Genomic DNA, 56,354 nt, shown 5'->3' with positions numbered 1-56,354 from the left:
CATGCCGATAGCCCGTCTGCCATGAAGATGATCGCAAGTCCGATCGGCAGGGACAGCATGATCGACCATATGCCGAGGAAAAGAAGCTTGCCGGTGACATGCGGGTCGGTGGCACTGACGAACTGCGGCAGGAAGGTCATGAAGAAAATGATGACCTTTGGGTTCAGCAGGTTGACCCAGAGACCGTTCAAGAATGCCTTTATCGGGGCCGACTGCCTGTCGCCATCGGCGCGAACGACGAAGTTCGAGCCATGGCGCACGGCCTGGATCGCGAGCCACAGCAGATAGCCCGCGCCGCCGGTCTTCAGGATCGTGAATGCCGTCGGCGAGGCGACGATCAGTGCTGAAATGCCGAAGGCGACCAGCATCGTGTGAATGGAAATCCCGAAGCTCGTGCCCGCGAGCGTCATCAATCCCGTCGCCCGGCCGTCTCGCAGCGAACGACTGATCCACAGCGTCATGTCGGGCCCGGGCGTGATGGCGAGAAGAAAGATCGCAAGGCTGAAGGCAAGGATGGTGGCAAAGCTCGGTATGAAGTCCATCGGAAGGTCCGCAATGAGGAAAGCCCGGACGGGGCGACGCTGTCGCGTCATCCATACCGGGCTTGGGAGAGGTTGCCAATCAGCTTTGCTTCTCGACGAGATGGGCCTTGAAACTGTCGGCGTAGTCGGCATGCCAGCGAGAGAGCGGCGGGCGGTTCTCGACGATGTCTCCGGTCGCCCAGAGCATGCGCACTTCATCGGTGTGGCGATCAACCTCGTTGTCCGGGCACAGGATGTAGAAGTCGCCCTTCGAGAGGCTCTCCATCATGAAGTCGACCGTCTGTTCTGGCGTCCAGGCGCCGGCCGGCTTTTCAGTCCTTCCGTTCGCCGTAAGCGGCGTGAACACGAAGCCAGGGATCAGTAGATGGGCCGAGACCCGGCAACCCGGCGTATTTCGTAGCTCATGCTGCAGCGCTTCCGTGAAGACCTTCACGCCGGCCTTGGAGACGTTGTAGGCCGGATCACCGGGCGGCGTGGTGATACCCTGCTTTGAGCCGGTGTTGATGATGAGTGCCGGTTCTCCGTGGGAGATCATGCCGGGTCCGAAAGTGCGGCTGCCAGTGACGACACCCATCAGGTTGACGGCGAGCACATTTTCCCAGTTGGCCTGGGGGCCGAATATGGCGCTGCCCGGCTGTATTCCGGCGTTGTTCATCAGCACATGGACGCGACCGAAACGCTGAACGACGGCGCGCTCCAACGCCTCGAGTTCTTCCCGCTTCGACACGTCTGTCGGAATAGCAACCACATCGGTCGCACCGCTTGGGGAAAGTGAGGCGACAGCCGCTTCAGCTTCCGCCAACCGCTCGCCGACCAGATCGGCGATCACGACGCACATGCCGAGGCGAGCGAAGTGTTTTGCTGCAGCCAGCCCGATGCCGGATGCCCCGCCGGTGATCACGGCGAGATTACCCTTCTTGAATGCCGGGTGAAGTCTTGTCATGCAAATCTCCTCAGCTCAACGGGTGAAGGGGTGATATGGCCCATGCCAGCCGGAAGGTCAAATCTGCAATTCGTCGCGTATTCGGTCTGACGCTGGCAGTCCACGTCGGCACGCTTCCCCTTGCACCCGGCGATAATCTCGCTAAAAGTGCCGCCAAACGCGGACTCCGCTCACCGATATTCGTTACAAGTGGAACTCAACATGGCACTCCCGAAAGACGTCAAGAAGGTCGTTCTCGCCTATTCCGGCGGCCTCGACACCTCGATCATCCTGAAATGGCTCCAGACCGAACTTGGCGCGGAAGTCGTGACCTTCACCGCCGATCTCGGCCAGGGTGAGGAACTCGAGCCGGCGCGCAAGAAGGCCGAGATGCTGGGCATCAAGGAGATCTTCATCGAGGACGTTCGTGAGGAGTTCGTGCGCGACTTCGTCTTCCCGATGTTCCGCGCCAATGCCGTCTATGAAGGCGTCTACCTGCTCGGCACGTCGATCGCCCGTCCGCTGATCTCGAAGCACCTGATCGAGATCGCCAAGAAGACCGGCGCGGACGCGATCGCCCATGGTGCGACCGGCAAGGGCAACGACCAGGTTCGCTTCGAGCTTTCGGCTTACGCGCTGAATCCGGATATCAAGATCATCGCGCCGTGGCGCGACTGGTCGTTCAAGAGCCGCACGGACCTTCTCGAATTCGCCGAGAAGAACCAGATCCCGGTCGCCAAGGACAAGAAGGGCGAGGCTCCCTTCTCGGTCGATGCCAACCTCCTGCACTCGTCGTCCGAAGGAAAGGTCCTGGAGGACCCCTCGCAGGAAGCGCCCGAATATGTGCATATGCGCACCATTTCGCCGGAAGCCGCGCCGGACAAACCGACGATCATCAAGATCGGCTTCGAGAGGGGCGACGCGGTCTCGATCAACGGTGTGCGCATGAGCCCGGCGACGATTCTCGCTAAGCTCAACGACTACGGCCGCGACAACGGCATCGGTCGCATCGACCTCGTCGAAAACCGCTTTGTCGGCATGAAGTCTCGCGGCGTTTATGAAACGCCCGGCGGCACGATCCTGTTGGCCGCTCACCGCGCAATTGAATCGATCACCCTCGACCGCGGCGCAGCCCACCTGAAGGACGAACTGATGCCGCGCTACGCCGAGCTCATCTATTACGGCTTCTGGTTCTCGCCGGAACGCCAGATGCTGCAGGCAGCCATCGACCTCAGCCAGAAGGATGTCGAGGGCGAGGTGACCCTGAAGCTCTACAAGGGCAATGTCATGGTGATCGGCCGCGAGAGCGAAAAGTCGCTCTATTCCGACAAGCTCGTCACCTTCGAGGACGACCAGGGCGCCTACGACCAGAAGGATGCTGCCGGCTTCATCAAGCTCAATGCCTTGCGCCTGCGCACGCTGGCCAAGCGCAACCTCGGCAACTGACGGTTCCCAAATCTGTGAGAGCCTGCCGCGGGAGGCCGCGGCAGGCTTTTTCTATGCCATTCTGCGGCTTCCGTGGAGAAAGCCGACATAGGCAAGGATCGCGACAAGCTCCATTGCCGGAATGACGATCCCGAAGGCCTGCAGCGGATCGCCGATCAGCGCACCGACGGCACCACCGAGAAAGCCGGAACCCATCTGCACGAAGCCGATCAATGCCGCGGCCGAACCGGCGATTGCCGGGTGCGGCTGCAGCCCCGCGGTCGTGATGTAGGGGATGATGAAGGCCATGCCGAAGGCGCAAATCGCGACCGGCATCATGATCGAAAGGAAAGTCGGCTCGACGAAAATCACTGAAAGGGCGATGCATGCACCTCCGGTTCCGGCGAGGGTCAGACCGGTCAGAAGCGCTCGTCGCTCGCCGAGACGCGGTGAGAGAATCCGCAGTGCGACAGATCCGAGAAAGAAAGAACCGGTCTGCATCAGCATTCCGACTCCGAATTCGGCCGGGCTGAGACCGACCCTTTTGATCAGGATGAAGGGCAGCATCGTCGCCTGGGCGTAGAGGGCGCCGACGGTGCCGGCGAGCACGAAGGCTGCGAACAGTACCCGCATGTCAGTGACGAGCGTTGCATAGGCGCCAAGCAGCCGTGACGGCTTGATGAGCACGCGGTCGGGGGTTGTTGTCTCGCGCATCAGGAAGGCGACGATGAGCCAGCTGAAGACGCCGAAGCTCACCATCAGGAAGAACACGGCTTGCCATCCGGAAAGGGCAAGGGCGAGGCCGCCGAGTGTCGGGCCGGCTGCCGGGCCGATCGCCAGCATGATGCCGATCATGTTGAGGATGCGCGCGGCCTCCGGACCGGTGAACTGGTCCCGCACAATGGCGCGGGAGACCGTGATTCCGACCGATGCACCGACGCCCTGAACCAGTCGCCCGGCGAGAAGCAGCTCGACGGAGGGGGCGAAGGCGGCGAACAGGCTTCCCAGCAGATAGATACCGAGAAAGGAGAGTGTGGCGATCCGCCGTCCGAAGGCGTCCGAGAACGGCCCTGCGAGCAGCTGTGCGAAGGCAAAGCCGAAGAAATAGAGCGAAAGACTGAGTTTGATGGCGGCATCCGACGTGCCGAAGGCATGGACGAGTTCGGGCATGGCCGGCGTGTAGATCGCCATCGAAACGGGGCCGATCGTCGTCAGCAGCGCGCCGATCAACGACGTTCGGCGCTCGCTCATCCGCTGTGGTGCCATTACTGTCTGTCCGATATTCGAGTCTGCCCTGGAAGGCGCGCCGCGAGGAAGAGCAGGTGCGGCGCAAGTGTGCGGACCATAAGCCTCCCGCCCAGATTTGACGAGAGGCAAATGGGGGCCTTGAGTGCGTCGTCGGCGTCGGTTCTTAAGAACCGGCAACCGTGACGGATTTTGCTTTGGCGGTCCTTGCCAAGCAGGCGCTCGCCGCCCCATATCGGTAAGCATGTGCAACCCACCGGTCGGCCGCGACCAGATGAAGGGAATACGAGATGGCTGCAGCTTCTTCGCTCAATACCGCGCTTGTCGAATGGACCGGGTTCCAGGGATTGCCCCGGTTCGAGGCGGTATCCGACGACGATTTCGCACCGGCCTTCGAGGCGGCCCTCAGCGAGCACGACGCGGAAATCGACGCGATTGCCGGCAATCCGGAGCCTCCGACCTTCGCGAACACTGTCACGGCCCTGGAGATCGCAGGCGAAAGCCTTTCGCGGACTTCGGCCTTGTTCTGGAACCGTGCCGGCGCTCATACCAACGACACGATCCAGGCGCTCGAACGTGAAATCGCACCGAAGCTGTCGCGCCACTATTCGAAGATCGGCATGAATGCTGCGCTCTTCGCGCGCATCGACACACTTTGGCAGGAGCGCGAGACGCTCGGCCTGTCGGTCGAGGAAATGCGCGTCCTCGAGCGGCATTGGAAGGGCTTCGTCAAGTCCGGTGCCTTGCTCGCGAAGCCACAGCAGCAGAGGCTCGCCGAGATCAATGAACGACTGGCGGGCCTGGGGGCCAGATTCGGGCAGAATGTGCTGGCTGACGAGAAGAACTGGTCACTGCTGCTTTCCTCCGATGCGGAGCTTTCCGGCCTGCCGGATTTCGTGAAGGACGCGATGGCGGCGGCGGCTCGCGAGCGTGGGGCGGAGGGCAAGTACGCCGTTACTCTCTCGCGCTCGATCATCGAGCCGTTTCTGACTTTTTCCGACCGGCGGGACCTGCGCGAGCAGGCCTTCCGGGCTTGGACCGCTCGTGGAATGAACGAGGGCGAAACTGACAATCGCGGCATCGTGCGGGAGACACTCTTGCTTCGGCAGGAACTGGCCGATCTGCTCGGCTACGCGAATTTCGCCGAGTTCAAGCTGGACAATACGATGGCAAAGACGGCGGGTGCCGTGAACCACCTCCTGATGACCGTCTGGGAGAAGGCCGTCCGCCGTGCCGGAGAAGAGGAGGCGGACATCGCCCGCCTGATCGCCGGAGAGGGTCACAATCACGAGGTCATGCCCTGGGACTGGCGCCATTACGCCGAAAAGATCAGGGCGCAGAAATTCGATTTTTCCGAAGCCGAGCTGAAGCCCTATCTCCAGCTCGAGAAGATCATCGATGCCTGCTTCGATGTTGCCAGCCGACTCTTCGGCGTCATCGCAGTCGAAAAGAAGGGAATTCCGGCCTATCATCCGGACGTCCGCGTTTTCGAGATTCGCGACCGGAGTGGGACGCTCGTCGCACTCTTCCTCGGTGATTATTTCGCCCGCCCGTCCAAGCGGTCGGGCGCGTGGATGAGCGCCTTCCGCTCCCAGCACAAGCTGACGATGAAAAACGGCACCACGGGTGAAATGCCGATCATCTACAATGTCTGCAATTTCGCGAAGCCCGCGGAAGGCAAGCCCGCGCTCCTCTCGCTCGATGATGCGCGCACGCTGTTTCACGAATTCGGCCATGCGTTGCACGGCATGCTTTCGAACGTCACCTATCCCTCGGTTGCCGGTACCGGTGTGTCGCGCGATTTCGTGGAACTACCGTCGCAGCTCTATGAGCACTGGCTGACCGTTCCGGAAATCCTGACACGTTATGCGGTCCATTACGAGACCGGCGAACCAATGCCGAAAACACTCCTCGACAAGGTCTTGGCAGCCCGCACCTTCAACGCAGGCTTCAACACCGTGGAGGTCACATCGTCTGCCCTGGTCGACATGGCGTTTCACACGCGAACGTTGGCAGATGATCCTATGGCCGTACAGGAGGAGGTTTTGAGGGAGATCGGCATGCCGCGCTCGATCGTGATGCGGCACGCCACCCCACATTTCCAGCACATCTTCGCCGGTGGTTATTCGGCAGGCTACTATTCGTACATGTGGTCGGAGGTTCTCGATGCGGATGCCTTCTCGGCCTTCGAGGAGACCGGTGACGCCTTCGACACGGCGATGGCCAAGAAGCTGAAGGACAACATCTATTCGGTCGGCGGCTCGGTCGACCCGGAGGACGCCTACCGGGCTTTCCGGGGCAAACTGCCGGACCCAGACGCGATGTTGCGCAAGAAGGGGTTGGCGATGATGGAGGAAATACACGGCAGCGATGCCTGAATTGCCGCGGGTGTGTCACAGAACGGTGACGTAAGTTTCATCTGCGGATCAAGCGACTGACATGAAGCTCTGATTGTTTCCGCCGGCGGGCGATGGTCGCCCGCCAGCCAAAACGAGGAGAGGTTTCATGACGCAGTCACTGAGGGCGCTGTCGCGCCGTTCGTTTCTTCTGTCCGCAGGTGCGACCGGCGTCGTTGCCGCGTCGGGCTTGCCGCTGCCGTTTTATGCCCGTGCCGCGGAGCGGCCACTCTTCACCCACGGCGTCCAATCGGGCGACATCGACGTTTCTTCGGGAATGATCTGGACCCGGGTCGATCGTCCTTCGCGGATATTCATGGAATACGCGACGAACGAGAGCTTCTCCAATGCCGTCAAGCTGGCGCCGCTCGACGCGCTGCCGGAGAGCGACTTCGCCGTGAAGCGCCTGTTGACGGAACTCCCGTCCGATCAGGAGATATTCTACCGTTTCATCGCGGCCGATCTTTCGTCTATCAACACGTTGTCGGAACCCGTGACCGGCCGTTTCCGCACGGCGCCCGCCTCGAAGCGTTCGGTACGTTTCGCTTGGTCCGGCGACACCGCTGGACAGGGCTGGGGCATCGATGAAACCGGCATGAAGACTTATTCCACGATGGCCAAGCACCAGCCTGATTTCTTCATTCATTCTGGTGACACCATCTATGCCGACGGTGCGATGAAGGACGAGGTCGCGCTCTCCGACGGCAGTCTCTGGAAGAACACGGTGCTGATCGACGAGAAGCGCAAGGTGGCCGAGACGCTCGCCGAATATCGCGGGCAGTGGAAGTACAACATGCTGGACAAGCATGTCCGTGACTTCAATGCCGTCTGTCCGACGTTCTTCCAGTGGGACGACCATGAGGTCGTCAACAACTGGTCCGCGTCGAAGGATCTGACGAGTGACGATCGCTATACGGAAAAGTCCGTCGCCCTTCTCTCGGCCCGTGCGGCGCGCGCCTTCCACGAGATGGCACCGATCCGCTACACGCCTGCCGAGCCGGGCCGCGTCTACCGCAAGATCGCCTATGGCCCGCTCGTCGACGTCTTCTTCATCGATCTGCGCTCCTACCGTGGTCCCAATCACGACAGCCTGGAGATGGAGCTTTCGCCCGAGGCGCGGATCATGGGCGTCGAGCAGGTCAACTGGCTGAAGCGCGAGCTCGCCGCCTCGAAGGCAACCTGGAAGGTGATCGCCTGTGACATGCCGATCAGCATCATCGTCTGGGACGACTTCAAAAACCGAAAGGGGGCAGAGGCGATCGCGCAAGGCGACCATGGTTCCGCAAAGGGACGTGAGCTCGAGATTGCCGACCTTCTGCGCTACATCAAGACGGCCGGCATCACGAACACCGTGTGGCTGACCGCCGACGTTCACTACACGGCAGCCCACTACTACAATCCCGACAAGGCTCAGTTCCAGGATTTTGAACCGTTCTGGGAGTTCGTCTCCGGTCCGCTCCACGCCGGCACGTTCGGGCCCAATGACCTCGACATGACCTTCGGACCGGAACTCAAGTTCGTGAAGGGGCCGACGGCCGAACAGGGACAAAACCTGCCGCCGTCGATGGGCCTGCAGTTCTTCGGTCTTGTCGACATCGACGGGCAGAGCGAGCAACTGACCGTTCGGCTCATGGACCGCGACGACAACGAGCTCTACAAGGTCACGCTCGATCCGGTGCGTAGCGCCTGAGACTTCGAGGCAGGGTCGGCCTTCCGGCCCTGCCTCCCGGAAATGTGTAACCGGCAGAGGTCCTCGGAAAAGGCTGTAGCCGGGGCTTTTGCCTTTTTTTCTTTCGCAAACGCAAAAAACACGGTATGAGCGCGCCAAACAAACAAGGCGCCTCTCCGTTTCGCGCCCAGCCCCAGAGATACCTGATATGAAACTTCGCAATATCGCCATCATTGCGCACGTCGACCATGGGAAAACGACCCTTGTGGACGAGCTCCTGAAGCAGTCCGGTTCGTTCCGCGAAAACCAGCGCGTCGCCGAACGCGTCATGGACTCGAACGATCTGGAAAAGGAGCGCGGCATCACCATTCTCGCCAAGGCGACTTCGGTTGAATGGAAGAACACCCGCATCAATATCGTCGACACCCCCGGCCACGCCGACTTCGGCGGCGAAGTCGAGCGCATCCTGTCCATGGTGGACGGCGCGATCGTTCTGGTCGACGCTTCGGAAGGCCCGATGCCGCAGACCAAGTTCGTCGTCGGCAAGGCGCTGAAGGTCGGCCTTCGCCCGATCGTCGCGATCAACAAGATCGACCGTCCGGACGGCCGCCACGAAGAGGTTATTAACGAAGTCTTCGACCTGTTCGCCAATCTCGACGCGACCGACGAACAGCTCGACTTCCCGATCCTCTACGGTTCGGGCCGCGACGGCTGGATGAACGTCAATCCGGAAGGTCCGAAGGACCAGGGCCTGGCTCCGTTGCTCGACCTCGTGCTGGAACATGTTCCGGAGCCGAGCGTCGGCGATGAAGACGGCGCTTTCCGCATGATCGGCACGATCCTCGAAGCCAACCCTTTCCTCGGCCGTATCATCACCGGTCGCGTTCATTCGGGTTCGATCAAGCCGAACCAGGCGGTCAAGGTCATCGGCCAGGACGGCAAGCTGATCGAGAACGGCCGCATTTCCAAGATCCTTGCCTTCCGCGGCATCGAGCGCACCGCCATCGACGAAGCCCATGCGGGTGACATCGTTGCGATCGCCGGCCTCTCCAAGGGTACCGTTGCCGACACCTTCTGCGATCCGTCGGTGACCGAGCCGCTCACCGCACAGCCGATCGATCCGCCGACGGTCACCATGTCCTTCCTTGTCAACGACAGCCCGCTGGCCGGCACCGAAGGTGACAAGGTTACCAGTCGCGTCATCCGCGACCGCCTGTTCAAGGAAGCCGAAGGCAATGTCGCGCTGAAGATCGAAGAGGCCGAAGGCAAGGACTCGTTCTTCGTCTCGGGTCGCGGCGAATTGCAGCTGGCCGTTCTGATCGAGACGATGCGCCGCGAAGGCTTCGAGCTTGCCGTTTCGCGTCCGCGCGTCGTCATGCACAATGACGAGACGACAGGTCAGCTCATGGAGCCGATCGAGGAAGTCGTCATCGACGTCGATGAAGAGCATTCCGGTATCGTTGTGCAGAAGATGTCCGAACGTAAGGCCGAAATGGCCGAGCTTCGGCCTTCCGGCGGCAATCGCGTCCGTCTGGTGTTCTTCGCGCCGACCCGCGGCCTCATCGGTTACCAGTCGGAACTGCTGACCGATACTCGCGGCACGGCGATCATGAACCGCCTGTTCCATGACTATCAGCCCTACAAGGGGCCGATCACCGGTCGTACCAACGGTGTGCTTCTGTCGAACGGCGCCGGCGAGGCTGTCGCCTATGCCATGTTCAATCTCGAGGACCGCGGTCCGATGATGATCGAACCGGGCGAGAAGGTCTATGCCGGCATGATCATCGGTATCCACACGCGTGACAACGACCTCGAGGTCAACGTTCTGAAGGGCAAGCAGCTCACCAACATCCGCGCCGCCGGCAAGGATGAAGCGGTCAAGCTGACCCCGCCGATCCGCATGACGCTCGACCGCGCGCTGTCCTGGATCCAGGACGACGAACTGATGGAAGTCACCCCGAAGTCGATCCGCCTGCGCAAGATGTATCTTGACGCAAACGACCGCAAGCGATTCGACAAGGCACGGGCTGCTCAGGCTTAATGAGACATTGCTAATATAAATCATTAACCCCGGTTCCAGAAACCGGGGTTTTTATTTGTGGTTACGAATCCCGCGGTCTTGTCGGAGCGTTTAAAAAAGCGTTAAATTTCCACCTATGGTCCAGATGAGAAGTCTGTTGGCAATGCCGGTTCGCACGAAGGGCGGATGGTGAGATTGTCCAGACGGGACGAGAGTGGCGTTATGAAGACGTTGTCGATTGATGTTCGGCCTGCGGAACCGCAGGACGCGGCAGCCATCGCGGAGGCGCACCGCCTCTCGTGGCAGCATGCCTATGCCGGCCTCATTCCGCATCGCGCCCTGACCAAGATGATCGAGCGTCGCGGCGAGACTTGGTGGCGCAAGGCCACCCGTGGGCCGGCGACCATCCTTGTCGTCGACGTTGCCGGTACAATCGCCGGGTACGCGACCGTCGGCCTCAATCGCTCCCGAGCCTTGCCTCAGGAAGGCGAGATCTACGAGATCTACATTCGTCCGGAATATCAGGGAATCGGACTCGGCTACCTCCTCTTCGGCGAGGCGCGGCGTCTCCTGAAATCGCTCGGTTGCTCCGGCCTGGTGGTCTGGTGTCTTGAGGAAAGCGCCCACGCCTCGCAGTTTTTCCGCTCGAACGGCGGTGTCGACGCTGTCGAGGGCATGGAAGATTTCGGCAACCAGCAACTGAAGAAGCTTGGCTTCATCTGGAACTAGGATCCCGCTCAGGGCAGCTCAGGGGGTAGTTTCCGGCCAGACACGGGTCGGTTCACCGCTCTTGTCGCCGCGTTTCCCGAACCATGCACTCTCGTCGCGACCGCAGGCGAAGTCTTGCGCCTGCTCATCGGCCACGTTGCGGGCGAGTTCGTTGGCGTCCGGATTGGACAGCGCATCCACGTAGCCGACGACGCAGCCGAGGCCATCGCCCGGTTGAGCGACACGGGAAATGACGAGGACCTGCCCGGTGCTTTCCTTGGTCGGCATTCCGGCTTGATCGTCGACGTTTTCAATGAACCAGCGGAGGATCGTCGCGAAGGGTCTGCCCCCAGTGTCGCGCCTCCATTCGATCTTGCTGCCGACATGGTTGAAAACCGCGAAGGACTCGAAGACTTCGTTCTCCAGTTTCTTGTCGACCGCACCGTAGAGGATGCTCTGACGGAGATCGCTCTCGGCGAAGTGCACGTCATATCCGTCGTACCCACGGCATAGCATGCTTGCGCCCATTTCGTCCTCGGTGACGGTGCGGCACTTGTCGAGGTCGAGGTCCGTATAGGCGCTGTCGTTGGCCCGTGCCGCATGGGTGATCACCGGCCAGATCAGCGCTGCCGCCAGCAATGTGGAAATAGGTGGTTTCATCGTGCATCCCCCGTTTATGCCGTTATAACAGTCATGCTGCGGTTGGCGCGAGATGCCGTAGAAAAAACAGTGGGCCTGGCAGGCCGCGCGCGGCGACGGCGGATGAGACGTTCTCCCAAAGCCGTGTTGCATTGCGCAATGAATCCCATTAGGACAGCCGGGATTTCAACATACCCATGGGGTTAGACATGCGCATCGATGCAATTGCCGTTGGCAAGAACCCGCCCGACGACATCAACGTCATCGTCGAAGTTCCGGTCGGCGGTCACCCGATCAAGTATGAAATGGACAAGGATGCCGGTGCGCTGATCGTCGACCGCTTCCTCTATACCCCGATGACCTACCCGGGCAATTACGGCTTCGTGCCGCATACCCTGTCGGATGATGGCGATCCGATCGACGTCCTGATCTGCAATACCCGCCCGCTGCTGCCTGGCTGCGTGATCAATGTCCGTCCGATCGGCGTGATGATCATGGAAGACAATTCCGGCAAGGACGAGAAGATCATCGCGGTGCCGTCCCACAAGCTGACGCAGCGTTACGACAAGATCGAGAACTACACCGATCTGCCGGAAATTACGCTGAAGCAGATCGAGCACTTCTTCGAGCACTACAAGGATCTGGAGCCGGGCAAGTGGGTGAAGATCGGCGGCTGGCAGGACGTCAGCGTCGCCAAGCAGCTCATTCTCGAAGCCGTGCAGCGCGCCAAGACCTCCAAGTAAGCATTCAGCGCGCTAGCAGCGCCTCGATCTTTTCTGCCACGTCCTTCGGATCACCATCGATCCGGAGGACTTTTTGTCTGGCGGTGTCGCCGGAAATCACCGAAATCGAAGACTTCGGTATACCGATCGCCTTTGAAAGGAGAGCGATGAGGGCCTTGTTGGCCTTTCCCTTCTCAGGAACGGCGGTCACCTTCGCCTTCAGATGCGCTTCGTCGTTGGCGTTGACCTCGACGCCGTCCACCTGGTCACGCCCGGCATTTGGCGTCAGCCGGATGGACAGTCGCAAGTGATCGCCGTGGATGCTGTATGGCGGCTTCAAGCGAAGATCGGATAGATGCTCGTCCACATCAGGGACCGGATGAAGAAGATGATCAGCAGGACGATGATCGGGGAAATGTCGATGCCGCCGAGATCCGGCAGTACCCGCCGGATCGGGCGTAGCGCCGGCTCGGTCACATTGTAGAAGAAGGTTCCGAGCGAATTGACGAAACGGTTGCTCGAGTTGATCACATTGAAGGCGTAGAGCCACGAGAAAATGGCACTCCCGATGAGGACCCAAGTGTAAAGGCTGAGGGCCAAATCGATCGTTTGAAACAACGCCAGCATAATCGTCTCCATTTCAAGGTTGACAGAGATGTAGACATTGACAGCTTATCGGGCAAGTGCCGCAGGCATGCACAGGGGGAATCATACTTAATGGTCCCCCGGATTTCGGCCGAGTCCCATCTTCCGAAAGGATTGCTTCCCGACCATGTCTGTACATCTGTCCGGCGACCGCTTCGCAGCCTTCAGGCATGCCTCCTACCTCCGCTTCTTCCTCTCGCGGTTCCTCGCGGCCTTCGCGACGCAGATTCTCAGCGTCTCGGTCGGCTGGCAGATGTATGACGAAACGAAGAGCGCCTTCTATCTCGGGCTGATCGGCCTTTTTCAGTTCCTTCCAGCATTGCTTCTTATCCTCGTCACGGGCTCCGTCGCGGACCGCCATAACCGGCGTGCCATCGTCGCGATCTGCATGATCGTCAGCGCCCTTTGCGGCGCGTCCTTTCTTGCACTCACACTTATGGACGCCTTTTCGCCGGTTCTGGTGTTCGCGATTCTTGTCGTCTTCGGCATCGAGCGCGCCTTCAATGCGCCGGCGACACAATCGCTTGCCCCCAATCTCGTTCCCGAGGAGGATCTGCCGAACGCCGTTGCGTGGAACTCCACCTCCTGGCAGACGGCTTCGATCCTCGGGCCGGTTGCAGGCGGCCTGCTTTACGGTGTGAGCCCCGTCGTTGCCTACTCGGTCGCATTGGCATTCTTTTCGACAGCAGCGCTTCTCGTCTTTCTGGTCGAGCGACCGACGCAGAGGGTCTCCAACAAGGCAGTGACCTGGACAACTGTGCTTGCGGGGTTCCGCTTCATTTGGAGCGAGAAGGTGGTTCTCGGCGCGATATCCCTCGATCTCTTTGCGGTGCTCCTCGGGGGTGCCGTTGCCCTCATGCCGATATTCGCGCGCGATATCCTCGTGCTGGGTCCATGGGGGCTCGGTCTGCTGCGTGCGGCTCCCGGCATCGGCGCCATTCTCGTCGCGATCGTGCTCGCCGGCTTCCCGGTCCGTCACAATGCCGGCCTGTTCATGTTTGCAGGCGTCGCATTGTTCGGTGCTGGCACGATCATCTTCGGTCTCTCGGAAACGGCCTGGATATCCATCGTGGCGCTAATGCTCATGGGCGCGGCCGACATGGCATCGGTCTATGTCCGTGAGACGCTGATTGCACTGTGGACGCCGGATGACGTGCGTGGCCGGGTGAATGCGGTGAATATGGTTTTCGTCGGCGCTTCCAACGAGCTGGGTGAGTTCCGTGCCGGCACGATGGCGTCGCTGGTCGGCGCCGTGCCCGCGGTCGTGATCGGTGGCGTGGGAACGCTTGCGGTGGCTATTCTTTGGGCTACCGGTTTTCCGCAGCTGCGGCGCATCGACAGCCTCGACGCGCCGAGGCGTCAGGACACGCGCTGAGGCTTTCGCTCGAAGACGAGATCGAGAAAATCAGAGAGCCATGCTCTGAGGGGGGCGTCAAAGATCATCCGGCCTTCGAGATGGTCGCGCCCCTGCTGCGCGTTCGGCATGACGAAGCGGTGGGCGCCATGGACGACCCAACGCTGCATCATGGCTCGGGTGAGTTCGGCGTGAAACTGCAGTCCCCATGCGTTCTCGCCGTACCGGATCGCCTGGTTGCGGTAGACGTCGCCTTCGGCGAGCAGTTCGCATCCATGGGGCAGGTCGAAACCCTCCCGATGGAAGTGATAGACCATTTGCGGCCAGCGCATGAGCAGGCGGCCGCGCTCGGTCGGGTGGATCGGATACCAACCGATCTCGACCAGACTGTTCCGGTCGGCCGAGACCTTTCCGCCGAGATTGCGGACCATCATCTGCGCGCCGAGACAAATGCCGAGAAACGGCCTCTTCTCCTTGAGCGGAACGTTGATCCATTCGATTTCGTCGCGGATGAACTGATCTGGATCGTTTGCGCTCATCGGCCCGCCGAAGATGACTGCTCCGGAGTGTCCGGCCAGCGTCTCCGGAAGCGGGTCGCCGAGCGGCGGTCTGCGGATGTCGAGCGGGTAACCTTTCTCGAGTAGCATTTGGCCGACCCGGCCGGGGCTCGAGCGCTCCTGATGGAGTACGAGCAGGACTGGTGCCTTCTGCCGAGATCTCAAGGGATCATGAAGCATCCTTGCTCCCTTGGGCCGAGCGCATTACCGCTTCGCGGCGCTGGCTCACGCGGTCACGGTCGGAGACTCCGAGCAGATCGGCGATGCGCCAGACGACGTGATCTTCCATTTCGCTTCGGCTGCCATCGGCATAGACGATGTCCCATAGGATGCCGAGCAGCTGAAGCCGCTGCTCCTCGTCGAGGTGTCGCTTGATGTCAGACGTGAAGCGATAATAGTCGACGGCTTCGCTCTCGGCCCTCTGACCCGCCTTCAGCAGCGCCTGGAGCTCCTCGTCGTCCAGCCGGTACTCGTCCTTCAACAACTGTTCGAGTTTGTCGCGTTCCGCCTCGTGGACAACACCGTCGGCTTCCATGACCTGGAAACAAAGGGCTGCGACCGCGACCCGCGGATCGTCGGGAGATATGGCGTCATTGCCACGACCCTGTGTCAGACTTTGAAAAAAGGCCTGGAGGCGTTCGAGCATCTCTCTTCCTTCAGAAAAGGCGCAAGCGGTTCTTGTCGTCGGCCGGCCGCTGGCCTTCGCGCACGCCTGGATCGTCCGGAGGATGGCCGAAGAAGGGGGAGGTCGTCTCGGCTGGCTCCGGTGTGCGGACCGGCTCTGCGGGCGTCTTGGGTGACGCCGACGCGTCTGTCTTTTCAACCTGTTCGACGACGGCGCGTTTCTCAGTCGAGGACTGAGCCTTCTTTACCGGCGGAAGCGCATTGATTGCGGCGTCCCCACGTGAGACGACGCCCTCCTCGACCGGACCTTCCAGCTGATCGAAGGGAACCTTCCACTCGAAGGCGTCGAGGCGACCGGTGACGGGGGACACGGGCAGCCATTTCTCCGAAATGTGACCGTCGGCGATCCACACCGGATCGCGTGGTGCGCGCAGGGCCTGGGCCATCCAGTAGCGCACGCGTCCCTGGTCGCCGGTTTCCGCTTCCTCGATATCCGCCAGCAACAGGTAGACCCGCTCGCGGGCATCCATACGCGCTGCCTCCTCCGCCCTGGCGCGGGCCTTGGCGAAATCCTGGGTGTCGAGCGCCGCCTCCGCGACGATCAGAAGACTTTCGACGTTGTTCGGCCGTAAAGAAGCCAGCCGTTCAGCGCGCTTCAGGCGATCGACGGCGCTGTCGCCGCCGCGGGCCCGGACGTAGGTTCTGGCGACGTCTGGATGCGGAGCGACTTTCCAGGTCTGCTCGAGAATAGATGACGCCTTGCGTACATTGTCTTCGCGCAAGTAGGCCTTCGCCGCGACGACCGCCGCGGGAACGAGATCCTTCGCGAGCTTCAGGGCGTGCACAGCGCTGTCGCGAGCACCGGCAGGGTCTCCTTCGAGTTGCTCCTCGGCCCTGGCCGTCAGCAGGACCGCCTTCAGGCGATCAGCCTCCGGCCGGGTGAGGACGTGGGCTACACGCTGCTGGTCGAGCAGACGAATGGCATCTTCCCACTGGCTGGACTGGCAGCGGTATTCAAGGGTGGCTTTTGCGGCCCAAGGCAGATAAGGCGCCTGCTCTGCTGCCGTCTCCGCATACTGCCGTGCGGCTTCATGCGCGCCGAGCCGACTTGCTTCTGCATAGAGGCCGTGGAGCCCGAGCTCTCTGGTTTCAGGATCCTCTGCCATCTGCTGGTAGAGCCGACGCGCCTCGTCATGCCTGCCTTCGATCACAGCCGCTTGCGCTTCGAGCACGAGGATCAGCGGCTCCTGTTCCGCCCGGAGAAGACCACGGGCGCGGGAACTCATCTTGTGGGCGAGCAACGCGTTGCCGGCGCCGGCGGCGATGAGGCCCGTCGAGAGCGCCTGATAACCGCGATCCCGCTTGCGCGCGCGGAAGAAGCGGCGCGCCGAGTGCGGCGATGTCCACAACAGGCGGACGATCCACCAGATCAGCATAACGGCAGCGATGATAGCGAGGACGACGGTCGCGGCAACGGTCAGACTCATCTCGATCAGCTGACCCTGCCAGAGGATCGAGAGGGAGCCCGGCCGCTCGGCAAGCCAGGCAAAGCCGAATCCGAGGGCGAGAACGGTGAGGATGAAGAACAGTGTCCGGATCATCGCGCGCTCCTCAGCCCCGGTTACCGCCGACGGCACTGGTCATGGCGGTGCCCACCAGCTTCTCGACCTCGATCCGGGATTTCAGCGCCTTGGCGAAGTCGGCCGATGCGGCCTTGCCGGTCTCCGGCAACGTGTCCCATTCGAGCGAAGCGCCCTGGAGATCACCGTTTCGAAGCTTGTCCTCCATGCGCGCGACGATCGCTTCCGGCGTGTCACCCTCGACATTGCCGACTGGCCGCACCTTGACGACCGAAAGTGCACTCGAAAGCAGCCGCTCGGCTAGCCCCTGGTTCGGATCCGGCTGATTGACCGCCGAAAGAATGGAGCTTGCGGTATCCTGAAACTGACGCACGAGATCCGCACGCGAGGGAATTCCCGTGCGTGCGTAATCCCGGAGCGAGCCGATGATCGGATCGTCGGGTGTGATGCCGGCGAGGGTGTCAAGTTCGGTCAGGAAGGTTCCGCCACGATCAACGGCGGCCTTCAGTCCGGCGATGGCGATCGCGCGGGCCACCTCGACGTCATCCCGCGGCTCTTCAAGCTTTTTCTCGATCTCGGCGATGCGACCGTCGAGGCTGGTCTCAAGCTCTGAGAGCCTGGTTGTCGCAGCTTCCCCGCTTGTTCGAAGGGTCTCAAGCGTGTTCTGCAAACCTGTCAACTGCTCCTGCATCTGGTCGAGCCCCTTGGTATCGGCGGCCGGTACCGGCTGGCTTGCCGCGCCTTCAAGAGCCGCCAGCCGCTCCTCGATCTGCTTTGTGTCCGCGCCCTGCGAAACGGCCGAGCGAAGGCTTTCAACCTCGCTCCTCAGGGTGACGAGTTCCGCAGTCTGGTCGGCGGTGGAGCGCTCCGAAACGGGAGACAGGGCGGGTAGATAGCCGGCATATTGCATACTGCCGGCAGCGGCGAGGGCGACGAGGCCACCAACAATGCCGGCAGCCGCAACGGCTGCCATCGTGGGTGTTCCTTTGGGCTGACGCGGTGTCTCAAGGGGCAGGGACTCGGATTTCGCGTCGTCCGCCTCGACGGTCTCGGTCGCCGGCGCTGCCTCAGTCTCCGTGCGAGCCGCTGTCTCCGTCCCCTCCGGCGGCGGCGCCTCGGTCTCAACGTCGGTCGCAGTTTCTTCCGCGTTCTCTGTAGCGGAGGCCGGCGCGGATGCCTCAGCTGTGGTTTCCTCTGCCTGCAGGTCGATGGTGACCGGTTCGTTCGAGGACTTGGAGCGACGTGGCGGCTTTCCGGAAACCATGGATACCTCTTCTTCCGTGCAGTGCTTCGAAGTTAGTCAGTGACGGCCTTCATGGGAAGGGCTCATGTCTATTTTGCGCCTAAGGAAGGGGTTCCAGCAACGTCAGAAGCGCCGTTTCGTCGGGTGATGCCGCCACGAATGCCTTTTCGTGGAATTCGGCGGGAATGGCGTTGAGCACATTGCTGCTCAGGCAGCAAAAGCGGATGTCTTGGAGCATCTCGCCGGCGCCGGAGGTTTCTGCTGCGGCAAAAAACCGCTTCGCGGTCTCCGCCGAATAGAGAAGCACGACGTCAATCCGGCCGCTTTCGAGGATGCGCCGGAGCGCGTCCGGTGCGTCTTCGGCGGGCTTCATCTCGTAGCATTCCGCGACCGTGACCTGGATGCTGTCCTCGGCGAGGCGGGCTTCGAAGCTGCGTGCCCGCGGTGTGCCGGTGAGATAGAGGAGAACACCGCTTCGCTTTGTCTCCCTGAGGTGAGCGCTGACGGAGGTCGCGAGAGCCGCCCCATCTCCGGCTGCGGCGGTGACGTTTGTAAAGCCCACGTTGCGCGCGGCATCGGCAGAGGTCTCGCCGACGGCGAAAACCGGTTCGGCGAAAAAGGGTTTTAGGCGATCTGCGAGCGCTGAGAGCGTTCGGACCGTCTCCGCGCTCGTGATGGCGATGGCCGCATGGGGAAGGGCAAGGGCGGCGAGCGCCTTCTCCGGATGGCGGATCGGTGTGCTCATCGGCAGAAGGACGGGTTCGTGACCGAGCGCCCGCAGCTTTGCAGCCGTCTTTTCTCCTGCATCCAAAGAACGAGTCACGAGGACGCGCATCGGGTCAGGTCCAGTCGACGAAAAAGCCGCTGCCTGCCCTGCTCCGGATCGTCTCGCCGGCGGTCCTTCCGATGGCAGCGGCGTCACTTGCCTTGCCTTCGGCGCGGATTTCATGGAACTGCGAGCCGTCCGGTGTGAGAATCATGCCATGGAAGACGATATGCTGACCTTCGACCTTCGCCAGCCCTGCGATCGGTGTCCGGCAGGAGCCGTCGAGGACTGCAAGGAAGCCGCGCTCGCAGCTGACCGCGGTCCATGTGATCGGATCATTGATGGCGGAAATCAGGTCGTCTGTCCGCTTGTCGCCCAGCCGGCTTTCGATACAGATCGCGCCTTGGGCGGGTGCGGGCGGGAAGCGTTCCGGGTCAAGGACTTCGGTTGCGACGTCAGCCTTACCGAGCCGATTCAATCCGGCCATGGCAAGCAGTGTCGCGTCCGCCTCGCCCTCGGCGAGCTTCCGCAGGCGCGTATCGACTTGGCCACGAAAGATGGTGACGTTGAGGTCGGGGCGCAGGTGGCGGATTAGCGCCTGGCGGCGGAGCGAGGCCGAGCCCACCACGGCGCCGGATGGAAGATCCATGAGTGCCGGAGCCGTCTTTCCGACGAAGGCGTCGCGAACATCCTCTCGTGGCAGGAAAGCCGATATGTAGAGGCCCTGTGGCAGAAGTGTCGGCATGTCCTTCGATGAATGCACGGCGAGATCGAGACGTCCGTCGGCGAGCTGTTCTTCCAGTTCCGCCGTGAAGAGGCCCTTGCCGCCGATGGCTGCCAGCGCTCGATCCTGAATCCGGTCGCCCTGCGTCGAGAGTGCGACGATCTCGAACATCTCCTCCGGCAGGCCATGCGCTTCCACCAATCGTCTGCGGGTTTCATGAGCCTGAGCGAGCGCAAGCGGACTGCCCCGGGTTCCGATTCGGAAAGGTTTTGTTTGCATCCGATTTCATCCGTTGTTACCGACGTTCCTCGTAAACGGGTTTCCCGGCCACCGCAATTAACGATCAGTTTCATGGGTTCCTTTCTTCGCATCCTCGGCATCGAAACCAGCTGTGACGAGACGGCAGCGTCCATCGTCCTGCGTCATGACGACGGGCGCGGCGAGATTGCCGCCGACGTCGTGCTGAGCCAGCTCGACGAGCACAGCGCCTATGGCGGTGTCGTGCCGGAGATTGCCGCCCGTGCGCATGTCGAGGCGCTCGATACGTTGATTGACGAGGCACTGGCGCGCACCAGCACCTCCCTCGGCGATATTGACGCCGTCGCGGCGACCGCCGGCCCCGGCCTCATCGGCGGCCTGATCGTCGGCCTGATGACCGGCAAGGCGATTGCAAGGGCACTGTCGAAGCCGCTCTATGCCATCAACCATCTCGAAGGTCATGCGCTGACCGCAAGGCTGACCGACGGGCTTTCCTTTCCCTATCTGATGCTGCTGGTATCGGGAGGGCATACCCAGCTCGTCCTGGTGCGTGCTGTCGGGCGGTATGAGCGCTGGGGCACGACGATCGACGACGCGCTGGGCGAAGCCTTCGACAAGACGGCGAAGCTGCTTGGCCTTCCCTATCCCGGCGGGCCAGCCGTGGAGCGGGCGGCGGCAGCCGGCGATCCCAAGCGGTTCGATTTTCCCCGACCGCTGGTCGGCGAGAGGCGGCTCGATTTCTCCTTTTCCGGCCTGAAGACGGCTGTGCGCCAGGCTGCGGAGACAATCGCACCCGTCACCGAGCAAGACATCTCGGATATCTGTGCCTCGTTCCAGCGGGCGATTTCCCGGACGCTTGATGATCGCATCGGTCGCGGCCTTGCACGCTTTTCCGCCGAATTTCCGGCTCTCGGCCATCCACCTGCGCTTGTCGTCGCAGGCGGGGTCGCGGCAAATCTGGAACTGCGCCGCACTCTGCAGACCCTTTGCGATCGGCACGGCTTCCGCTTCGTGGCGCCGCCGCTTCGGCTCTGTACCGATAACGCCGCGATGATTGCCTGGGCCGGGCTCGAACGCATGGCTGCCGGCTTTGCCGCTGATCCGCTGGACGTGCAGCCGCGGTCGCGCTGGCCGCTCGACAGCAGTGCAGAGGTGCGGATCGGTCATGGAAAGCGTGGGGCAAAGGCATGAGTGACGGGCACCGGATCGTCGTCGTCGGAGCGGGAGCGTTCGGAACCGCACTTGCTGCGGTCATCGCGCTCGAAGGAAGATCCGAGGTAACGCTCCTCGGGCGCGATCCGTCCCTGATGGCGGATTTGCGTGCCGACGGCATGCACAATGCAGCGTTGCCGGGTATCCATCTGCCGGACGCGCTCCAGTATTCGGCTGAGCCGGAGATCCTCGCCGGCGCCGAAACCGTGCTCTTTGCGATGCCGTCGCAGGCGCAGGCCGACGCCGCCGCGCAATTCGGCCCGTACCTTGCCCCCGGCTCGACAGTGGTTACTTGCGCCAAGGGTATTGATCGGGGAACGTCACGGTTGCTCACCGAGGTGCTCGAAGCGGTTCTGCCGCATCATCCGGTTGCGGTTCTCTCGGGCCCCGGTTTCGCTGCCGATATTGCCCGGGGGCTGCCGACGGCAATGGCTATCGCCGCGGCGGATATTGCCGAGGCAGAGCGGCTGGCTTACGCCATTTCCGGGCGAACCTTTCGGCTATACGCATCTTCCGACCGAACGGGCGTTCAGCTCGGCGGGGCGCTCAAGAACGTGCTCGCCATCGCTTGCGGCATCGTCGAAGGTATGGGGCTTGGTGATTCCGCCCGCGCGGCATTGATCGCACGAGGGCTGGCCGAAATGTCGCGCCTCGTCGAGGCGCTCGGTGGCCGCGGCAGCACCGTCCAAGGCCTTTCGGGGCTCGGCGATCTCGTGCTGACTGCCACCAGTCACCAGTCGCGAAACCTGCGTTTCGGCATTTCCCTCGGCAAGGGAGAACCTCCGGATTTTGCGCGCGGCGATCTTGTCGAAGGTGCGTTCGCGGCGGCTGTTGCTGCCCGCCTCGCCGAAGGACATGGGATCAGCATGCCGATCACCAGGGCGGTCGCCGAAATCATCGAGGGCAGGCTCGATATTCCGTCCGCCATCGAGCAACTGATGACCCGTCCGATCACTACAGAATAGACCAAGTTCCCTCACGAAGGAGTAGCCGATGCTTTTTGCTGTTCTTTGCCGCGACAAGCCCAACCACCTCAATGTCCGCATGGAAACGCGTCCCGCACATCTTGAATGGCTGAACGGGCTGAATGCCGAGGGTGTTCTGAAGATTGCCGGACCTTTCCTCGATGATGACGGCAAACCGTGCGGTTCCATGCTGCTCTTGGCGGCGGACGACATGGAGGGTGCGAAGAAGATTGCCGCGCAGGATCCCTATGCTGCTGCCGGTCTCTTCGAAACGGTGGAGATCAAGGCGTACAACTGGGTCTTCAACAATCCGGAGGCATGACGGCGGATGGCTTACTGGCTCTTCAAATCCGAACCCTTCAAATGGTCATGGGACATGCAGAAGGCCAAGGGTGAGGTCGGCGAAGAATGGACCGGTGTACGCAACTATCTGGCACGCAACAACATGCGTGCGATGAAGATCGGCGACAAAGGGTTCTTCTATCACTCGAACGAGGGACTCGAGGTCGTCGGTATCGTCGAGGTTTGTGCTCTCTCGCACCCAGACTCGACGGCTGAAGGTGACCCGCGATGGGATTGCGTCGACATCCGTGCCGTCATCGACATGCCGAAGCCGGTTTCATTGAAGGATATCAAGGCGAACGAAAAGCTCTCGAAGATGTCGCTGGTGACGTCGATGCGTCTTTCCGTTCAGCCGGTGACGGAGGAGGAATATCTCGAAGTCTGCCGGATGGGCGAACTCGACAACCCGCCGCGTTGAGGCCGTTTCATTGAAAACCGACCCGGAGCGCTTCATCCTTGCCAACACGTCGCTGATGGCGCCGCCACACGTGTCCGAGGTCTGGCTTCGCCTTGCGAGCGAAGTGCACGATCTCTGGCTCAAGACCGAAGATGAACTCCAAGAGATCGGTCTGCCGCCACCTTTCTGGGCCTTTGCCTGGGCAGGCGGGCAGGGGCTCGCCCGCTACCTGATGGATCATCGGGAAACCGTCGCCGGCAAACGTGTCCTCGACTTTGCAAGTGGGTCGGGGCTTGTGGCGATCGCCGCCAAGCTTGCCGGCGCGGGAAGTGTCGTGGCGGCCGACATTGATCCCTGGGCGGAAACAGCGATCCGCCTGAACGCGGAAGCAAACGGCGTCGCGATCGAATTCACCGGAAGGAACCTGATTGGCGAGGCACTGGAGACTGACGTCGTCCTTGCTGGCGACGTTTTCTATGACAGCGGCTTTGCGGTGGCTCTAATTCCCTGGTTCGATCGTCTTGCAGGGGAGGGCGTCGAGGTGCTGGTCGGGGATCCCGGCAGAAGCTACCTGCCAAAGGAGCGGCTGACGGCGCTCGCCTCGTACCGGGTGCCGGTGACGCGGGCGCTCGAAGACAGCGAGATCAAGAACACGACAGTCTGGCGTTTCACGCCGCAGTGATGGACCCTACTCAGGGTCTGATGACGCAGACACCTGCTTCGTAACGGCAGGCGCTTTCGATGGACTTGTTGTTCGCAGTGACCTTCGCGTTCACGTCGATGATGAGTGCCTTCGGAGCGAGATGAAACGGAGCCGGCTTATGGGCCGAACGCTCGACCATGAAGTAGATACCGTTTCCCCGGATGCGCAGGGCGGAAACATCCCCCGCATATGTTCCGATGCCCGGCAACACCGATGGAAGGCCCGATCCGGCGACGACGCCCGGATCCGGCTGGTGTCTGTCGTGCGCCTCAAGTTCGCCCGCCGAAAAGACAAACATGGCCGTCGCGACAATGGCGCCCATTCGCTTCAGCATCGTCATGGTGTTCTCCGGTGACTCGAGGTGTTAAGAAATGCTTAACGGCACCATGGCGCAAAACCGTAGCAAAGTCATCCCGCACCTTGCCTTTCGCTCTTTGAGAGGACGTGTCGACGTTCGTGCGACCAAGGTCTAAGCTCTCGTTCGTCCGAATCGATTAAAATCCATGCAGGCCGCAATTGTGCTTGTCGTGCCGCCTTCTGGTGAGTAAACGTCGCCCTGACGCAATGCACTGCAGCAGGCGGTTGCATGGCGCTGGGGACAGTCCTGATCAGGACCGCATTAGAACGCCGCGAGGTTCAGATGGCGAATGTGACAAACAAGCGGCCGTTGTCGCCGCATCTGCAAATCTACAAGCCGATCCCGACCATGGTGATGTCGATTCTACATCGCGTCACCGGTGGTGCGCTCTATTTCGGTACCTTGCTGGTCGCGTGGTGGCTGATTGCGGCGTCTTCCGGCGCCACCTACTTCGAGTGGGTGAGCTGGTTCATGGGTACCCTCCTCGGTCGCCTGATTCTGTTCGGCTACACCTGGGCGCTCGTTCATCACATGCTCGGCGGTCTCCGCCACCTGCTCTGGGACATGGGCTACGGCTTCGAAAAGAGCTTTTCGACGAAGCTCGCCAAGGCCAATCTCATCGGCTCGATCCTTCTCACCGTGGTGATTTGGATCGTCGGTTACACGGTCCGCTTCTGAGGTGAACGACATGGATATGCGCACTCCACTCAGCAAGGTTCGGGGCCTCGGCTCTGCCAAGGACGGTACCACGCATTTCTGGCGCCAGCGCCTGACGTCGGTCGCCGGCATCCCGCTCCTGATCTTCTTCATCCTCTTCCTCGTCGCCTATAACGGAGCTCCCTATGCGGAAGTCGTCGGCGCACTGTCGAGCCCCGTCGTTGCGGTGATCATGGCTTTGACGGTGATCAACAGTCTCATCCACATGCGATTGGGCATGCAGGTGATCATCGAGGACTATGTCCACGCTGAAGGCATGAAGATCATCCTTCTGATGCTCAACACGTTCTTTGCGGTTTTCGTCGGCGGCCTCTGTCTTTTCGCCATCTTGAAGATCGCATTCGTAGGATAATTCATCATGGCACCGAACAGTTCTCCCGCCCAAGGCGGCAAGGCATACAAGTACGTCGATCATTCTTATGACGTGATCGTTGTCGGCGCCGGCGGCGCCGGTCTTCGCGCGACGCTCGGCATGGCGGAACAGGGCTTCAAGACCGCCTGCATCACCAAGGTCTTCCCGACCCGCTCGCATACGGTTGCAGCACAGGGTGGCATCGCTGCCTCGCTGACCAACATGACGCCCGACTGCTGGCAGTGGCACCTCTACGACACCGTCAAGGGTTCCGACTGGCTCGGCGACGTCGACGCCATGCAGTACCTCGCCATGGAAGCGCCGAAGGCCGTCTATGAACTCGAGCATTATGGCGTGCCCTTCTCGCGTAACGAGGAGGGCAAGATCTACCAGCGCCCGTTCGGCGGCCACATGCAGAACTACGGCGAAGGCCCGCCGGTGCAGCGCACCTGCGCGGCGGCAGACCGGACCGGTCACGCGATCCTGCACACGCTCTATGGCCAGTCTCTTCGCAACAATGCCGAGTTCTTCATCGAATATTTCGCCCTCGACCTCATCATGTCGGATGATGGCCGTTGCACGGGCGTGGTTGCCTGGAATCTCGACGACGGAACCATCCATCGCTTTGCCGCCAAGATGGTCGTGCTTGCGACCGGCGGTTATGGCCGCGCCTACTTCTCGGCGACCTCGGCGCATACCTGCACCGGTGACGGCGGCGGCATGATCGCGCGTGCCGGCCTGCCGCTCCAGGACATGGAATTCGTGCAGTTCCACCCGACCGGCATCTACGGCGCCGGCTGCCTGATTACCGAGGGCGCACGCGGCGAAGGCGGTTATCTCGTCAACTCCGAAGGCGAGCGCTTCATGGAGCGCTATGCACCGTCGGCGAAGGACCTTGCGTCCCGCGACGTCGTCTCCCGTTGCATGACGCTGGAGATCCGCGAAGGCCGTGGTGTGGGCAAGAACAAGGACCACATCTACCTGCATCTCGACCATCTCGATCCGGCCGTTCTGCACGAGCGTCTGCCGGGCATTTCCGAGAGCGCGAAGATATTCGCCGGCGTCGACGTGACCTGCGAGCCCATCCCGGTTCTGCCGACCGTTCACTACAACATGGGCGGTATTCCGACGAACTATTGGGGCGAAGTCCTGAACGCCGACAGCCAGAACCCGGAACGTATCGCGCCCGGCCTGATGGCGGTGGGCGAAGCGGGTTGCGCCTCTGTTCACGGTGCCAACCGTCTGGGCTCGAACTCGCTGATCGACCTCGTGGTCTTCGGCCGTGCCGCAGCGATCCGCGCCGGTCAGGTGATCGACAAGTCGGAACCGGTCCCGGCCCTCAATTCGGCCGCCTGCGACAAGATCATGGAGCGCTTCGACCGCGTTCGCTTCGCCTCCGGCGCAACGCCGACGGCGGTCGCCCGCGACAAGATGCAGCGCGCCATGCAGGAAGACGCCGCCGTGTTCCGCACGCAGGAAGCGCTGGAGTCCGGCTGCCGCCGCATTTCGGCGATCTGGAAGGGCGAGTTGCAGGATCTCAAGGTCACCGACCGCTCCATGGTCTGGAACTCCGATCTGGTCGAGACGCTGGAATTGCACAACCTGATGGCCAACGCAATCACAACGGTCCATGGCGCCGAAGCGCGCAAGGAGAGCCGTGGTTCGCACGCGCGCGAGGACTATGCGACCGGTCCGCTCGGCGGACGTGACGATGTCAACTGGCGCAAACATACGCTGGCCTGGGTAAGCGAAGCGGGCGACGTCAAGCTGGACTACCGTCCGGTTCACACCGACTTGATCGCCGAGGGCATCGATCCGCAGAAGATCGCGCCGAAGGCGCGCGTCTACTGATCTGAGAGGAACAGGACATGGTTGAACTCGCTCTTCCCAAGAACTCGCAGATCACCGAAGGCAAAGTCTGGCCCAAGCCGGAGGGCGCCAAGAACCTGCGGGAGTATCGCATCTATCGCTGGAATCCCGACGACGGACAGAACCCGCGCATCGACACCTATTACATCGATGTCGACGATTGCGGCCCGATGGTTCTTGATGGATTGCTGTACATCAAGAACAACATCGATCCGACATTGACGCTCCGCCGCTCCTGCCGCGAAGGCATCTGTGGCTCCTGCGCGATGAACATCGACGGCACCAACACGCTCGCCTGCACGAAGGGCATGGACGAGATCGGCGGCACGGTGAAGGTTTATCCGCTGCCGCACATGCCGGTGGTCAAGGACCTCGTGCCGGATCTCACCAACTTCTATGCCCAGCACCGCTCGATCGAGCCGTGGCTGAAGACCGTCTCTCCTCAGCCGGCCAAGGAATGGAAGCAGAGCCACGAGGACCGCCAGAAGCTCGACGGCCTCTACGAGTGTATTCTGTGCGCCTGCTGCTCGACCTCCTGTCCGAGTTACTGGTGGAACGGCGACCGTTATCTCGGTCCGGCCGTCCTGCTGCAGGCCTATCGCTGGCTGATCGACTCCAGAGACGAAGCGACCGGCGAACGTCTCGACAACCTGGAAGATCCCTTCCGGCTCTATCGCTGCCATACGATCATGAATTGTGCGCAGACCTGCCCGAAGGGGCTTAATCCGGCGAAGGCGATCGCCGAGATCAAGAAGATGATGGTCGAGCGCCGCGTCTGATCGGCGCCGATTTAAGCGTGCTGAACGGGCCGCATCCAGGAGGATGTGGCCCGTTCACGTATTCGGCACCGGTCGACGCCCGGTTGCAGAAGCGAGTGGATCGTAATATTTGAGTGCCGACTTGATTTGAAAGGGTCGCTGGCGATAATTCCGCCGTGTTCCTGCGCGATTGACCCAATGAAGCGGATGAACGGGAGTATCGATATGAAATTCAAATATGCCGCGACGGGTGTTGCTGTCGTGCTTTCACTTGCTGGCTGCCAGCGGACCTCTTACAGCGGTCTCGACAACTCGTCGTCATCGCTGCCGCCGTTGCAGGCCCAGCCGGTGCCGTCGGTACAGTCCGGCCAGCTTCCGCCGCCCGGTGGGGCAACCGATCCTTCGCAGTTCCCCGCAGCCCCTTCCGGCGCGCCCACGTCAGTCGCTGCGGCGGCGCCCGCGACGGCTCTCGACGTCACCAAGGAATCGATGGTCGGCAACTGGCGAGTAACGAATGCGGGCGCGTCCTGCGATATGTTCCTGACGCTCACCAATCTCGGTTCCGGTTCGCGCGGAGGCACGCGTGGCTGTGCCGGCCCGCTGACGACAATGGGGTCATGGGAGGTTGAGGGCAAGCAAGTCGTTCTGAAGGATCGCAACGGTAATGTGATCGGCCGGCTCTACAAGACGGCGGATACCCGTTTCGACGGAACGACGAACAACGGCCAGCCGGTCAGCCTCAGCCGTTAGTCCCAATTCTGGAGCGGGCCCAGCCGTCCTCGTTCCCGCTCGGAGCATCCGATGCAGCCCATTCCCGATTATGCGCACAGCGTGTGCGAGCACCTGCGCTCGCAGGCCGCCGCCGGCTTGTTGCAGGCCGACTCCGCCCAGATGGAGGTTGCGCAGTCTCTCGACAACATTCTGTTTGACCTGAGGCAGCAGCGCCCTGCGGCAAAGTCGAGCGCGCTCGGCTGGATGTTCGCCCGCAAGAGGAAGCCCGTCGGTACACGACGTGGCCTCTACGTCCATGGGAGTGTCGGGCGCGGCAAGACGATGCTCATGGACCTCTTCTTCAAGTTTGCCCCGGTGGAGAAGAAGCGTCGTGCGCATTTCCACGAGTTCATGGCAGATGTCCACGCACGCATCCATGCCCATCGTGTGAAGCTGAAGAACGGAGAAACGCGGCAGGCCGACCCGGTTCCGCCAGTGGCAGCCGCCCTGCGCGAGGAAGCGGAACTGCTCTGCTTCGATGAGTTCACCGTCACCGACATTGCCGACGCGATGATCCTGTCGCGGCTTTTCACGGAACTCTTCTCGCGAGGCTGCATTCTTGTCGCTACCTCGAACGTGGAGCCGGATAGTCTCTACCGGGACGGGCTCAACCGCGGTCTCTTCCTTCCCTTTGTTGCACTTCTGAAACGGCACGTCGACGTCGTCAGCCTGGATTCGCCGACCGACTACCGCAAGGAGAAGAACCAGCACCTGCCGGTCTATGTGATGCCGCTCGACGAGCGAGCCGATCTCGCAATGAATGCGGCTTGGCACAGTCTCGTTTCAGGCAGACCCGAGGGGCCGGTGGAGATCGAGAGAAGGGGGCGGTCTGTCCATGTCCCTCACGCTGCCGGGAGGATGGCGCGGTTTACCTTCGCCGACCTTTGCGAAAAACCGCTCGGCGCATCGGATTATCTCGAGATCGCCAGGAGGTTCGACACGATCTTCCTCGAGCATGTCCCCCTTCTCGGTCCCGAGAAGCGAAATGAGACGAAGCGGTTCATCATCTTGATCGATGCTCTCTACGATCATTCGGTACGATTGTTCGTCTCCGCTGCGGCGGCGCCGGAGGAGTTGTTGGTGGTGCGAAAGGGAACCGAGGGTTTCGAGTTCGACCGCACCGTTTCGCGTCTTTTCGAGATGCGGAGCGCCGACTATCTTGCCTTGCACAAGCGCCAACGTCACGAAGTGTGACGATTGCAGGCTGAAAAAGCTTACGTTTACGTAAGAAAAAAATGATCTAACCGATTGAAAATCCTGTTGCCAAAAGAATCGGTTGCGGTTTTTCTTGGTTTTGTCTATGCGATCTGACGCAACGGTCGGCATAAAGCCAATGTCTGCCCGGGTTTTGGATCTAGAAGGAAGCTCTTCAATGGCGCGCAAAAAGATCGCACTTATCGGTTCTGGAATGATCGGTGGCACGCTGGCACATCTCGCCGGCCTCAAGGAACTGGGCGACATCGTCCTGTTCGACATTGCCGACGGTATTCCGCAGGGCAAGGGACTGGACATTGCGGAGTCCGCGCCGGTTGAGGGTTTTAACGCAAAGCTCACGGGCGCCAGCGACTACGCTGCCATCGAAGGTGCGGACGTCTGCATCGTGACCGCCGGCGTCGCCCGCAAGCCGGGCATGAGCCGCGACGATCTCCTCGGCATCAACCTGAAGGTCATGGAGCAGGTCGGGGCCGGCATCAAGAAGTACGCGCCGAACGCCTTCGTCATCTGCATCACCAACCCGCTCGACGCCATGGTCTGGGCGCTGCAGAAGTTCTCGGGCCTGCCGAAGAACATGGTCGTCGGCATGGCCGGCGTGCTCGACAGCGCGCGCTTCCGCCACTTCCTGTCCGAAGAATTCAACGTTTCGGTCCAGGATGTCACCGCCTTCGTTCTGGGTGGCCACGGCGACAGCATGGTGCCGCTCGCCCGCTACTCCACCGTTGCCGGCATTCCGCTCACCGATCTCGTCAAGATGGGCTGGGTCACCAAGGAACGCCTCGAAGAAATCATCCAGCGCACCCGTGACGGCGGCGCCGAAATCGTCGGCCTTCTGAAGACCGGTTCTGCCTATTATGCACCGGCCGCTTCGGCGATCGAAATGGCCGAGTCCTACCTCAAGGACAAGAAGCGTGTTCTGCCTTGCGCGGCTCATCTTTCCGGCCAGTACGGCGTCAAGGACATGTATGTCGGCGTGCCGACCGTCATCGGTGCCGGTGGCGTCGAGCGCGTCATCGAGATCGACCTGAACAAGGCCGAAGAAGAAGCCTTCCAGAAGTCTGTCGGCGCGGTCGCCGGTCTCTGCGAAGCCTGCATCAATATCGCCCCGGCGCTGAAGTAACCGCCGCGACCCATCAAACAGGGACAAGACGATGAACATTCATGAATACCAGGCCAAGGCTCTCCTGAAGGGCTACGGCGCACCGGTTGCCGAAGGTGTTGCCATCCTCAAGGTGGAAGAAGCCGAGGCTGCCGCAAAGAAGCTTCCTGGCCCGCTCTACGTGGTCAAGAGCCAGATTCACGCCGGTGGCCGCGGTAAGGGCAAGTTCAAGGAACTCGGCCCCGACGCCAAGGGTGGCGTGCGCCTCGCCAAGTCGATCGACGAAGTTGTCGCACATGCCAAGGAAATGCTCGGCAACACGCTGGTGACTGCACAGACCGGCGAGGCCGGCAAGCAGGTCAACCGCCTCTATATCGAAGACGGCGCCGACATTGCCCGCGAGCTCTATTGCTCGCTGCTGGTCGACCGTTCGGTCGGTCGCGTTGCCTTCGTCGTGTCGACCGAAGGCGGCATGGACATCGAGGCGGTTGCGCACGACACGCCCGAAAAGATCCACACGATTGCGATCGACCCGGAAGCCGGCGTCGCCGCTTCGGATATCGCCAAGATCGCAAAGGCGCTCGAACTCGAAGGTGCTGCTGCGGAAGACGCCAAGTCGCTGTTCCCGGCGCTCTACAAGGCCTTCGACGAGAAGGACATGTCGCTCCTCGAGATCAACCCGCTGATCGTCATGAAGGACGGCCACCTGCGCGTCCTCGACGCCAAGGTCTCCTTCGACGGCAACGCACTGTTCCGTCATGACGACGTCCGCGCCCTGCGTGACGAAACCGAGGAAGATGCGAAGGAAATCGAGGCCTCCAAGTGGGACCTCGCTTACGTCGCGCTCGACGGCAACATTGGCTGCATGGTCAATGGTGCCGGCCTCGCCATGGCGACGATGGACATCATCAAGCTCTACGGCGCCGAGCCTGCCAACTTCTGCGACGTCGGCGGCGGCGCCGGCAAGGAGAAGGTGGCAGCCGCCTTCAAGATCATCACGGCCGACCCGAAGGTCGAGGGCATCCTCGTCAACATCTTCGGCGGCATCATGAAGTGCGACGTCATCGCCGAAGGCGTGATCGCCGCGGTGAAGGAAGTCGGCCTGAAGGTTCCGCTCGTCGTGCGCCTCGAAGGCACCAATGTCGAACTTGGCAAGAAGCTCCTGAACGAATCCGGCCTCGCGATCACTGCGGCCGACGATCTGGACGACGCTGCCAAGAAGATCGTCGCGGCGATCAACGGCTAATTGAAGGACCGGAACATATGTCCATTCTCGTAAACAAGAACACCAAGGTCCTCGTACAGGGCCTGACCGGCAAGACCGGCACCTTCCACACCGAACAGGCGCTCGCCTATTACGGCACGCAGATGGTCGGCGGTATCCACCCGAAGAAGGGCGGCGAAACCTGGACCGGCTCCAAGGGTGAAACCCTGCCGATCTTCGCGACCGTCGCCGAAGGCAAGGAAAAGACCGGTGCCGACGCGACCGTGATCTACGTTCCGCCGGCAGGCGCTGCCGACGCGATCATCGAGGCGATCGAAGCCGAGATCCCGTTCATCACCTGCATCACCGAGGGTATCCCGGTCATGGACATGGTGCGGGTCAAGGCCCGGCTCGACAAGTCGAAGTCGCGTCTGCTCGGCCCGAACTGCCCGGGCATCCTGACCCCGGAAGAGTGCAAGATCGGCATCATGCCGGGCTCGATCTTCCGCAAGGGTTCGGTCGGTATCGTGTCGCGCTCCGGCACGCTGACCTATGAGGCCGTGTTCCAGACCTCCAACGAAGGCCTCGGCCAGACGACGGCAGTCGGGATCGGCGGTGACCCGGTCAAGGGCACCGAGTTCATCGATGTCCTGGAAATGTTCCTCGCCGACGAAGCCACGACCTCGATCATCATGATCGGTGAAATCGGTGGCTCGGCCGAAGAGGATGCCGCCCAGTTCCTCATCGACGAAGCCAAGAAGGGTCGCAAGAAGCCGATGGCAGGCTTCATCGCCGGCCGGACGGCGCCGAAGGGCCGCACCATGGGCCATGCCGGTGCGGTCGTGTCCGGCGGCAAGGGTGACGCGGAATCGAAGATCGCCGCGATGGAAGCCGCCGGCATCAAGGTATCGCCTTCGCCGGCCCGTCTCGGCAAGACTCTGGTCGAAGTCCTGAAGGGCTGACCTATCTAAGACAATAGGCCGGGCAAAGGGAGAATCAGAAATCCCTTTGCCCGGATCAGGCATTTCAGCCACTGCGGTTGCGGATCGCATCGAGAGTGGCAAAGCGGCGGGCCGGTTTCCGGCCATCACCACAAGTGGGAGGCGGGCGCGAAAGCCCGCGAACAGAATGGCAAGGCAAGAAGCCAACGAGCAGTTCCTGATCACGTCGTTCCTCGACGGATCGAACGCAGCCTATATCGAGCGGCTTTATGCGCGTTACGAGGACGATCCGGCCTCTGTCCCGGCCGAATGGCAGTCCTTCTTCAAGGCGCTGGATGACAAGCCCGAGGATGTGAAGAAGGCCGCAGCCGGAGCATCCTGGCAGCGCAAGAATTGGCCGATTGCGGCCAACGGCGAGCTCGTGTCCGCACTCGACGGAAACTGGGGCTTGGCCGAGAAGGCCATCGAAACCAAGGTCAAGGCGAAAGCCGCAGCGGCCGGAACGGCGCTCAGTGAAGCCGAACTCATGCAGGCGACGCGCGATTCCGTCCGCGCCATCATGATGATCCGCGCTTATCGCATGCGCGGTCACCTCCACGCCAATCTCGATCCGCTCGGCCTTGCTGCTCCGGTCGACGACTACAACGAGCTCTCGCCCGCGGCCTACGGCTTCACCGACGCCGACTACAGCCGCAAGATCTTCATCGACAACGTCCTGGGCCTGGAATACGCCACGATCCCGGAAATGCTCGATATTCTGAAGCGTACCTATTGCTCGACGCTCGGTGTCGAGTTCATGCACATCTCCAACCCGGAAGAGAAGGCATGGATCCAGGAGCGCATCGAAGGCCCGAACAAGGGCGTCGAGTTCACGGCGAACGGCAAGAAGGCTATTTTGTCCAAGCTCATCGAGGCCGAAGGCTTCGAGCAGTTCATCGACGTCAAGTACAAGGGTACGAAGCGCTTCGGTCTCGACGGTGGTGAATCGCTGATCCCGGCGCTGGAGCAGATCATCAAGCGCGGTGGTCAGGAAGGCCTCGAGGAGATCGTCCTCGGCATGGCCCATCGCGGTCGTCTGAACGTACTCACCAACGTGATGGCCAAGCCGCATCGCGCTGTGTTCCACGAATTCAAGGGCGGCTCGTTCAAGCCCGACGAAGTCGAAGGCTCCGGCGACGTGAAGTACCACCTCGGCGCTTCCTCCGACCGCGAATTCGACGGCAACAAGGTGCACCTGTCGCTGACCGCGAACCCGTCGCATCTCGAGATCGTCAATCCGGTCGTGATGGGTAAGGCCCGCGCCAAGCAGGACCAACTCGCCAAGGTCTGGGAAGGCGACATCATCCCGCTCAGGGAGCGGTCCAAAGTCCTTCCGCTGCTGCTGCATGGTGACGCGGCCTTCGCCGGCCAGGGCGTCGTTGCGGAAATTCTCGGGCTTTCCGGCCTGCGCGGTCACCGCGTCGCCGGCACCATGCACTTCATCATCAACAACCAGATCGGCTTTACCACCAACCCGGCCTTCTCGCGCTCGTCGCCCTATCCGTCCGACGTCGCGAAGATGATCGAGGCGCCGATCTTCCATGTGAACGGCGACGATCCGGAAGCGGTGGTCTATGCGGCGAAGGTTGCGACCGAGTTCCGCATGAAGTTCCACAAGCCGGTCGTGATCGACATGTTCTGTTATCGCCGCTTCGGTCATAACGAAGGCGACGAGCCGGCGTTCACCCAGCCGAAGATGTACAAGGCGATCCGCGCCCACAAGACGGTCGTGCAGCTCTACGCAGAGCGCCTGATCGCGGAGGGACTGATCACCGAAGGCGAATTCGAGAAGATGAAGGCCGACTGGCGCGCGCATCTCGAGCAGGAGTTCGAGGCGGGCCAGGCCTACAAGCCGAACAAGGCCGACTGGCTGGACGGCGTCTGGTCGGGTCTCAGGACTGCGGACAACGCCGACGAGCAACGCCGCGGCAAGACCTCGGTTCCGATGAAGGCGCTGAAGGAGCTCGGGCGCAAGCTTTCGACGATCCCGGAAGGTTTCAAGGCTCATCGCACCATCCAGCGCTTCATGGACAACCGGGCGCAGATGGTGGAGACCGGCGAAGGGATCGACTGGGCGATGGCCGAAGCGCTCGCCTTCGGTTCGCTCTGCCTCGATGGACACAAGATCCGCCTTTCCGGCCAGGATTGCGAACGCGGCACCTTCTCGCAGCGCCACTCGGTGCTCTACGACCAGGAGACCGAGGAGCGCTACATTCCGCTCGCCAATCTGTCGCCGACCCAGGCGCGTTACGAAGTCATCAACTCGATGCTGTCGGAAGAGGCGGTGCTCGGTTTCGAATACGGCTACTCGCTTGCCCGCCCGAATGCACTGACCCTCTGGGAAGCGCAGTTCGGCGACTTTGCCAACGGCGCGCAGGTGGTCTTCGACCAGTTCATCTCGTCCGGTGAACGCAAGTGGCTCCGAATGTCAGGCCTCGTCTGCCTTCTGCCGCACGGCTATGAAGGGCAGGGGCCTGAGCATTCGTCCGCCCGTCTGGAGCGCTTCCTGCAGCTTTGCGCGGAAGACAATATGCAGGTCGCCAACTGCACGACGCCGGCGAACTACTTCCACATCCTGCGTCGGCAGATGAAGCGCGACTTCCGCAAACCCCTCATCCTGATGACACCGAAGTCGTTGCTGCGCCACAAGCGTGCGGTTTCGTCGCTGTCGGAGATGGCCGGCGAGTCGTCGTTCCACCGTCTGCTGTGGGACGATGCGGAAGTCGTGAAGGACGGCCCGATCAAGCTGCAGAAGGACAACAAGATCCGCCGGGTCGTCATGTGCACAGGCAAGGTCTACTACGACCTGCTCGAGGAGCGCGAAAAGCGCGGCATCGACGACATCTACCTCCTGCGCATTGAGCAGCTCTATCCGTTCCCGGCCAAGGCGCTCATCAACGAACTGTCGCGGTTCCGGAATGCAGAGATGGTCTGGTGCCAGGAAGAGCCGAAAAACATGGGTGCGTGGTCGTTCATCGATCCGTATCTCGAATGGGTGCTTGCTCATATCGACGCCAAGTACCAGCGTGTCCGCTACACCGGACGCCCTGCAGCTGCCTCGCCGGCGACCGGCCTCATGTCGAAGCACCTGGCACAGCTCGAAGCATTCCTAGAGGATGCGCTGGGGGGCTGATGCTCCCCACGCACAACCGACCCATTCGATAGAAACCGATAACTGATCAACGGAATTAAATCATGGCCACAGAAATCCGAGTCCCCACCCTGGGCGAGTCCGTCAGTGAAGCCACGGTCGGCACCTGGTTCAAGAAGGTTGGCGATACCGTGAAGGCCGACGAGCCGCTCGTCGAACTCGAAACCGACAAGGTGACCGTCGAGGTGCCGGCTCCGGCTTCCGGCGTGCTCACCGAGATCGTTGCCGCGAACGGCGAGACGGTTGGTCTCGGTGCGCTTCTCGGTCAGATCGCCGAAGGCGCTGCTGGTGCAGCCACCACTACTTCCGCGCCGACCGCTGCTCCCGCGGCAGCGCCGAGCACTGCTCCGGCCGCCGCCGCTCCCGCGGCCTCCGTCTCCGCGATGCCGGCAGCACCGGCCGCCGCCAAGATGCTCGCCGAGAGCAACCTTTCGGCTGACCAGGTCGAAGGCAGCGGCAAGCGTGGCCAGATCCTGAAGGGCGATGTCATCGCCGCGGTCGCAAAGGGCGTTTCCGCGCCTGCTGCCGCTTCGGCCCCGGCAGCACCGCGTGCTCCGTCGGCTGCGGAAGATGCCGGTCGCGAGGAACGCGTCAAGATGACCCGCCTGCGCCAGACCATCGCGCGTCGCCTGAAGGATGCGCAGAACACGGCCGCCATGCTCACCACCTACAATGAGGTGGATATGAAGGCAGTCATGGACCTGCGCAATCGCTACAAGGACATCTTCGAGAAGAAGCATGGCGTGAAGCTCGGCTTCATGGGCTTCTTCACCAAGGCCGTCACGCACGCGCTCAAGGAGCTGCCGGCGGTCAACGCCGAGATCGACGGCACTGACATCATCTACAAGAATTATGCCCATATCGGCGTCGCCGTCGGTACCGACAAGGGCCTCGTCGTGCCGATCGTGCGCGACGCCGACCAGATGTCGATCGCCGAGATCGAGAAGGAAATCGGCCGCCTTGGCAAGGCCGCGCGCGATGGCGCGCTCTCCATGGCCGACATGCAGGGCGGGACCTTCACCATCTCCAACGGTGGTGTCTACGGCTCGCTGATGTCCTCGCCGATCCTGAACGCACCGCAATCGGGCATCCTCGGTATGCACAAGATCCAGGAGCGTCCGGTCGCCATCGGCGGTCAGGTCGTCATCCGCCCGATGATGTATCTCGCGCTCTCCTATGACCACCGCATCGTCGACGGCAAGGAAGCCGTGACCTTCCTCGTACGCGTCAAGGAAAGCCTGGAGGATCCGGAGCGTCTCGTTCTCGATCTCTAAGGATCCAAACGGGGCGCCGCCGGCGCCCCGTTGTTTCCGTGGGTGGCCGCCTTGTGTCGCATCTGGGGTCGGCAGAGTGCGTAACGATCTTCAGCCGGGGTGTCGCAGTGGATCGCCTGTTGCTAGAATCACAGTGACGTTTTCCTGATGCGGAGTTCCTTTCGATGATGCAGCATTACGTTCTAGAACTCCTTTCGCTGATGGCGATCTTCTCCTTTGCCATCATCTCTCCGGGCGCTGACCTCGCCATGGTCATCCGCCAGTCGCTGGTACATGGCCGGCGGGCGGCAATCATTACCAGCTTCGGCATCGGCGCATCGCTGATGATCCATGTTACCTATACGATCCTCGGCCTTGGCCTGGTTATCTCGAAGTCCATTCTGCTCTTCAACATCATCAAATGGTGCGGCGTCGCCTATCTCGTCTATATCGGCGTGCAGGCCCTGCGCGCCGGCGAGGCGAGTGTCGACCCGGCGGGGTCGGCAGAGACGGATGTCGAAAAGCGGCAGTCGGGCATCAAGGCGTTCGGCCTCGGCTTCATGGCGAACGCGCTCAATCCGAAGGCCGTCTTCTTCTTTCTTTCGATCTTCTCGGCGGTGGTCAGCCACGAGACGCCGGGGCTGGTGAAACTCGGCTACGGCTTCGTCATGGCAGGCTGTCTGATCGCGTGGTTCGTGGGTGTCTCCTTCTTCATGACCACACCGCGGATGCGTGCGGCGTTTTCCCGGGCGAGCAAGTGGATCAATCGAACCTCCGGCCTCGTCTTTATCGCCTTCGGGCTGAAGCTTGCAGCAGCGAAGGCGAGCTGACATGCCGGGCATGCGGTCCGTCCCGATCGTCGCGTTCTCGCTGTTGGGCGCGCAGTCGCTCGCGGCTGCCGAATGCCCGATCGAGAAGGCGATCTATAGGGAACCCGAGATGCGCGCCGAGTTGCGGTTTGCGCCCGCCGATGGTGAGAATTCGCCGCTCAGTCATCGCTTTTCCCTGGTCCTCGGTGGCAAGCGCCTCGATGGGCATGTGATGTACGACCCCGAGATCGAGCGTCCGGTTGCGATGATCCTGAACAACTGCCCCGAAGGAGACGTTACGGGCGCCGATATTGCCGCGTGCACTGTCTGGCGTGGAATCATCTACGCGGGAGACCAGCGGAACGGTCGCATCGGCCTGCTGCCGTCCGAGGGAGAGGTGGCGGCGCCGGCGATCGTATTGCCCGGTTTCGGGCCGGCATGGATGGCGTCGTCCGCAGGCAAGTCTGACGACGCAATGCCATGGGATGTCTTTTCCCTGGAGGGATGCGACCAATGAGTGACGGACCGGTCCTTCTGATCACGGGTGCGAGCCGAGGCATTGGAGCGGCTGTGGCGCGCAAGGCTGCCGGGTTCGGCTGGCAGGTGCTGATCAACTACGTCTCGCAGGAAGGGGCTGCCTTGGCGCTTGCTGCCGAGATCGCGACCGCCGGCGGTGTTGCCGATGTCGTACAGGGCGATACCGGCACCGAAGAAGGCATTTCGGCGATTTTTGCGAAGCTCGATGCCCGTTTCGGCCGCCTCGACGGACTGGTGAACAATGCCGGTATCGTCGACGTGTCCGCGCGCGTTGAGTATTTCAGCCGTGAGAGGCTCGACCGCATGTTCGCCATCAACGTGATCGGCAAGATTCGTTGCGCCGCCGAGGCGGTAAAGCGCATGTCGACGAACAATGGCGGACGAGGCGGTGCCATCGTCAACGTCTCGTCGATGGCGGCGGTTCTCGGCAGTGCAGGTCAATATGTCGACTATGCGGCATCGAAGGGTGCCATTGACACTTTCACCGTCGGCCTCGCGCGCGAAGTGGCCGGCGAGGGCATCCGCGTCAATGCCGTTCGGCCAGGCATCATCGAGACCGATATCCACGCGTCAGGGGGTATTCCGGATCGGGCAAGTGCACTTGCCCCGACGATTCCCATGCAGCGCCCCGGCAAACCGGACGAGGTCGCTGATGCGATCCTTTATCTCCTCTCCAGCCAGGCATCTTATGTGACTGGCTCCATCTTGAATGTCAGCGGCGGACGATAGTCGCCGAATACGAAGGAAGCAGTCATGTCTTACGATGTCATCATTATTGGATCCGGCCCCGGCGGCTATGTGTGTGCGGTCAAGGCGGCACAACTCGGCCTGAAGGTCGCCGTCGTCGAAAAGCGCGCGACCTACGGCGGCACCTGCCTCAATGTCGGCTGCATCCCGTCGAAAGCGCTGCTGCACGCGTCGGAAATGTATCACCACGCAGCCCATGGCATGGACGCACTCGGCGTCGAGCTTGCAGCTCCCAAGCTCAACCTCGCAAAGATGATGGCGCACAAGGATGCGACCGTGAAGTCGAATGTCGAGGGGGTCTCGTTCCTGTTCAAGAAGAACAAGATCGACGGTATCCAGGGCACGGGCAAGATTCTCGCCGCCGGCAAGGTCGAGGTCACCAACGACAAGGGTGAGACTCAGGTTCTCGAGACAAAGAACATCATCATCGCGACCGGATCCGACGTGGCCGGCATTCCGGGCGTTCAGGTCGACATCGACGAGAAGGTGATCGTTTCCTCGACGGGCGGTATCGCCCTCGACAAGGTGCCCGCCAAGATGATCGTCGTCGGCGGCGGCGTGATCGGTCTCGAACTCGGTTCGGTCTGGTCGCGTCTCGGCGCGAAGGTTACTGTCGTCGAGTACCTGGACAACATTCTTGGCGGCATGGACGGCGAAGTATCGAAGCAGTTCCAGCGCATGCTCGCCAAGCAGGGCATGGAATTCAATCTCGGTGCCAAGGTTACGGGTGTCGAGAAGACCGCCAAGGGGGCAAAGGTCACCTTCGAACCGGTCAAGGGCGGTGAGGCGCAGACGCTCGAAGCGGATGTCGTGCTGGTCGCCACCGGCCGCAAGCCATACACGGCAGGTCTTGGACTGGAAGAAGCCGGCGTTGCGCTCGACAATCGCGGACGCGTCGAGATCGACGGTCACTTCCGCACCAATGTGGCGGGTATCTATGCGATCGGTGACGTCGTTCGTGGTCCGATGCTTGCCCACAAGGCCGAGGACGAGGGTGTGGCGCTGGCGGAAATACTCGCCGGCCAGCACGGCCATGTGAACTATGACGTCATCCCCGGCGTCGTCTACACGCAGCCGGAAGTCGCCTCCGTCGGCAAGACAGAAGAGGAATTGAAGGCCGCCGGCGTCGCCTACAAGGTCGGCAAGTTCCCTTTCAGCGCCAACGGACGTGCTCGCGCGATGCTGGCAACCGACGGGTTCGTGAAGATCCTGGCAGATGCTGCAACTGATCGCGTTCTCGGTGTCCACATCATTGGTTTCGGTGCCGGCGAGATGATCCACGAAGCTGCCGTTCTGATGGAATTCGGCGGCTCGTCGGAGGATCTCGGCCGGACCTGCCATGCGCATCCGACCATGTCGGAAGCCGTGAAGGAAGCGGCGCTCGCTACCTTCTTCAAGCCGATCCATATGTGACGTACACGCTGGATTAAATGTTCTTCACAATCGAAGCCGCGGCTTGCGAAAAGGGCCGCGGCTTCTATCATCCGGACGTAATTGCCCTGAAACGTTTGACAAAAGGCAAGAAGATGACGTCCTCCCCCGTAATGTCCTATTCGCTATCCCAGCGGCTGATCCACTGGATCATGGCCGCGTTGATCCTGTTCAACCTCCTGTTCACCGAAGGCATGGAGGAATTCACAGAAGCCGCCGAGGAAGGTCAGGCTGTCACACCCGACATGATTGCGTCCGCCAATATTCATGCCTATGTCGGGATCGCGGTGCTCTGTCTCGCGGTCATGCGCTTGATTTTGCGCTTCATCCAGGGTGCGCCGGCCGCCCCCGCCGATGAGCCACCGCTGGCGCAGATGGCTTCGAAGGTTACTCACGCGACGTTCTATCTGCTGTTCTTCGCGCTGCCGATCGCCGGCATTGCCGCCTACTACTTCAACATCGAGGCCGCCGGTTCTCTCCACGCAGGGCCGCTGAAACTGTTGACGTGGGTGCTGATCGTCCTCCACGTCGGTGCGATTCTCGTCCACCAGTTCTACTGGAAGACGCCCGTCGCACAGCGGATGATCAGAGGCTGAACTGCGGCGACCCGGTCAGCGCTGCCGTTACTCGACGACGCTGACCGTGAATCCCTGCTGACGGATCAATTCAATCAAGCCATCATCGCCCGGCAAGTGCAGGGCGCCGACAGCGATCATGACGTTGCCACTCTGTAGATAGGGCAACGCCCGATCCGCCATTCTGCGATTGCGTTCGACTAAGAGCTTTTCAAGAAATTCCCGCAATCCCACCTTGTCGTGTGCCAATTCGGTTAGCAGAGCCAAGATCATACCCGTATCCGAGCTCTCATAAAGCTGAATGAGAGTCTCGGATTGGTCGGCGAGCGAGTATGGTGTGGCGAACAAATCCAGTAAGACGTTGAGCATAGAACGGTCGCTGACGTCCGCAAGCGACTCGAGTTGCTCCTGAACCGTTTCGGCTCCGACGAGTTCGATCCCGTTTTCCACCGCTTTCAGAGCGACTGCCTGGTCCAATACGTTTAGTCCCCGGGCTCTCCTTTTTGCTTCGCATTGGGAACTCTGCATTGACATGTAGATGAACCAAGGGCGCATACGTGCCAACAGGTCCATCGTAAGTCCTCGTTGTCGGAGAGCGGTGGCCAGCAACTCCGTCTCTTCGGAAGGCAATAGCTGGTCCAGTCGTTGATCCTGAAGCGTGTACAGTTGCGGGTACTTGAAAAGCTCTAGAGCCATGTCGGAAGGGTTGGTCATCTCCTTCAATTCAAGGATCAGCGTGTCGATGTGGTCGAAGGCTTCAAAAACCGCTGACGGCACTTCGAGAACACGGGGGTCGCTGAGGTGCGTCGTTCCGAACAGCAGCGACGGCTTGACGCCATCCTTTTCGATTCTCCAGACGACACCTTTGCCATTCCTGACAGCAGCGGCTGCGCGGATTGTTGCCTCGTAACCTGCAGGGTCATCTTCCACTAGGCGTGGCAAAATGCTCCGCCCCGCACACTCCGGCGCGTCTGTTTCCGCGAACGCGAGGTTCCTGTCGAACAGCAGCATAACGACGAATGCAGCTAGACATGCCCGCAGGGCAAATTTCTGAAAGCAATGGAGCATGGGAGGTAAAGGGCTTATACGATTGCGGAAGATGCGCGCAGATTTGCCAGATGCCCCCTTCGGTTGTCAATGACTTCGAGTTCAACCGTTTTCGGGCGCCAACTTGAAGCCTTGTTTACGCAGTAGTTCCACCAGCCCTTCTTTACCCGGCAGGTGCAGGGCTCCGACTGCAATGAAGACACCGCCTTTTTCGAGTAACGGCGTTGCACGTTCCGCCATTGTCTTGTTGCGGTCGAGAACGATCCGGCGTTCGAAGGCGACGTAGCTACTGTCCTTATCGCCCCCCTTGCCCGGCGCGACCTTCTGCAGCATCGGCATGGTCATGCCGATCTCGCCAGTCGTGTAGAGCCTGATCATCGTCTCGACGACGTCATTCATCCGGTCACCCAAGGCAAGCGTTTCGATCAGGGCCTGGAGGTGAAAGTCGACGGGGAGAGAGGACACGGCCTCGAGTTGCTCGGCAAAGGTTTCCAGGCCGACGACCGGCTTGCCGGCCTTCACCGCCTCCTCGGCAATGTGCTTGTCTAAGAAGGAAGCGCCTTTCGCCTTGCGAGCGACTTCGCAGCCGGGAAGCGTTACGAAGCTCGAGATGATCCAAGGCTTCATGCGCAGGACTGTCGCGAGCGGAATTCCGCGTTTCTCCAGTCCCGCCTTCAGCCGGGTCGCATCCTCGGGCGAGAGGCGGTCGGTGATCGACGTGCCATCGGTAAACATCGTAAGATCAGGCCGGAGCAGGAGAGCTGCAGCAGCCTTCTTGTCGTCGAGGATCTCGTCGGACTCGACGACGACGGTCGAAGAGGTTGCGAGTGCTTCGGGCGCGCCCTGCGGCATCTTGAGGACGCGTGGATCGGTCACGTGCATGGTGCCGAGCAGATAGGATGGCGCGAGGCCATCCTTTTCTATTTTCCAGAAAATGCCCTTGCCGTTCGGGGTCTTTGCCGCCTCCCGGAGAATTGCCTCGTAGGCGCCGGAATCCTTCTGCTTCAAGTCCGAAAGAAGATCGATACCCCGGCATTCGCCATCGCTCTCCGCGCGGGCGGGGGAGAGGGAGGTCAGGACGAGGAGAAATGACAGGGCGAGCGCCACATGGAGGGCGGCAAGGAACCAGAGGACCAGATCGCCCGCACGCGCGAGGGAGTGATGCGATCCGTTTCGGTTGAAGAGGCTGGCGAACATCGAAGCGTCCCGGTTGCAATCGTGGGAGACTACTGTGGCCGTCCCTCACGTTTCTTTAACGCCCTTGGTTAACGCCCGGATCAGGCGCGGGGGTGCGCTTTCTCGTAGACGTCGAGAAGCCTCGCGGCATCGACGGCGGTGTAGACCTGCGTGGTTGAGAGGCTCGCATGTCCCAGCAGCTCCTGGATCGTGCGCAGATCGCCACCTCCGCTCAAAAGATGGGTGGCAAAGGAGTGGCGGAGCGCATGGGGTGTGGCGGAATCCGGCAGTCCGAGGGCGGAGCGTAGCCGCTGCATCTCGCGCTGGATGATTGCCGGCTGCAACTTGCCGCCTCGGGCACCACGGAACAGCGGAGCATCGGCCTCCAGATGGTAGGGGCAAAGCCGCACGTAGCTCTCGACGGCCTCCCTCACGACCGGCAATAGCGGAACGATGCGCGTCTTGCGGCCCTTGCCGGTGACACGCAATATGTTGCCGTCCCCATCAAAGGCCTTGGGTGTCAAATCGAGCGCTTCGGATATACGCAGTCCGCAGCCGTAGAGCAGCGTCAGCACGGCGGCGTTGCGCGCAGCGATCCACGGCTCGTCGCTCAGCTGGGCATCTGCCTGCACGACGGTGATCGCCTGGTTTCCGGTCAGCGGCTTCGGCAGCGACTTCGGCTGTTTCGGCGATCGAATGGCGCCGGCGCCGGCGGCGTTGACAAGCCCTTTCCGTTCCATGTGACGCAGAAATGAGCGAAGCCCGGCAAGATGTCGCCCGAGCGAGCGTGCACCTGAACCTTCCCGTCTGCGGGCGGCCAGGAAGGCTCTAAGGTCCGCCGGCCGGAGCTCGGCGATGTCGCCGACGCCGGGCGGAGCACCAAGATGCGCGGTGAGAAACGCGAGGAATTGGCGGGTATCCCGCTCATAGGCTTCGAGCGTGTTGTCGGCGAGCCGTCTCTCGCCCGCGAGGCTCTCAAGCCATCGTTGGCGTTCCTTCATGAGGTCGGGTGCGGCGATAACGAGCAGCACGTTCAAGTTTGCGAACCTTTACTTTGGGAGACTGCTGAACCAACATGCCCGGCATGTGTTAGTGAAGAGCTAACATACAGATTCGTCACGCTTCCATCACATTGAGCTGCGATGAAGCAGACCGACAGAACCGGGGTATTCCATGGCTCGCCGTGATTCGACGATGTTGGGACAGTTCGCAGAGGCGGTCGCCCTGATATCGCAAGGTCAACCCGGACACATCGTCGATACGCTGATTGCCGAACGCGGCGAGAAGATCGTCAAGCACCCGCTCTGGCCGGTGATGCGGCCATTCCTCTATACGCTGCTGCGCTATGCCAAGGCGATCGAATTTGCCGATGACGTTGCCAACATGCCCGGCTTTCAGGCGTTTGAATATCTGAGTAACGTGCTGCGGCTGGACATTCAGGCGCGCTACCTCGAGCGCATTCCCTCGTCGGGCGGCTTCATTATGGTCAGCAACCACCCGACGGGTATCGCCGACGGGGTGGCAGTCTTCGACCTTTTGAAGGAGCGGCGGCCGGACATGATGTTCTTCGCCAACCGGGATGCCGTGCGCGTGAACCCGCGGCTGGTCGAGATGGTCATCCCAGTCGAGTGGCGGGAGGAATACAAGAGCAAGCTCAAAGCGCGCGAAACGCTGCAACTCACCAACCGTGCCGTCGCCGAGCAGAAGGCGACGATCCTCTTCCCCTCCGGACGCATTGCCTACTGGGCGAATGGACGCCTCAACGAACGGCCGTGGAAGACCTCGGCTGTCGGTCTCGCCCGCAAATACAATCTGCCGATTTTGCCGGTCCATATGAAGGCGCGCAATTCCGGACTGTTCTACTGGTTCGCGAAGTGGTCGACGGAGTTGCGCGACATGACGGTCTTTTACGAGCTTCTCAACAAGAAGGGTGATCGTTTCGAATTCACCATCGGACAGATGATTCCGCCGGAACAGCTTGAAGGCGATGCTGCGGAGGTGACCGCCGCGCTCGAGCGGCACACTGTTCACCATCTCGCGGCGGACGGGGATATATTGTTCTCGCGGTGAATGACTGGCCTCGTGTCGACCATATTGCTTTTGCGGTTTCCTTTCGGGCGCACGAGAGTCAATTTGCAGGCCGATGAAAGACGATTCGCCCGAACTCTTCGCCGCTCCGAAATCCCGCCTGGTCCCGGTTCTGGTTCCCATGCCGGCGCCGGTTCCCTATTCCTATGCGGTGCCAGAAGGCATGGCAGTCGAACCGGGTTCGATCGTGCAGGTGCCGCTCGGGCCCCGTCAGGTGATCGGCGTCGTCTGGGACGGACCGGAGGGAGGCGAGGTCGACCCGCGAAAGCTACGACCGATCGAGAAGGTTTTTGACTGTCCGCCTATCGACAAGGACATGCGCAGCTTTCTGGACTGGGTGGCCGGCTATACCCTGTCGCCACCGGGACTCGTCGCCCGCATGGCTCTTCGGGCCCCGGCGGCCCTCGATCCCGACCCTATGGTCGAAGGGTTGCGCTTTTCCGGCACTGTACCGGAGCGCATGACTTCGGCACGGCGCAAGGTCCTCGACCTCGCGGGAGATGGATTGTCCTGGACGAAGAGCGGCCTTGCCCACGCGAGCGGCGTGTCGGCGAGCGTAATCGACGGGCTTGCTGCCCAGGGCGTGTTCGAGACCGTTTTCCTGCCGCCGCCGCCTCTGGTCGCGAAGCCGGACGCGGACTACGCGCAGGCGCGTCTGGAGGGACCTCAGAAGCAAGCGGCGGAGGATATCCTCGAAGGCATTCGGAGCGGCGGGTTTTCGGTTGCTTTGATCGACGGTGTCACCGGGTCCGGCAAGACCGAGGTCTATTTCGAGGCGATTGCGGAGACGATCCGGCAGGGCCGGCAGGTACTCATCCTGTTGCCGGAAATCGCACTCACGGCGAATTTTCTGGAGCGTTTCCACGATCGTTTCGGATCGAAACCGGCGGAATGGCATTCCGATCTCGCCACCCGCACACGGGAAAAGGTCTGGCGGCAGGCCGCAACCGGTGAAGTCCGCGTCGTTGCTGGTGCGCGATCGGCTCTTTTTCTTCCGTTCGAAGACCTGGGCTTGATCATTGTCGACGAGGAGCACGACCCGGCGTTCAAGCAGGAGGACCGGGTTTTCTACAACGCTCGCGATATGGCGGTGGTTCGCGCCCGGATCGGCGACTTTCCTGTCGTTCTGGTTTCCGCGACGCCTTCTGTAGAAAGCCAGGTCAACTGCCTTGCCGGGCGCTACCGGCGCATCCATCTGCCGACGCGATTTGCCGGTGCCGCGCTGCCGGACCTTCATCTCGTCGACATGCGGCGACATCCGCCGGAACGTGGTGGCTTCCTTTCGCCCGTTCTCCTGAAAGCTGTCGGCAAGACGGTGGAGCGTGGCGAACAGGCACTGCTTTTCCTCAATCGTCGCGGCTATGCGCCCCTGACGCTGTGCCGGGTCTGCGGCCATCGCTTCCAGTGCCCGCAATGTTCCAGCTGGCTGGTGGAACATCGCTTTCGCGGCCAGATCCAGTGCCATCAGTGCGGCTACGCCGAGCCGACGCCGCAAGCCTGTCCGGAATGCGGGACGCTCGATCATCTCGTCGCCTGCGGGCCGGGTGTGGAGCGCATCGCGGAGGAGGTCGAGCGGCATTTTCCGGATGCAAGGACGCTGGTGCTTTCCTCGGACTTGGGTGGTGTCAAACGTCTTCGGCTAGAACTGGAGGCGATTGCAGACGGCGAGGCGGATATCGTGATCGGCACGCAGCTCGTCGCGAAGGGGCACAACTTTCCCCTGATGACCCTGGTTGGCATCGTCGATGCGGATATCGGCCTTGCAAACGGTGACCCGCGTGCGGCCGAGCGAACCTTCCAGCTGCTCTCGCAGGTTACCGGCCGCGCCGGGCGCACCGGGCGCAAGAGCCACGGCCTTATCCAGACGTTCCAGCCTCAGCATCCGGTTATGCAGGCGCTTGTTTCCGGCGATGCCGCAGCATTTTACGAGCGCGAGATCGCCGAGCGCGAGCGGGCGGGACTTCCGCCGTTCGGACGCCTGGTGTCAATCATTGTTTCTGCCGATACGCGCGGGGAGGCGGAAACGCATGCGCGACAACTACGGCATTCGGCACCCTCTATGGACGGCGTCGCAATTCTCGGACCGGCGGAGGCACCTCTCGCCCTGATCCGTGGCCGGCACCGCTTCCGCCTGCTGGTCCATGGTCGGCGCAGCAGCGACATGCAGGCCTTCGTTCGCACCATGCTCGAGCGCGGACCGAAGGAGAGGCGCTCAATCCATGTCCAGGTGGACGTCGATCCGCAGAGCTTTCTCTGAGCGGCCGCGCAGGCGCTCTGGAAAATGGCCGGCGATTCCACTAGGGAGAGAAGCGGAACGCCGACGAATTCCGGCAAGACGAAGACCGGCCGGCGCAAGAGAGGGCATCATGGAATTCTATTTTCCGACCGAGTTTGGCGAGCAACTGGCCTTCGTATCGGCCGTCACCACGACATTGATCGGTCTTGTCGTGATGTTCGCTCCGGGACTGACGCTCAGGTTTTGCGGGCTCCAGCCGCTTGAAGGGAAGGTAGAGGGTTTCGCGGCCGTTCGTTCCTACGGCGGATTGCTTTTCGGTTTCGCGGCGAGTGCATTGCTGCTCGCCCAGCCGATGGTCTATCTCGCCTTCGGCGCGGCGCTCGCAATGTCCGTCTTCGGACGAATACTCTCGGTCATGTCGGACGGCGGCAGTTCCCTGCGCGGAATTCTACTTTTGGTTGTTGCCGCAGCGCTTGCCTCACTGCCGATAGCCTATGTCTTCGGACTGACTTGAGGTCCGTCAGGCCAGCCTGCCCGAGGTCTTTGTCCAATTCGCCGCGGCCGGGTACAAAATTGCCGGTTTGGGCTTGTGCTAAAGGCGTAATCGGGCAATACGCGTGTTGCGAGTCTAGACTTCGTATGCTAGACGGACCGCGAAATTAGGAGAAAGCAAGTCCGCAAGGCTTGTGTTTCTGGGGAAAACGTAACGATTTCAACACTGTAGCGCTTCCGTCCGGAAGCGGCGGCGGTCTTGGATCAAAATCAGGGAATTTTTGCCCGTGGCAGACACATCCCAGCTTATCTCAGGTGTGGCGGAGCGGTATGCTTCCTCGCTTTTCGAGCTCGCGCTCGAAGCCGGCGCCGTCGACACCGTGAGTGCCGATCTTGATCGTTTCCAGGCAATGATCGATGGCAGCGCTGATCTGAAGCGCCTCGTTCAGAGCCCCGTCTTCTCTGCGGAAGACCAGGTCAAGGCCGTCTCAGCACTCTGCGAGAAGGCAGGTATCGGCGGCCTCGTCGGCAATTTCGTCAAGGTCGTGGCCGGCAATCGTCGGCTTTTTGCCGTCACGGGAATGATCGCGGCGTTCCGCCGTATCGCCGCTCGCCATCGTGGCGAGATCACGGCGGAGGTAACTTCCGCCCATGCGCTGACCGGCGAACAGGAAAAAGAACTGAAGGCGGCGCTGAAGGGCGTGACCGGAAAGGATGTGGCGGTCTCGGTAACCGTCGATCCCTCCATTCTCGGCGGCCTGATCGTCAAGGTTGGCTCCCGCCAGATCGACACGTCTCTTCGCACCAAACTTTCCACCCTTAAGCTTGCACTGAAAGAGGTTGGCTGATGGATATCCGCGCCGCGGAAATTTCCGCAATTCTTAAAGATCAAATCAAAAATTTCGGCAAGGAGGCTGAGGTCTCGGAAGTCGGCCAGGTGCTTTCCGTCGGTGACGGTATCGCCCGCGTCTACGGTCTCGACAATGTCCAGGCCGGCGAGATGGTCGAATTCCCGGGCGGCATCCGCGGTATGGCGCTCAACCTCGAAGCCGACAATGTTGGTGTCGTTATCTTCGGTAACGACCGCGACATCAAGGAAGGTGACACCGTAAAGCGGACGGGCGCCATCGTCGACGTTCCGGTCGGTCCGGAACTGCTCGGCCGCGTCGTTGACGCGCTTGGCAATCCGATCGACGGCAAAGGCCCGATCAATGCCACCCGTCGCGCTCGCGTCGACGTTAAGGCTCCGGGCATCATTCCGCGCAAGTCGGTTCACGAGCCGATGTCGACGGGCCTCAAGGCCATCGACGCCCTGATCCCGGTCGGTCGTGGCCAGCGCGAGCTCGTTATCGGCGACCGCCAGACCGGCAAAACCGCCATCATTCTCGATACGATCCTCAACCAGAAGGCCATTCACGACAATGGTCCGGACGGCGACAAGCTGTTCTGCGTCTATGTGGCCATCGGCCAGAAGCGCTCGACCGTTGCCCAGTTCGTGAAGGTTCTCGAGGAGCGAGGCGCCCTGAAGTACTCGATCATCGTCGCTGCGACTGCTTCCGACCCGGCCCCGATGCAGTACCTCGCTCCGTTCGCGGGTTGCGCGATGGGTGAGTACTTCCGTGACAACGGCCAGCACGCCCTGATCGGCTATGACGACCTGTCGAAGCAGGCCGTCGCCTACCGTCAGATGTCGCTGCTGCTGCGTCGTCCGCCGGGCCGCGAAGCTTATCCGGGTGACGTGTTCTACCTGCACTCGCGTCTCCTCGAGCGTGCTGCAAAGCTCTCCGACGAGCGCGGCGCCGGTTCGCTGACCGCTCTGCCGGTCATCGAAACCCAGGGCAACGACGTTTCGGCCTTCATTCCGACCAACGTGATCTCGATCACCGACGGCCAGATCTTCCTTGAAACCGACCTGTTCTACCAGGGTATCCGCCCGGCCGTTAACGTCGGCCTCTCGGTTTCCCGCGTCGGTTCGTCGGCCCAGATCAAGGCGATGAAGCAGGTTGCCGGCTCGATCAAGGGCGAACTCGCCCAGTATCGCGAAATGGCCGCCTTCGCACAGTTCGGTTCTGACCTTGACGCCGCAACCCAGCGCCTCTTGAACCGTGGTGCCCGTCTGACCGAACTTCTGAAGCAGCCGCAGTTCTCGCCGCTTAAGACGGAAGAACAGGTTGCGGTCATTTTCGCCGGTGTGAACGGTTACCTCGACAAGATCGCCGTCAACCAGGTCGGCAAGTTCGAACAGGGCCTGCTCTCCTACCTGCGGTCGGAAGGTAAAGCGATCCTCGACACCATCCGTGCGGAAAAGGCCATCAGCGATGACACCAAGGGCAAGCTCAAGGCTGCTCTTGATGCCTTCGCCAAGTCTTTCGCGTAACGGGGCTCAAGCCAAGGACGGATAACGGATGCCTTCACTTAAGGATCTGAAAAACCGGATCGCCTCCGTCAAGGCGACGCAGAAGATTACCAAGGCGATGAAGATGGTCGCCGCGGCGAAGCTGCGTCGTGCGCAGGAGGCGGCCGAGGCCGCCAGGCCCTATTCGCAGCGCATGAGCATCGTTCTCGCCAATATCGCCCAGGCGGTCGGTGGTGACGACAGCGCTCCGGCGCTGATGACGGGTACCGGCAAGGACGACGTGCACCTGCTCGTCGTCTGCACGGCCGAGCGTGGTCTTTGCGGCGGCTTCAACAGCCAGATCGCGCGCTTTGCGCGTGACCATGCCCGCAGGCTGCTCGCCGCCGGCAAGACAGTCAAGATCTTCTGTGTCGGCAAGAAGGGTTATGACGCCCTTCGCCGTGAGTTCGGTCCCATGATCATCGATCGGATGGATCTCCGTGACGTAAAGCGGATTTCCTTCGAGAACGCCGACGTGATCGGCCGCAAGGTGATCGGCATGTTCGACAAGGGCGAGTTCGACGTCGCGACGCTGTTTTATTCGGAGTTCAAATCCGTCATCAGCCAGGTGCCGACGGCGCAGCAGTTGATCCCGGCCGCAGCTCCGGAAGCTCCCGCGACGACCGGCGCCAACGCGGTCTACGAATACGAGCCGGACGCTGGCGCGATCCTTCAGGATCTGATCCCGCGCAATATTTCGGTCCAGATCTTCCGGGCCCTGCTTGAAAACGTCGCCGGCGAAATGGGCGCCAAGATGAGCGCGATGGACAATGCGACACGTAATGCTGGTGAAATGATCCACAAGCTTACGCTTTCGTACAACCGTCAGCGCCAGGCCCAGATCACCAAGGAACTCATTGAAATCATTTCGGGCGCGGAAGCGCTCTGAGGTTAAGGAAAGAGGGTAAGATACATGGCTAAGGCAGCTACCCCGAAATCTAAGGCGGTGAAGTCCGCAACCGGTTCTCTCGGCAAGGTCACCCAGGTCATCGGCGCTGTCGTCGACGTGGCGTTCGATGGCGAACTGCCCGCGATCCTGAACGCGCTGGAAACCGACAACGGTGGCAACCGCCTCGTTCTCGAAGTGGCGCAGCACCTCGGAGAAAACCAGGTCCGCACGATTGCCATGGACTCGACTGAAGGTCTGGTTCGCGGCCAGGAAGTCACCGACACCGGCGCACCGATCTCGGTTCCGGTCGGCAAGGAGACGCTCGGTCGCATCATGAACGTCATCGGCGAGCCGGTTGACGAAGCCGGTCCGATCGAGACCGCCGGCAAGCGCGCCATCCACCAGGACGCGCCGGCTTATGTCGAGCAGTCGACCGAAGCTCAGATCCTCGTCACCGGCATCAAGGTCGTTGACCTTCTCGCTCCTTACGCAAAGGGCGGCAAGATCGGCCTGTTCGGCGGCGCGGGCGTGGGCAAGACCGTTCTTATCATGGAACTGATCAACAACGTCGCAAAGGCGCACGGTGGTTACTCGGTGTTCGCCGGCGTCGGCGAGCGCACCCGCGAAGGCAACGACCTCTATCATGAAATGATCGAATCGGGCGTCAACAAGCACGGCGGCGGCGAAGGCTCCAAGGCTGCTCTCGTTTACGGCCAGATGAACGAACCGCCGGGCGCCCGCGCTCGCGTCGCTCTGACCGGTCTGACGGTCGCCGAACAGTTCCGTGACGAAGGTCAGGACGTTCTGTTCTTCGTCGACAACATCTTCCGCTTCACCCAGGCAGGTTCGGAAGTGTCGGCTCTGCTCGGCCGTATTCCGTCGGCCGTGGGTTATCAGCCGACGCTGGCGACCGACATGGGCGCCATGCAGGAACGCATCACCACCACGACCAAGGGTTCGATCACCTCGGTTCAGGCCATCTACGTTCCGGCCGACGACTTGACCGACCCGGCTCCGGCCACCTCGTTCGCCCACTTGGACGCAACGACGGTTCTGTCGCGTTCGATCGCCGAAAAGGGCATCTACCCGGCTGTTGACCCGCTCGACTCCACCTCGCGCATGCTCGACCCGATGGTTGTCGGCGAAGAGCACTACGAAGTGGCTCGTAAGGTTCAGTCGACCCTGCAGCGCTACAAGGCTCTCCAGGACATCATCGCCATCCTCGGCATGGATGAACTGTCCGAAGATGACCGTCTGGCCGTTGCCCGCGCCCGCAAGATCGAGCGCTTCCTGTCGCAGCCGTTCTTCGTTGCCGAAGTCTTCACCGGTTCGCCGGGCAAGCTGGTTGCTCTCGAAGACACGATCAAGGGCTTCAAGGGTCTCGTCAACGGCGAGTATGACCACCTGCCTGAAGCGGCCTTCTACATGGTCGGCTCGATGGACGAAGCCATCGAAAAGGCCAAGAAGCTGGCTGCCGAAGCTGCCTGATAGCAGGCTTGGCGCGCGCCGGAAAAGCGCGCGCCTCTCCTTCTCCTTTGAAAGAGTGAAGAGTCATGGCCGACAATTTCAATTTTGAACTCGTTTCGCCCGAACGCCTCCTGCTTTCCGAAAAGGTGAGCGAAGTCGTCATTCCGGCCACGGAAGGCGAGATGACCGTCATGGCCAATCATGCCCCGACCATGACCACGATCAAGCCGGGTGTCGTTTCGGTGAAGCTTGCCTCCGGGCAGACGAGCCGGTACGTCGTTTTCGGCGGCTTCGCAGATATCCTTCCGACCGGCTGCACACTTCTTGCGGAGTCGGCAGTCGAGATGAGCGAGCTGAACCGGGAGACGTTGGTGAAGCGCATCGAGTCGGCCAAGGCCGAACTCGAAAAGGCCGACAGCGCAGAGCACAAGACCAAGCTTGAGCAGTATCTTGCAGAGCTGACTCATCTCAACGGGGTCATCATCCCGGCGTGATTTCGGATCAGGGAAACTAGAGAAAGGCGGCCGAAAGGTCGCCTTTTTTGTCTTCGGGGGCTGGCCGGCGAGCCGTTCACCGCAGCTTGACGCGTGTGTCTCAATCAGCGAACCTGAATGACGGTGCGACGGGCATCGAGCGACATCGGCAGGTGAGCATGAAGGTCGGTATCGTGGGTGCAGGCATGGTCGGCGGTTCGGCCGGCTACGCGTTGGCGATGATGGGTGGCGTCAGCGAAATTGTGCTCGTCGACCGGAACGAGGCTCTGGCCCGTGCGCAGGCCGAGGATATTTCCCACGCCGTGCCGTTTGTCTCGGCAACGTCTGTCAGGTCGGGCGCCTATGATGACCTTGCCGGCGCGCGTATCGTGATCCTCGCGGCAGGTGTCAGCCAGAAGCCTGGCGAGACTCGGCTCGAGCTGCTCGAGCGGAACGCGGAGGTTTTTCGCGAGATCGTAGGCGCCGTCGGCTCCGCCACGCGTGAGGCGATCCTGCTGATCGCCACCAATCCCGTCGATATAATGACAGACGTTGCGACCAGGCTGTCGGGACTACCGCCGCAGCGGGTGATCGGTTCAGGGACGATCCTCGACACCGCCCGTTTTCGCAGTCTCATCGGCCGCCATCTGGGTATCGCACCGCAATCGGTACACGCCTATGTGCTCGGTGAGCACGGGGACAGTGAGGTCCTGGCCTGGTCCAATGCGCGCGCGGGGTCGATCGGGTTGGAAACCTTTGCCGATCAGATCGGCAAGCGGCTCGACGCGACCGTTCGGCAGAGTATCGATGACGGCGTCCGCAATGCCGCCTATCGCATCATCAGCGGCAAGGGTGCGACCTATTACGGTATCGGGGCGGGTCTTGCCCGCATCGTGAAGGCGATTGCCCACGACCAGCGCGACGTTCTCTCCGTTTCGATCATGACGGGGATGGTGGAGGGCGTACCCGACGTCGCGCTTTCGGTGCCGCGCGTTATCGGTGCGGCTGGCGTGCTTGCCGATCTCTTTCCCGAGCTTGACCGCGAGGAGCGTGCGGCCCTGCGGAGAAGTGCAATGCTGATCAAGGAAGCGACGGAGTCTCTTCGCTTCTGACGGAAAGACAGCAACACTGCGGCTTGGTTTTGCGAGATAGATACACTATGACATTTCGTGAATTAGGCATATGCGTGCCTCAACGGAACCACGATGGTAGTAGTCTTGCTGGACAACGTGAACGATAAGAGCCGTCTCGACGACTTCATGTCGAAAGCAGCGGCCGCGAGTGAATTGCTGAAAGCGCTTTCCCACGAATCGCGCCTGCTCATTCTCTGCATCCTCGTGAACGGGGAGCGGACTGTGAGCGAGATCGAGGCGATCCTCGGCATTCAACAGGCGGTGGTTTCTCAGCACCTCGCGCGGCTGCGGATCGAGGATCTGGTCAAAACGCGCCGAGAGGGTCGGCAGGTCTATTACAGCATCGCCAATCCCGGTCTCAACGACCTTCTCGCCGTTCTTTACCGGATGTATTGCGAGCCGGACGGCAATACCCCCTCCTGACGCCTCCCTGTTGCCGCTTCCTGCATCTGGTAGAGCTGTGCTATTTCTCGCGCAGAGGAGCGGCGATGATCGATAAGCTGGAGTTCTTTATCGCCCTGGCGCGCGAGCGACACTTCGGGCGGGCGGCTGAGGAGTGCGGAATTTCGCAGCCGACGCTTTCGGCCGCGATTCGCCAACTCGAGGATCAACTCGGTGTCGTGTTGGTCCAGCGCGGTTCCCGCTTCCAGGGGCTGACGCCGGAGGGACAGCGCGTGCTCGAATGGGCGCGGCGTATCGTCGGCGACACCCGCACGATGCGCGAGGAGATGCGGGCCGCACGCCATGGATTGGCCGGCCACGTCCGGATAGCGGCCATCCCGACGGCGCTCGCCATCGTTCCAAGAATCACGGAACCCTTCCAGGTCAAGCATCCGGACGTGACGTTCTCGGTGATCTCGCGGACATCACTACAGGTTCTGAGCCAGCTCGAAAACTTCGAGGTGGACGTCGGCATCACCTATCTCGACAACGAGCCGCTTGGACGTGTCAGCATGGTGCCGCTTTATGCGGAGCGTTACCATCTCATCACTGCCTCCGATTCGCCTCTGGCCGATCGCGAGACTGTGACTTGGCGCGAGGTTGCCGATCTTCGGCTTTGTCTATTGACGGCGGACATGCAGAACCGCCGCATCATCAACCAGCATATGGCTGAAGCAGGAGTGGTGCCCAAACCTACGCTTGAGTCAAACTCGATGATCGTGCTCTTTTCGCACATTCGCACAGGCCGATGGGCCTCGATCATGCCGAAGAACGTTGCGGAATCTTTCGGTTTTTCCGCCGGTATCCGGATGATCCCTCTTGTCGAGCCGGAGGCCGAGCACGTCGTTGGCCTCGTCGCTCAGCATCGTGAGCCGTTCACGCCTCTTGTTTCGGCCTTGCTGCATGAAGGCCGGAGGCTGGCCGAGGTTGAAGCGTTTTGATAGATTTTATCTATCGATTGACGAAACACCATTATTGACCCCGACGCTCCCCGTCGGCCATCCTTGCTGTTATAATCAGCGGATAGCGAAGG

55 protein-coding genes (1 of these 55 running past the window's edge) are annotated in these 56,354 nt (G+C 61.5%); 39 read left to right on the top strand and 16 right to left on the bottom strand.

What is annotated here, in order from left to right; translation table 11 throughout:
* Positions 1–542: the 5' portion of a LysE family translocator gene (locus tag EUU22_RS20975; protein WP_129333927.1), read on the bottom strand. The gene continues 100 nt to the left of window position 1, outside the view; the window shows 542 of its 642 coding nt (coding positions 1–542); it begins with the start codon at positions 540–542; its stop codon lies beyond the left edge, outside the window.
* Between the two features lie 79 nt (positions 543–621).
* Entirely contained in the window at positions 622–1,485 is an 864-nt protein-coding gene (locus EUU22_RS20970) for an SDR family NAD(P)-dependent oxidoreductase (RefSeq protein ID WP_129333926.1), read from the bottom strand.
* A 201-nt stretch (positions 1,486–1,686) separates the two neighbouring features.
* Between EUU22_RS20970 and EUU22_RS20965 the strand changes: the two genes are divergently transcribed.
* The gene (locus EUU22_RS20965; RefSeq protein ID WP_129333925.1) at positions 1,687–2,910 is read left to right on the top strand and encodes an argininosuccinate synthase; all 1,224 of its coding nucleotides are present in this window, start codon (positions 1,687–1,689) and stop codon (positions 2,908–2,910) included.
* 51 nt (positions 2,911–2,961) lie between these two features.
* On the opposite strand, the gene EUU22_RS20960 is transcribed toward EUU22_RS20965, so the two are convergent.
* The gene (locus EUU22_RS20960; protein ID WP_129333924.1) at positions 2,962–4,155 is read right to left on the bottom strand and encodes a multidrug effflux MFS transporter; all 1,194 of its coding nucleotides are present in this window, start codon (positions 4,153–4,155) and stop codon (positions 2,962–2,964) included.
* Between the two features lie 269 nt (positions 4,156–4,424).
* Between EUU22_RS20960 and EUU22_RS20955 the strand changes: the two genes are divergently transcribed.
* The 4 genes from EUU22_RS20955 to EUU22_RS20940 all read left to right on the top strand — a co-directional run bounded on the left by EUU22_RS20955 (position 4,425) and on the right by EUU22_RS20940 (position 10,948).
* Entirely contained in the window at positions 4,425–6,512 is a 2,088-nt protein-coding gene (locus tag EUU22_RS20955; protein ID WP_129333923.1) for a M3 family metallopeptidase, read from the top strand.
* Between the two features lie 127 nt (positions 6,513–6,639).
* Positions 6,640–8,220 (top strand): alkaline phosphatase D family protein, encoded by a 1,581-nt coding sequence (locus EUU22_RS20950; protein WP_129333922.1) that lies wholly within the window; start codon positions 6,640–6,642, stop codon positions 8,218–8,220.
* A gap of 187 nt (positions 8,221–8,407) precedes the next feature.
* Complete coding sequence (gene typA / locus EUU22_RS20945) at positions 8,408–10,240, top strand: translational GTPase TypA (protein WP_112686404.1); 1,833 nt, start codon at positions 8,408–8,410, stop codon at positions 10,238–10,240.
* A 201-nt stretch (positions 10,241–10,441) separates the two neighbouring features.
* Positions 10,442–10,948: a GNAT family N-acetyltransferase gene (locus tag EUU22_RS20940; RefSeq protein ID WP_129333921.1), complete on the top strand. Its 507-nt coding sequence runs from the start codon at positions 10,442–10,444 to the stop codon at positions 10,946–10,948.
* 18 nt (positions 10,949–10,966) lie between these two features.
* Here the strand turns inward: EUU22_RS20940 and EUU22_RS20935 are convergent, their stop codons facing one another.
* Positions 10,967–11,587 (bottom strand): hypothetical protein, encoded by a 621-nt coding sequence (locus EUU22_RS20935; RefSeq protein WP_129333920.1) that lies wholly within the window; start codon positions 11,585–11,587, stop codon positions 10,967–10,969.
* Positions 11,588–11,775: 188 nt separating this feature from the next.
* On the opposite strand from EUU22_RS20935, the gene ppa reads away from it, so the two are divergent.
* Complete coding sequence (ppa, locus tag EUU22_RS20930) at positions 11,776–12,309, top strand: inorganic diphosphatase (RefSeq protein ID WP_129333919.1); 534 nt, start codon at positions 11,776–11,778, stop codon at positions 12,307–12,309.
* Positions 12,310–12,313: 4 nt separating this feature from the next.
* On the opposite strand, the gene EUU22_RS20925 is transcribed toward ppa, so the two are convergent.
* Both EUU22_RS20925 and EUU22_RS20920 read right to left on the bottom strand, forming a co-directional pair.
* Positions 12,314–12,628 carry a DUF167 domain-containing protein gene (locus tag EUU22_RS20925; RefSeq protein ID WP_129333918.1) on the bottom strand — a complete coding sequence of 105 codons (315 nt, stop codon included), beginning with the start codon at positions 12,626–12,628 and terminating at the stop codon, positions 12,314–12,316.
* Positions 12,625–12,915, bottom strand: coding sequence for a YggT family protein (locus EUU22_RS20920; RefSeq protein ID WP_129333917.1), 291 nt, complete (start codon positions 12,913–12,915; stop codon positions 12,625–12,627). Before EUU22_RS20920 ends, EUU22_RS20925 begins: the two co-directional genes overlap by 4 nt.
* A 145-nt stretch (positions 12,916–13,060) precedes the next feature.
* Between EUU22_RS20920 and EUU22_RS20915 the strand changes: the two genes are divergently transcribed.
* Positions 13,061–14,308, top strand: coding sequence for an MFS transporter (locus EUU22_RS20915; RefSeq protein ID WP_129333916.1), 1,248 nt, complete (start codon positions 13,061–13,063; stop codon positions 14,306–14,308).
* On the opposite strand, the gene EUU22_RS20910 is transcribed toward EUU22_RS20915, so the two are convergent.
* The 6 genes from EUU22_RS20910 to hemC form a co-directional block, all read right to left on the bottom strand.
* Positions 14,293–15,024: a glutamine amidotransferase gene (locus tag EUU22_RS20910; protein WP_129333915.1), complete on the bottom strand. Its 732-nt coding sequence runs from the start codon at positions 15,022–15,024 to the stop codon at positions 14,293–14,295. The genes EUU22_RS20915 and EUU22_RS20910 overlap by 16 nt on opposite strands.
* Positions 15,014–15,490 (bottom strand): tellurite resistance TerB family protein, encoded by a 477-nt coding sequence (locus tag EUU22_RS20905; protein ID WP_129333914.1) that lies wholly within the window; start codon positions 15,488–15,490, stop codon positions 15,014–15,016. The genes EUU22_RS20910 and EUU22_RS20905 overlap by 11 nt, the downstream gene beginning before the upstream one ends.
* A 10-nt stretch (positions 15,491–15,500) precedes the next feature.
* A complete protein-coding gene (locus EUU22_RS20900) occupies positions 15,501–17,069 on the bottom strand; it encodes a heme biosynthesis protein HemY (RefSeq protein ID WP_129333913.1) in 1,569 nt (522 codons plus the stop codon).
* 10 nt (positions 17,070–17,079) lie between these two features.
* Complete coding sequence (locus EUU22_RS20895; protein WP_129333912.1) at positions 17,080–18,312, bottom strand: COG4223 family protein; 1,233 nt, start codon at positions 18,310–18,312, stop codon at positions 17,080–17,082.
* A 79-nt stretch (positions 18,313–18,391) separates the two neighbouring features.
* A complete protein-coding gene (locus EUU22_RS20890) occupies positions 18,392–19,114 on the bottom strand; it encodes a uroporphyrinogen-III synthase (RefSeq protein WP_245485202.1) in 723 nt (240 codons plus the stop codon).
* A 16-nt stretch (positions 19,115–19,130) separates the two neighbouring features.
* Positions 19,131–20,060 carry a hydroxymethylbilane synthase gene (gene hemC, locus EUU22_RS20885; protein ID WP_129333910.1) on the bottom strand — a complete coding sequence of 310 codons (930 nt, stop codon included), beginning with the start codon at positions 20,058–20,060 and terminating at the stop codon, positions 19,131–19,133.
* A 72-nt stretch (positions 20,061–20,132) separates the two neighbouring features.
* Between hemC and tsaD the strand changes: the two genes are divergently transcribed.
* From tsaD to EUU22_RS20860, 5 genes are read left to right on the top strand one after another with little or no spacing between them, the layout of a single operon-like run.
* The gene (gene tsaD, locus EUU22_RS20880) at positions 20,133–21,230 is read left to right on the top strand and encodes a tRNA (adenosine(37)-N6)-threonylcarbamoyltransferase complex transferase subunit TsaD (protein ID WP_129333909.1); all 1,098 of its coding nucleotides are present in this window, start codon (positions 20,133–20,135) and stop codon (positions 21,228–21,230) included.
* Positions 21,227–22,216 (top strand): NAD(P)H-dependent glycerol-3-phosphate dehydrogenase, encoded by a 990-nt coding sequence (locus tag EUU22_RS20875; protein WP_129333908.1) that lies wholly within the window; start codon positions 21,227–21,229, stop codon positions 22,214–22,216. Before tsaD ends, EUU22_RS20875 begins: the two co-directional genes overlap by 4 nt.
* A 28-nt stretch (positions 22,217–22,244) precedes the next feature.
* Positions 22,245–22,538 carry a YciI-like protein gene (locus EUU22_RS20870; RefSeq protein ID WP_129333907.1) on the top strand — a complete coding sequence of 98 codons (294 nt, stop codon included), beginning with the start codon at positions 22,245–22,247 and terminating at the stop codon, positions 22,536–22,538.
* A 6-nt stretch (positions 22,539–22,544) separates the two neighbouring features.
* Positions 22,545–22,976 carry an EVE domain-containing protein gene (locus tag EUU22_RS20865; protein WP_129333906.1) on the top strand — a complete coding sequence of 144 codons (432 nt, stop codon included), beginning with the start codon at positions 22,545–22,547 and terminating at the stop codon, positions 22,974–22,976.
* Between the two features lie 10 nt (positions 22,977–22,986).
* Positions 22,987–23,637, top strand: coding sequence for a class I SAM-dependent methyltransferase (locus EUU22_RS20860; protein ID WP_129333905.1), 651 nt, complete (start codon positions 22,987–22,989; stop codon positions 23,635–23,637).
* A 10-nt stretch (positions 23,638–23,647) separates the two neighbouring features.
* Here the strand turns inward: EUU22_RS20860 and EUU22_RS20855 are convergent, their stop codons facing one another.
* Complete coding sequence (locus EUU22_RS20855) at positions 23,648–23,998, bottom strand: hypothetical protein (protein ID WP_129333904.1); 351 nt, start codon at positions 23,996–23,998, stop codon at positions 23,648–23,650.
* Between the two features lie 300 nt (positions 23,999–24,298).
* Between EUU22_RS20855 and sdhC the strand changes: the two genes are divergently transcribed.
* The 16 genes from sdhC (at position 24,299) to EUU22_RS20775 (ending at position 41,505) form a co-directional block, all read left to right on the top strand.
* The gene (sdhC, locus tag EUU22_RS20850; RefSeq protein WP_129333903.1) at positions 24,299–24,694 is read left to right on the top strand and encodes a succinate dehydrogenase, cytochrome b556 subunit; all 396 of its coding nucleotides are present in this window, start codon (positions 24,299–24,301) and stop codon (positions 24,692–24,694) included.
* 10 nt (positions 24,695–24,704) lie between these two features.
* Positions 24,705–25,085, top strand: coding sequence for a succinate dehydrogenase, hydrophobic membrane anchor protein (gene sdhD / locus EUU22_RS20845; RefSeq protein ID WP_129333902.1), 381 nt, complete (start codon positions 24,705–24,707; stop codon positions 25,083–25,085).
* 6 nt (positions 25,086–25,091) lie between these two features.
* The gene (gene sdhA / locus EUU22_RS20840) at positions 25,092–26,936 is read left to right on the top strand and encodes a succinate dehydrogenase flavoprotein subunit (RefSeq protein WP_129333901.1); all 1,845 of its coding nucleotides are present in this window, start codon (positions 25,092–25,094) and stop codon (positions 26,934–26,936) included.
* A gap of 17 nt (positions 26,937–26,953) precedes the next feature.
* The gene (locus EUU22_RS20835) at positions 26,954–27,733 is read left to right on the top strand and encodes a succinate dehydrogenase iron-sulfur subunit (RefSeq protein ID WP_129333900.1); all 780 of its coding nucleotides are present in this window, start codon (positions 26,954–26,956) and stop codon (positions 27,731–27,733) included.
* 204 nt (positions 27,734–27,937) lie between these two features.
* Complete coding sequence (locus EUU22_RS20830; RefSeq protein ID WP_129333899.1) at positions 27,938–28,462, top strand: protease inhibitor Inh/omp19 family protein; 525 nt, start codon at positions 27,938–27,940, stop codon at positions 28,460–28,462.
* Between the two features lie 51 nt (positions 28,463–28,513).
* A complete protein-coding gene (gene zapE, locus EUU22_RS20825) occupies positions 28,514–29,677 on the top strand; it encodes a cell division protein ZapE (protein WP_129333898.1) in 1,164 nt (387 codons plus the stop codon).
* 178 nt (positions 29,678–29,855) lie between these two features.
* Positions 29,856–30,818, top strand: a complete 963-nt coding sequence (gene mdh, locus EUU22_RS20820; protein ID WP_129333897.1) for a malate dehydrogenase — start codon at positions 29,856–29,858, stop codon at positions 30,816–30,818.
* A 31-nt stretch (positions 30,819–30,849) separates the two neighbouring features.
* Positions 30,850–32,043: an ADP-forming succinate--CoA ligase subunit beta gene (sucC, locus tag EUU22_RS20815; RefSeq protein WP_129333896.1), complete on the top strand. Its 1,194-nt coding sequence runs from the start codon at positions 30,850–30,852 to the stop codon at positions 32,041–32,043.
* 17 nt (positions 32,044–32,060) lie between these two features.
* A complete protein-coding gene (gene sucD / locus EUU22_RS20810) occupies positions 32,061–32,963 on the top strand; it encodes a succinate--CoA ligase subunit alpha (RefSeq protein WP_129333895.1) in 903 nt (300 codons plus the stop codon).
* Positions 32,964–33,129: 166 nt separating this feature from the next.
* Positions 33,130–36,114: a 2-oxoglutarate dehydrogenase E1 component gene (locus tag EUU22_RS20805; protein ID WP_129333894.1), complete on the top strand. Its 2,985-nt coding sequence runs from the start codon at positions 33,130–33,132 to the stop codon at positions 36,112–36,114.
* Positions 36,115–36,176: 62 nt separating this feature from the next.
* Positions 36,177–37,406: a 2-oxoglutarate dehydrogenase complex dihydrolipoyllysine-residue succinyltransferase gene (gene odhB / locus EUU22_RS20800; RefSeq protein WP_129333893.1), complete on the top strand. Its 1,230-nt coding sequence runs from the start codon at positions 36,177–36,179 to the stop codon at positions 37,404–37,406.
* Positions 37,407–37,573: 167 nt separating this feature from the next.
* Complete coding sequence (locus EUU22_RS20795; protein WP_129334135.1) at positions 37,574–38,215, top strand: LysE family translocator; 642 nt, start codon at positions 37,574–37,576, stop codon at positions 38,213–38,215.
* A gap of 1 nt (position 38,216) precedes the next feature.
* Positions 38,217–38,711, top strand: coding sequence for a hypothetical protein (locus EUU22_RS20790; protein WP_129333892.1), 495 nt, complete (start codon positions 38,217–38,219; stop codon positions 38,709–38,711).
* Positions 38,708–39,460: an SDR family oxidoreductase gene (locus EUU22_RS20785; RefSeq protein ID WP_129333891.1), complete on the top strand. Its 753-nt coding sequence runs from the start codon at positions 38,708–38,710 to the stop codon at positions 39,458–39,460. Before EUU22_RS20790 ends, EUU22_RS20785 begins: the two co-directional genes overlap by 4 nt.
* Positions 39,461–39,484: 24 nt before the next feature.
* Complete coding sequence (gene lpdA, locus EUU22_RS20780) at positions 39,485–40,891, top strand: dihydrolipoyl dehydrogenase (RefSeq protein WP_129333890.1); 1,407 nt, start codon at positions 39,485–39,487, stop codon at positions 40,889–40,891.
* Between the two features lie 113 nt (positions 40,892–41,004).
* The gene (locus EUU22_RS20775; protein ID WP_129334134.1) at positions 41,005–41,505 is read left to right on the top strand and encodes a cytochrome b; all 501 of its coding nucleotides are present in this window, start codon (positions 41,005–41,007) and stop codon (positions 41,503–41,505) included.
* Between the two features lie 27 nt (positions 41,506–41,532).
* Here the strand turns inward: EUU22_RS20775 and EUU22_RS20770 are convergent, their stop codons facing one another.
* From EUU22_RS20770 to EUU22_RS20760, 3 genes are all read right to left on the bottom strand, one after another.
* Complete coding sequence (locus EUU22_RS20770) at positions 41,533–42,495, bottom strand: TraB/GumN family protein (protein ID WP_165351251.1); 963 nt, start codon at positions 42,493–42,495, stop codon at positions 41,533–41,535.
* 138 nt (positions 42,496–42,633) lie between these two features.
* The gene (locus tag EUU22_RS20765; RefSeq protein ID WP_129333888.1) at positions 42,634–43,728 is read right to left on the bottom strand and encodes a TraB/GumN family protein; all 1,095 of its coding nucleotides are present in this window, start codon (positions 43,726–43,728) and stop codon (positions 42,634–42,636) included.
* Between the two features lie 80 nt (positions 43,729–43,808).
* Positions 43,809–44,744 carry a tyrosine recombinase XerC gene (locus tag EUU22_RS20760; protein ID WP_245485201.1) on the bottom strand — a complete coding sequence of 312 codons (936 nt, stop codon included), beginning with the start codon at positions 44,742–44,744 and terminating at the stop codon, positions 43,809–43,811.
* A 136-nt stretch (positions 44,745–44,880) separates the two neighbouring features.
* Here EUU22_RS20760 and EUU22_RS20755 point away from each other — a divergent pair, with 136 nt between their 5' ends.
* The 11 genes from EUU22_RS20755 (at position 44,881) to EUU22_RS20705 (ending at position 56,262) form a co-directional block, all read left to right on the top strand.
* A complete protein-coding gene (locus EUU22_RS20755) occupies positions 44,881–45,777 on the top strand; it encodes a GNAT family N-acetyltransferase (protein ID WP_129333887.1) in 897 nt (298 codons plus the stop codon).
* Between the two features lie 73 nt (positions 45,778–45,850).
* On the top strand, positions 45,851–48,052 hold the full coding sequence (locus tag EUU22_RS20750; protein ID WP_129333886.1) for a primosomal protein N': 2,202 nt from the start codon (positions 45,851–45,853) through the stop codon (positions 48,050–48,052).
* Between the two features lie 109 nt (positions 48,053–48,161).
* Positions 48,162–48,545 carry an AGROH133_08824 family phage infection protein gene (locus EUU22_RS20745; protein ID WP_129333885.1) on the top strand — a complete coding sequence of 128 codons (384 nt, stop codon included), beginning with the start codon at positions 48,162–48,164 and terminating at the stop codon, positions 48,543–48,545.
* A gap of 259 nt (positions 48,546–48,804) precedes the next feature.
* Positions 48,805–49,371, top strand: coding sequence for a F0F1 ATP synthase subunit delta (locus EUU22_RS20740; RefSeq protein ID WP_129333884.1), 567 nt, complete (start codon positions 48,805–48,807; stop codon positions 49,369–49,371).
* On the top strand, positions 49,371–50,900 hold the full coding sequence (gene atpA / locus EUU22_RS20735; RefSeq protein ID WP_129333883.1) for a F0F1 ATP synthase subunit alpha: 1,530 nt from the start codon (positions 49,371–49,373) through the stop codon (positions 50,898–50,900). The genes EUU22_RS20740 and atpA overlap by 1 nt, the downstream gene beginning before the upstream one ends.
* A 28-nt stretch (positions 50,901–50,928) precedes the next feature.
* Positions 50,929–51,807 (top strand): F0F1 ATP synthase subunit gamma, encoded by an 879-nt coding sequence (locus EUU22_RS20730; protein WP_129333882.1) that lies wholly within the window; start codon positions 50,929–50,931, stop codon positions 51,805–51,807.
* A gap of 24 nt (positions 51,808–51,831) precedes the next feature.
* Positions 51,832–53,295, top strand: coding sequence for a F0F1 ATP synthase subunit beta (gene atpD, locus EUU22_RS20725; protein WP_129333881.1), 1,464 nt, complete (start codon positions 51,832–51,834; stop codon positions 53,293–53,295).
* A gap of 65 nt (positions 53,296–53,360) precedes the next feature.
* A complete protein-coding gene (locus tag EUU22_RS20720) occupies positions 53,361–53,768 on the top strand; it encodes a F0F1 ATP synthase subunit epsilon (protein ID WP_129333880.1) in 408 nt (135 codons plus the stop codon).
* A 158-nt stretch (positions 53,769–53,926) separates the two neighbouring features.
* Positions 53,927–54,859: an L-lactate dehydrogenase gene (locus tag EUU22_RS20715; RefSeq protein ID WP_129333879.1), complete on the top strand. Its 933-nt coding sequence runs from the start codon at positions 53,927–53,929 to the stop codon at positions 54,857–54,859.
* Positions 54,860–54,952: 93 nt separating this feature from the next.
* Positions 54,953–55,303 carry an ArsR/SmtB family transcription factor gene (locus EUU22_RS20710; protein WP_129333878.1) on the top strand — a complete coding sequence of 117 codons (351 nt, stop codon included), beginning with the start codon at positions 54,953–54,955 and terminating at the stop codon, positions 55,301–55,303.
* Positions 55,304–55,368: 65 nt separating this feature from the next.
* Positions 55,369–56,262 carry a LysR family transcriptional regulator gene (locus EUU22_RS20705; RefSeq protein WP_129333877.1) on the top strand — a complete coding sequence of 298 codons (894 nt, stop codon included), beginning with the start codon at positions 55,369–55,371 and terminating at the stop codon, positions 56,260–56,262.
* Positions 56,263–56,354 lie beyond the last annotated feature (92 nt).

The sequence above is a fragment of the Ciceribacter ferrooxidans genome, assembly GCF_004137355.1.
Classification (GTDB): domain Bacteria; phylum Pseudomonadota; class Alphaproteobacteria; order Rhizobiales; family Rhizobiaceae; genus Allorhizobium; species Allorhizobium ferrooxidans.
This window is presented reverse-complemented; position numbering and strand designations above follow the sequence as displayed.

Bases quoted from the DNA above. Each gene is read 5' to 3' on its own strand.
- EUU22_RS20750 (WP_129333886.1), top strand. From the start codon at position 45,851: ATGAAAGACGATTCGCCCGAACTCTTCGCCGCTCCGAAATCCCGCCTG.
- EUU22_RS20875 (WP_129333908.1), top strand. From the start codon at position 21,227: ATGAGTGACGGGCACCGGATCGTCGTCGTCGGAGCGGGAGCGTTCGGA.
- EUU22_RS20720 (WP_129333880.1), top strand. From the start codon at position 53,361: ATGGCCGACAATTTCAATTTTGAACTCGTTTCGCCCGAACGCCTCCTG.
- EUU22_RS20965 (WP_129333925.1), top strand. From the start codon at position 1,687: ATGGCACTCCCGAAAGACGTCAAGAAGGTCGTTCTCGCCTATTCCGGC.
- EUU22_RS20900 (WP_129333913.1), bottom strand. From the start codon at position 17,069: ATGATCCGGACACTGTTCTTCATCCTCACCGTTCTCGCCCTCGGATTC.
- mdh (WP_129333897.1), top strand. From the start codon at position 29,856: ATGGCGCGCAAAAAGATCGCACTTATCGGTTCTGGAATGATCGGTGGC.
- EUU22_RS20865 (WP_129333906.1), top strand. From the start codon at position 22,545: ATGGCTTACTGGCTCTTCAAATCCGAACCCTTCAAATGGTCATGGGAC.
- EUU22_RS20790 (WP_129333892.1), top strand. From the start codon at position 38,217: ATGCCGGGCATGCGGTCCGTCCCGATCGTCGCGTTCTCGCTGTTGGGC.
- EUU22_RS20705 (WP_129333877.1), top strand. From the start codon at position 55,369: ATGATCGATAAGCTGGAGTTCTTTATCGCCCTGGCGCGCGAGCGACAC.
- atpA (WP_129333883.1), top strand. From the start codon at position 49,371: ATGGATATCCGCGCCGCGGAAATTTCCGCAATTCTTAAAGATCAAATC.
- ppa (WP_129333919.1), top strand. From the start codon at position 11,776: ATGCGCATCGATGCAATTGCCGTTGGCAAGAACCCGCCCGACGACATC.
- EUU22_RS20950 (WP_129333922.1), top strand. From the start codon at position 6,640: ATGACGCAGTCACTGAGGGCGCTGTCGCGCCGTTCGTTTCTTCTGTCC.
- EUU22_RS20970 (WP_129333926.1), bottom strand. From the start codon at position 1,485: ATGACAAGACTTCACCCGGCATTCAAGAAGGGTAATCTCGCCGTGATC.
- EUU22_RS20710 (WP_129333878.1), top strand. From the start codon at position 54,953: ATGGTAGTAGTCTTGCTGGACAACGTGAACGATAAGAGCCGTCTCGAC.
- EUU22_RS20785 (WP_129333891.1), top strand. From the start codon at position 38,708: ATGAGTGACGGACCGGTCCTTCTGATCACGGGTGCGAGCCGAGGCATT.
- EUU22_RS20870 (WP_129333907.1), top strand. From the start codon at position 22,245: ATGCTTTTTGCTGTTCTTTGCCGCGACAAGCCCAACCACCTCAATGTC.
- EUU22_RS20895 (WP_129333912.1), bottom strand. From the start codon at position 18,312: ATGGTTTCCGGAAAGCCGCCACGTCGCTCCAAGTCCTCGAACGAACCG.
- odhB (WP_129333893.1), top strand. From the start codon at position 36,177: ATGGCCACAGAAATCCGAGTCCCCACCCTGGGCGAGTCCGTCAGTGAA.
- EUU22_RS20715 (WP_129333879.1), top strand. From the start codon at position 53,927: ATGAAGGTCGGTATCGTGGGTGCAGGCATGGTCGGCGGTTCGGCCGGC.
- tsaD (WP_129333909.1), top strand. From the start codon at position 20,133: ATGGGTTCCTTTCTTCGCATCCTCGGCATCGAAACCAGCTGTGACGAG.
- EUU22_RS20910 (WP_129333915.1), bottom strand. From the start codon at position 15,024: ATGCTTCATGATCCCTTGAGATCTCGGCAGAAGGCACCAGTCCTGCTC.
- sucD (WP_129333895.1), top strand. From the start codon at position 32,061: ATGTCCATTCTCGTAAACAAGAACACCAAGGTCCTCGTACAGGGCCTG.
- EUU22_RS20905 (WP_129333914.1), bottom strand. From the start codon at position 15,490: ATGCTCGAACGCCTCCAGGCCTTTTTTCAAAGTCTGACACAGGGTCGT.
- EUU22_RS20835 (WP_129333900.1), top strand. From the start codon at position 26,954: ATGGTTGAACTCGCTCTTCCCAAGAACTCGCAGATCACCGAAGGCAAA.
- EUU22_RS20745 (WP_129333885.1), top strand. From the start codon at position 48,162: ATGGAATTCTATTTTCCGACCGAGTTTGGCGAGCAACTGGCCTTCGTA.
- EUU22_RS20830 (WP_129333899.1), top strand. From the start codon at position 27,938: ATGAAATTCAAATATGCCGCGACGGGTGTTGCTGTCGTGCTTTCACTT.
- EUU22_RS20770 (WP_165351251.1), bottom strand. From the start codon at position 42,495: ATGCTGCTGTTCGACAGGAACCTCGCGTTCGCGGAAACAGACGCGCCG.
- EUU22_RS20755 (WP_129333887.1), top strand. From the start codon at position 44,881: ATGGCTCGCCGTGATTCGACGATGTTGGGACAGTTCGCAGAGGCGGTC.
- EUU22_RS20805 (WP_129333894.1), top strand. From the start codon at position 33,130: ATGGCAAGGCAAGAAGCCAACGAGCAGTTCCTGATCACGTCGTTCCTC.
- EUU22_RS20935 (WP_129333920.1), bottom strand. From the start codon at position 11,587: ATGAAACCACCTATTTCCACATTGCTGGCGGCAGCGCTGATCTGGCCG.
- EUU22_RS20915 (WP_129333916.1), top strand. From the start codon at position 13,061: ATGTCTGTACATCTGTCCGGCGACCGCTTCGCAGCCTTCAGGCATGCC.
- EUU22_RS20775 (WP_129334134.1), top strand. From the start codon at position 41,005: ATGACGTCCTCCCCCGTAATGTCCTATTCGCTATCCCAGCGGCTGATC.
- sdhD (WP_129333902.1), top strand. From the start codon at position 24,705: ATGGATATGCGCACTCCACTCAGCAAGGTTCGGGGCCTCGGCTCTGCC.
- EUU22_RS20955 (WP_129333923.1), top strand. From the start codon at position 4,425: ATGGCTGCAGCTTCTTCGCTCAATACCGCGCTTGTCGAATGGACCGGG.
- EUU22_RS20855 (WP_129333904.1), bottom strand. From the start codon at position 23,998: ATGACGATGCTGAAGCGAATGGGCGCCATTGTCGCGACGGCCATGTTT.
- EUU22_RS20920 (WP_129333917.1), bottom strand. From the start codon at position 12,915: ATGCTGGCGTTGTTTCAAACGATCGATTTGGCCCTCAGCCTTTACACT.
- sdhA (WP_129333901.1), top strand. From the start codon at position 25,092: ATGGCACCGAACAGTTCTCCCGCCCAAGGCGGCAAGGCATACAAGTAC.
- lpdA (WP_129333890.1), top strand. From the start codon at position 39,485: ATGTCTTACGATGTCATCATTATTGGATCCGGCCCCGGCGGCTATGTG.
- EUU22_RS20795 (WP_129334135.1), top strand. From the start codon at position 37,574: ATGCAGCATTACGTTCTAGAACTCCTTTCGCTGATGGCGATCTTCTCC.
- sucC (WP_129333896.1), top strand. From the start codon at position 30,850: ATGAACATTCATGAATACCAGGCCAAGGCTCTCCTGAAGGGCTACGGC.
- zapE (WP_129333898.1), top strand. From the start codon at position 28,514: ATGCAGCCCATTCCCGATTATGCGCACAGCGTGTGCGAGCACCTGCGC.
- EUU22_RS20730 (WP_129333882.1), top strand. From the start codon at position 50,929: ATGCCTTCACTTAAGGATCTGAAAAACCGGATCGCCTCCGTCAAGGCG.
- hemC (WP_129333910.1), bottom strand. From the start codon at position 20,060: ATGCAAACAAAACCTTTCCGAATCGGAACCCGGGGCAGTCCGCTTGCG.
- EUU22_RS20960 (WP_129333924.1), bottom strand. From the start codon at position 4,155: ATGGCACCACAGCGGATGAGCGAGCGCCGAACGTCGTTGATCGGCGCG.
- EUU22_RS20765 (WP_129333888.1), bottom strand. From the start codon at position 43,728: ATGTTCGCCAGCCTCTTCAACCGAAACGGATCGCATCACTCCCTCGCG.
- atpD (WP_129333881.1), top strand. From the start codon at position 51,832: ATGGCTAAGGCAGCTACCCCGAAATCTAAGGCGGTGAAGTCCGCAACC.
- EUU22_RS20940 (WP_129333921.1), top strand. From the start codon at position 10,442: ATGAAGACGTTGTCGATTGATGTTCGGCCTGCGGAACCGCAGGACGCG.
- sdhC (WP_129333903.1), top strand. From the start codon at position 24,299: ATGGCGAATGTGACAAACAAGCGGCCGTTGTCGCCGCATCTGCAAATC.
- typA (WP_112686404.1), top strand. From the start codon at position 8,408: ATGAAACTTCGCAATATCGCCATCATTGCGCACGTCGACCATGGGAAA.